This is a genomic window from Nocardia sp. NPDC050378 (assembly GCF_040655675.1).
GTDB lineage: Bacteria > Actinomycetota > Actinomycetes > Mycobacteriales > Mycobacteriaceae > Nocardia > Nocardia coubleae.
Map to the genome: position 1 here is coordinate 1 of NZ_JBFAKI010000023.1, position 56,126 is coordinate 56,126.

The following is a 56,126-nucleotide window of genomic DNA, read 5'->3' on the forward strand; positions in this document are numbered from 1 at the left end:
GGAGCCGCAGATGATCGTGGCAAATCTCGTGCTACTCGCCTTGGCTGTGTTCGTGGCTTGGGGCCGGTTCGGCACCTACGCTTTCTGAGAGCTCCGCACCGAGTCCCTATCCGTTCCCGAGTCAGGAGTCATCTCATGCGCGCTGTGAACGTTCCCGCCGCCGGCGAACAACCCCAACTCACCGATCTGCCGACTCCGACGCCCGGCGAAGGGACCGTGCTGGTCCGCGTCGTGGCTGCCGGTTTGAATCCGATCGACAACGGCATCGCCTCCGGGATGATGGCGCAGATGGGAATGGAGCAGCGGTATCCGGTGACCCTCGGCCGCGACGCGGCCGGAGTCGTGCAAGCGCTCGGTCCCGGCGTCGATCACCTCCGTGTGGGTGACGAGGTATTCGGTCATATCCTGCTCGCGCCCCCGATCTCGGCGGGCACGTTGGCCGACTACGCGGTGCTGCCCGCCGCTGCCGTGACGGTCAAGCCGGCCGGTCTGGACTTCGTCACCGCGGCGGCGCTGCCGCTGGCCGGTGCCGCCGCGGCGGACTCGATCACCGCCGTCGACGCCCAGCCCGGGCAGACAATTCTGGTCAACGGTGCCTCCGGTGGCGTCGGCGCCTTCGCCGTGCAGCTGCTGTCGGCTCGCGGAGTCACCGTCATCGCGACCGGCACCGCCGACGATGTCGAACGCCTCACCGCGCTCGGTGCCGCAGCTGTCGTCGACTACACCGCGGATCCGGTGGCCGAACAGGTCCGCGCGCGACATCCGGAAGGGGTCGACGCGCTGATCAACCTCGCCGGCTACGACCCCGGCCAGGTCCCGGTCGCGGCTGTCCGCGAGGGCGGCAAGGTGGCCAGCACCACGGTGTTGCCCGAACAGTCGGCCCTGGCCGCGGCGGGTCTGACCGGCACCAGCGTGATGGCCGCTCCGGTGACCGAGACAATCGCCGCGCTCGGTGCGCAGGCCGCCGCCGGAGATCTGCGCGTGCCCATCGCCGAGGTCGTCACGCTGGACCAGGCGCCCCAGGCGCTGGCCGACCTCGCCGCAGGCGGCGTCGGCGGAAAGATCGTCGTCTCCCTCGGCGACTGACTCCACCCTTTCGCGGCCAGGGGCACAGGCACTCGACCCTGTGGCCCCTGGACCGTGCCTTCGTCAGGAACTTTGATGACCCTGAAAACCTCGAACCGTGATCCGTTCAACCCGGCGGTTCCCGCCGGTGCCTATGACGAACTGCTGGGGCGTGTGCTGCCCCGAGCGCACGCGCACCGGCGCTGGGCTCCTGATGACGGGGCGCTGCCCGCGCTCTTCGTCAGCCACGGCGCGCCGCCGACCCTCGACGACCCGGAATGGTTGCAGGCCCTGTTCGACTGGTCGCAGTCCATACCCAAGCCCCGCGCCATCGTCGTGGTCTCGGCACACTGGGAAAACGCGCCGGTGGCCATCACCGGCGCAGATGCGGGTACCCCGCTGTACTACGACTTCGGCGGCTTCCACCCCCGCTACTACACCCTGCAGTACCGCACCCCCGACGCGAGCGCCTTGGCCGCCCGGATCACCGCGATGCTGCCGGATTCCACCGCCCCGCACACCCATCGTGAGCGAGGCCTCGATCATGGCGCGTTCATCCCGTTGATGGCCATGTATCCCGCCGCCGACGTACCGGTCGTGCAATTGTCCATGCCGAGCTTGGACCCACAAGCTCTGCTGGCACTGGGGGAGAGGCTGCGCCCCCTGCGCGAGGAGGGTGTGCTCGTGCTCGGCTCCGGCTTCATGACCCACAGCTTCCAGGTCATGCGTAATCCCGCACTGGCCGGTCACACCGCCGCCTTCGACGAATGGGCCACCGATGCGTTGGCACGCAACGACATCGACGCGCTGCTCGATTACCGCCGCAAGGGTCCCGGCGCCGCGGTCGCGCACCCCACCGCCGATCATTTCGTCCCCCTGCTGCTGACGCTGGGCGCGAGCAGTTCCGACGGGGAATCGCTGCGCACCGTCATCGACGGCACCCGCTTCGGCAACTCGATCCGTTCCCTACAAGCAGCCTGACCGAACCCCAACAGCCACAACGCATTACGTCACACCACCAGTGGAGGAAGTCATGTCGATCGCAGTCACCGGGGCGACCGGTCAGCTGGGAAGTCTTGTCATCGCCGATCTTCTCGACCGCGGGATATCGCCCGCACAGGTCGCCGCTGTCGTCCGCGACCCGGACAAGGCAACCTCGTTGCGCGAGCGTGGGGTCGAGGTTCGTGTCGCCGACTACACCGATCCGGTGAGCCTGCGCACGGCGTTCGAAGGTGTGGATACACTGATGTTCGTCTCCGGTTCGGAGCTGGGGCAGCGCATCGCACAACACCGCAACGTCATCGAAGCAGCCCGGACCGCGTCGGTGGGATTGATCGCCTACACCAGCGTGCTCGCCGCCGATACCAGCCGACTCGCGGTCGCGCCCGAGCACCGCGCGACAGAAGCGATGCTGGCCGAGTCCTCGGTGCCGAATGTGGTGCTGCGCAACGGCTGGTACTGGGAGAACTACTCCGCGACCATCGCCCAAGCCGCGCAGTCGGGCACCCTCTACGGCGCTGCGGGCCAGGGGCGGCTCGCCGCGGCAACCCGTGCGGACTACGCCGCGGCGGCTGCTGCGGTGCTGACCCAGGACGGTCACGCGGGAAAGGTCTACGAGCTGGGCGGCAACGAGCGTCCCACCTACGCCGAATTCGCCGCGGCGATCGGTGAGGTCGCCGGTCGCCCTGTGCGGTACCAGGATCTCGAGCCGGCCGAGTATGCCGCGACGCTGAGGCAGTCGGGCCTGCCCGATCCCGTCGCCGACATGCTCGCCGATACCGATGCCGCGATCGCACGCGGTGAACTCGACACGACCTCCGGCGATCTCGCGCGCCTGCTCGGTCGCGAATCGACCCCGGTGGCCGAGGTGATCAGGACCGCCATCGGCTGATCCGTTCGAGCCTGTTCGACCCGGGGGTCCACCGCCTCCGGTCCACGCACGGAAGGGAATCTCATGAAGGCACAAGGAATCACCTGGCATGCCGTGGTCGTTCAACCCGATCAGTTCGAGGCCCACAAAGCGTTCACCATCGAGCGTCTCGGCATCGCCCCGATGATGGAAGCCGACGGCACCGCCGTTTTCAGCCTCCCCAACGGCGACCTCTACGAGATCTACACCCCCGCAACCACCCCGCCCTACGGGTACAACGACAGCTTCGCGATCGGCTTCCGGGTGGACGACATCGCCCAGGCAAGCCAGGAACTCGCCGACAACGGTTTCGAACTCCTCGGCGACATCAACCGGGCGCCCGAATACCAGTACGCGTACCGTCATTTCCGCGGCCCGGACGGCCGCGTCTACGGCATCAACGAGAGCAAGCCCCAACCCACCGACCCGTCGTGACCTGACCTCGGGATCGTCTCGCCCGGCGCGAGAACTACGAGGCCGTTGCCGATCCAGGCTCGGCCGCCGCAGCTGTCGTCCGGTCCCCACCTGTCCCAGTTGCCGTAGCGCCCGGCGGCGGCACGGATCGCCGCCGCCGGGTCGTGGCCGAAAGCGGTCGTAACGTCGACCTCTTATGGGCGACCATCGGCGCCGAAGTGCTCGAGCAGATGATCACAGATGTAGTCGATCGTTTCGATCTGTTGCGGACGCACCACGCTCGACCCGGAGGTCGAGAAGTCGTGGTCGACCCCCTCGATGAGCCGGTAGGTGACGTCGACACCGTTGGCTTTCGCCGCGGCGACATAGCGTTCGATCTGGTGCCGGAGGGAGTCGCGTTCGGCGCCGATGATGAGCAGGGGTGGCAGGCCGGTGGTGTCGCCCAGGTCCACGGAGGCGAGCGGGTCGTCGGCCTGGCTCTCGTCGGTGAAATAGGTTTTCAGGACGGTGCGCATCAGCGACTCGTCGACGAACGGCTTGGGCGGGGTCGCGGCGAAGTCCGCGGCCTTGGCCCAAAAATTCACCAGGGGGACGATGAGCGCCGCAGTCCGGACGTGCGGGCCGCCTGCTCGTCGCGCGAGCTCGAGCATGCCGAGCGCGAGGTTGCCCCCGGCGCTGGTACCGCCGATCGAGAGCCGTTCACCGTCCCAGCCCATGGTCTCGCCGGACCGGGACGCCCATCGAAGGATGTCGAAACATTGCTCAACCGCCACGGGGAAGCGGTGCTTGGGAGCCGTGGAATAGTCGATATTGATGACAACGGCCCCGACCTCGCCGGCGATCGCGCGCACGATGTGGTCGTCCTGGCGTGGCGCGCCGACGAGGAATCCGCCGCCGTGCGTGTTGAGGTGGACGGGGGGATGAGCCGTGTTCGTCGCCAGCGGGGCATCGGCGGCCGGGCGGGTGATGAAGCATCGCACCGGCCCGTGCCGAGTCGGGACGTCGACGATGTGGGGCTCGGCCACATATCGCTGCGTGACCTCCACCTGTGGTGGTTTGGCGATCCGGGTCACCACGGTCGAAAGTATCCACGCGCGCAGCGGGATTTCCACTTTGTCTCTGAGCTTGCTCATCGAGTTCCCTTTCGTCGGAGCGCCTGTCGGTGTCGGGCCGTTTCGGCCCGAGGGCGGTGCAGGTGGGCTGTCGTGGGTCAGCGTGCGGCGGCGCTGTCCGCGGTGGGACGGGTGTCGACTTCGCTGACGTGGGGCAGGTGTCGAGTCCGACGTGCTCGGCTGCGCCCTATATCTCGGTGAACACCCGCAGCTGCCGCTTGGGGCCGGCGGTGGCCGGCTCGTACGAGCGGTGCGCGTATTCGAGGGGGTCTGGCGGTCGTGCTCGCCGTGCGCGATCAGGAACAGCACGGTGATCTTCTCGACGATACCTTCGAGCACATCCCGAACCGCGTCAGTGGTTCGTGAGCTGATCGTCGACCGAACCCGTTGCTGCAGAAAGTCATCGGTGAATCCAGTCCCCGCGACATTCTGGCCCAGATCGCTCTGATCTGTCAGACCGAGGAATGGTTCGCCTCCACAGTGGAGTAGCGGTGTCCGGCGATGTGGTCGCCGGTGCTGTGTCGACTCGCTTACTCAGATCTGACGGTGCTGTGGTTGCGGCCGGCCGCCTCGGTGACGGGTCCCGTTCAGTGGCTCTTCCGTCAACGACTATCGGCGCGAATGTGTTGTCACCAGTCGTCTGATGACGGTGAGGCATCGGAGCAGGTGTGGTTCGGACCTTCCGGCCCGGTAGGCCAGAGCCAGCCCGATCGTTGTCGTCGGTCGCAGAGGCCGGTAGGCGACGCCGGCGAGGGCGAGCGCGGAGACCGGCTCGGGCACGACCGCCACGCCGAGGCCACCGGCGACGAGGGTGACCAGTGTCGAGGTTTCGGTGACTTGGTACTGAATCCGCGGCTGGATACCGGCGTCGCGCAGCAGGCGCGTCACCACGCCGTACATGACCGATTCCCGTTCGGCAGAGTGCACGATGAGATCGGCGTCAGCGAGATCTAGGACATCTACCGCCGGACGTGTGGCGAGCGGATGATCGGACGGTGCGGCGATCACGAGTCCGTCGTGGCGAAGCAGCTCCACCGTCAGGGAGCGGTCGGTGACCGGTGGGCGCAGCAGTGCGACGTCGACGGCGCCGGTGCGCAGCGCCTCCACTTGATCCGGCACCAGCATCTCGCCGCGGAACGCGAATTCGACCCCGGGCAGTTCGGTGGCCAGTTGGCGCGACAGTTTCGGCAGCAAGGAAGCCGTCGCCGAGCCGACGCAGCCGACGGTGAGATGCCCGAGGGAACCGGCCGCGACCAGCCGCGCCTCCCGCCCGGCGTCGTCGAGCGAGGCGAGGATCTGCCGCGCACGCATGAGGTAGGCGGCGCCTGCTGCGGTGAGTTCGACCTTGCGGGTAGTGCGTTCGAGCAGCGAAACGCCTAGATCCGCCTCGAGCTGGCGGATCTGCTGAGAGAGCGGAGGCTGAGCCATATGCAGGCGCTGGGCGGCCCGTCCGAAGTGCCGTTCCTCGGCGACTGCGACGAAGTAACGGAGATGCCGAACATCCATATCCAAAACGTCCTAATCAGTCGCCATATTGGTATTTCAGAGTATCAACGCAGGCCATTAGCGTCGAATAGGTGACCGAAGCTCTCCTCTATACCGCGCTGCGGACGCCATTCGGGCGCTTCAACGGCGCCCTGGCCAAGATCCGGCCCGACGACCTCGCCGCCGGGGTCATCCAAGCCACGCTCGCCAAGACCCCCCGATTGGACCCGGCCGCTATCGACGAGGTCGTGTGGGGCAACGCGAACGGCGCCGGCGAGGACAACCGCAACGTCGGCCGGATGGCGGCCCTGCTGGCCGGAATCCCGGTCCACGTCCCCGGCACCACCGTCAACCGGCTGTGCGGGTCCGGCCTCGACGCGGCGATGATCGGCTCGCGGCAGATCGAAACCGGCGACGCCCATATCGTGCTGACCGGAGGAGTCGAGTCGATGACGCGGGCGCCCTGGGTGCTACCCAAGCCCAGCAGGGCGTTCCCCGCCGGCGACACCGCGCTGGTGTCGACCACGCTCGGCTGGCGCCTGGTCAATCCGCGCATGCCTGCTGAGTGGACCGTCAGCCTCGGCGAGGCCAACGAGCAACTCGCCGACACACACGGAATCAGCCGCGCTCGTCAGGATGCCTTTTCTGTCCGCTCCCATATCCTGGCTGCCGACGCGTGGGTCGACGGTTTCTACGACGACCTCGTGGCGCCGGTCCCGGGCGTGGACTTGCTGCGGGACGAAGGCATCCGGGCCGACTCGACCGTAGCGTCGGTGGCTGCGCTGAAACCGAGTTTCCGGCCCGACGGCACGATCACCGCCGCTAACGCGTCGCCCCTCAGCGACGGCGCCTCGGCTGTCTTGCTGGGCAGCCCGAACGCCGCCGACCTCATCGGTGCGGTGCCGGTGGCCAGGATCGCGGGCCGCGGCACGCACGCGCTGGCACCGCAGTCGTTCGGCTACGCACCGGTCGAGGCCGCCAACCGGGCCCTGGAGCGCGCGGGCATCGGCTGGGACCAGGTCGGCGCCGTCGAACTCAACGAAGCCTTCGCCGTGCAATCACTGGCGTGTGTGGATGCGTGGAAGATCGACCCCGACATCGTCAACACCAGAGGCGGCGCGATCGCCATCGGCCACCCGCTCGGAGCATCCGGCGGGCGAATCCTCGGCACGCTGGCGAAGGTGCTGCGCGAGCGCAAGGAGCGATGGGGCGTGGCCGCGATCTGTATCGGTGTCGGCCAAGGCCTCGCCGTCGTGCTCGAGAACCTCGAGGTCACCCGATGAGCGCCACAATCTGCCCCAGCACCGACGAAGCCCTCGCCGGGGTCGAAGACGGCGCCACGGTCCTGATCGGCGGGTTCGGCCTCGCGGGGATGCCGTTCGACCTCATCGACGCCCTGATCCGCCACGGTGCCCGGGACCTGACGGTCGTGTCCAACAACGCAGGCAACGGCGAGGTCGGCGTGGCCGCGCTGCTCGCGGCCGGCCGTGTTCGCAAGGTGATCTGCTCGTTCCCACGCCAGAGCGATTCATACGTCTTCGATCGCCTCTACCGAGCAGGTGAGGTCGAACTCGAGGTCGTCCCACAAGGCACACTCGCCGAACGAATGCGTGCGGCAGGCGCCGGGATCGGGGGCTTCTACTGCCCGACCGGCGTCGGTACGGTACTGGCCGAAGGCAAGGAAACCCGCACGATCGATGGACGCCGATACGTTCTGGAGATGCCGCTGCGCGGCGACATCGCCCTGATCGGCGCACACCGCGCCGATGCGCTCGGCAATCTTGTCTACCGCAAGACCGCTCGCAACTTCGGACCGGTGATGGCGACCGCCGCCGCCACCACTGTGGCTCAGGTGGCCGAGATCGTGCCCGCCGGAAGCCTCGATCCCGAGACGATCGTGACGCCCGGGATCTACGTCGACCGGATAGTTCAAGTTCAGGCTCGTCACTACACCGTGCAGGGAGCTCGCTGACATGGCATTGACCTCCGACCAGCTCGCAGCCCGTATCGCACATGACATCCCACGGGGCGCCTACGTCAACCTCGGTATCGGTCAACCCACCAAGATCGCCGACCACCTGACCCCAGAACTCGGCGTCATCCTGCACACCGAGAACGGCATGCTCGGCATGGGTCCGGCCGCGAAAGGCGATGACATCGACGCCGACCTCACCAACGCGGGCAAAGTGCCGGTCACCGAACTACCCGGCGCGGCTTACTTCCATCATGCCGACTCCTTCGCCATGATGCGCGGCGGCCACCTCGACGTCTGCGTGCTCGGCGCCTTCCAGGTCAGCGCACACGGCGACCTGGCCAACTGGCACACCGGCGAACCCGACGCGATCCCCGCTGTCGGCGGAGCCATGGACCTCGCCATCGGCGCCAAGAAGGTCTACGTCATGATGACTTTGTTCGACAAGGCAGGCCGCCCCAAACTCGTCCCCGAATGCACCTACCCACTCACCGGCGTCGGCTGCGTGAGCCGCGTCTACACCGACCACGCGATATTCGACATCACCAGCAACGGCCTTGTCGTACGGGAAACCTTCGGAACAGATCCGGACGAACTGCGACACCACCTCGACCCGATCATCGCCTTCGAGAACACAACCGAGACATCGGACGTTGTCCGAGGCTGAGCCGCTGCCCGGACTTCGCAGGCGTGTGACAGCCTCGGGCCCGTACAGGACGGCGGGCCGGCTACCTGCCGGCCGCTGCCGCGCGTCAGATGATGGTGTAGCCGCCGTCGACCATGATGTGGTCACCGGTGATGAAGGAGGCGTGGTCGGACAGCAAGAACAGTGCCGCACGCACGACATCCTCGGGCTGCCCGATGCGCTGGATGATCTGGTGGCCGAGCACCGTGTCGAGCACGTCGGGGTTCTGGGTCAACTTCTCGGTGGCCGGCGACCGGATCAGGCCGGGGCAGATGGCGTTGACGCGAATATTGTGCGGGCCGCCCGCGGCCGCCAGCTCACGGGTGAGCCCACACCCGCTACGACCGGCCGGCCGGAGCGGAGCCGGAGGCTCCGGCCGTCGAGGACTGAACGATCGCCGCGTCCGTGCCCGGCATTGCGTACTTTGTCGCCAGAACCGCGACCGAATCCGCCACCGCTGCCCGGACTTCCCCGGCGTGTGACAGCCTCGGGCGCGTGCAGGACGGGTGGTGCGGGAGCTGGTGCACCCGGTACCGCCGTGGCGGACCGTCCCTACTTTGAATGACACCGAGGAGGTCGACGTGGAGCTCGGCGAAGCGATGCGGACTCAGCATGCCTGCCGTTACTACCGGGAGGACCCGGTGCCGGACGAGGTGCTCCGGCAGGCGGTCGAACGAGCCCGGTTCGCTCCCAACGGGGGTAACCGCGGGGCGGCCCGGTTCGTGTTCGTCCGTGATCCGGAGCTGCGGCGGCAGTTGGGCGAATGGTATCTGCCGCTCTGGGAAGAGGTCGCGGCCGCGACGCGCGCGAACAAGCCGGCGATCACCACGGCGAGCGGGCAGCACAAGACCACCGAGCTCGGCTTCCGTGATCCGGCGAAAACTCTCGCCGACAGTGATCATTTCGCGCAGCGCTTCGGCAGTCATCCGGTGATCGTCGTGGTGTGTGTCGATCTGGCCGCCACCCATCCGACCGATACCGAGCTCGACCGGCTCAGCATCGTCGGCGGCGCCTCGGTCTACCCGATGGCGCAGAATCTGTGTCTGGCCCTGCGCGATCAGGGCGTCGCGACCACATTCACCACACTCCTGGTGGCCCGCGAACCCGAGGTGAAGCAGCTCCTCGGTATACCGGAACACCTGTCCACCGCATGTCATATCGTGGCCGGTTATCCGGCCCGGCCCTTTCCCACCCGGCTGCACCGCCCGGAGGTCCGGGAGCTGGCGTACGCGGACCGGTACGGCGCGGCGCTGTAGCCGTGGTGGTGCGTGTTCGCTGACCGAACGTCTGCGTTAGCATGCAGGTATGGCATCCCCGACCGACCCCGCCGATACCGCTGGTGGCCCCGGTGTGCATCTCGAACAGCTGGAGCGCGCGATGGCAGTGCTCGAATCGTTCGACCGCGAGCACCCCGCGCTGACGCTCAGCGAAGTCGCGCAATTGACGGGGATCAGCCGGGCGGGCGCGCGCCGAATTCTGCTCACCCTCCGCTCGCTGGGCTATGTCCGGTCGGACGGCCGCGATTTCTCGCTGGCGCCACGGATTCTGAACCTGGGCTGGAACTATTTCGCGGCGATGGGTCTCGACGAGGTGGCGCGGCCGTTGATGGCCGAGGTCGTGGCGGAAGTCGACGAATCATGCTCGATGGCGACGCTGGATCTTCCCGATATCGTCTACATGGCCCGGGTGCACACCAAACGGATCATGACGGTGAGCGGCGGTGTGGGCAGTCGGCTTCCGGCCCATGCCACCGCACTGGGGCATGTGCTGATCGCCGCACTCGACGAGGCCTCCCTCGAGCGTTATCTCGCGGGCGGACCGCTGCAACCCCATACGCCGCGAACCGTCACCGACTCCGGTGAATTCCGGGAGCAACTGGCCGCGGTGCGTGAGCAGGGGTGGGCGCTTGTCGACCAGGAGCTCGAGATCGGTTTGCGCGCCGTGGCGGTGCCGATCACGGGGCCCGGCGGAGTGGTGAGCGCGGCGTTGAGCATTTCCTCGAATTCCGCCCGGGTCACTCTTTCCGATCTGCGCAAGAGGTGCCTGCCTCCGCTGCTGGAGGCCGCCGCCACGATATCGGCGACTGTCGCCAAGACGCGCGGCCACGAGGGCTGACGCACCGGCCTGCGGGTTACGCACTGCGGGTGGGGACGGGATGAACTCGTGGCTCACGCGAGAGTCGAAACGCGGGGCCGGCCACATCACGACGGTGCGCACCGTGTGGAGATGCGCCGGCGCGAGTACATGACCGAGCCGAACGGGTCGAGTTATGAGGGAGAACGCAGTCGCAGCCGCGTCGTGAGCGCTACCGCGGTGCCCGGCGACGACTGTCCGCGCGAGAGGTCGGTATGTTCTTCGGCGCCATCGCCGGTGGCCGTGTCTCGGACCGGTGGGGCCGACGGCCCGTACTCATCGGCGCGACCGTGATCTATTCGTGCTTCTCGCTGTTGACCGCGCTGTCGCCGAATCTCGAAACGCTCACCGTGTTCCGCCTACTGACCGGATTCGGTCTGCAGAACATGACCGGGGTCCTGCTGGTGTACGTCAGTGAAATGTTCCCCCGGCACCTGCGCGGTCGTCGCTACCAGGCGATCCTGCTCGCGATCGGAATCAGCGGTATCCCGGTCGCCGCGCTGGTATCCCGGCTCATCGTGCCGCTCGGACCCGGGATGTGGCGCTGGATCTATGTTGTCGGCGCCCTGGGCGTGCTCGGGCTGTTCCTCGCAATCAGAATGATGCCGGAATCGGTGCGGTGGCAGGCCGGTCCGCCCACGCGATCGCGCTGGTGGAACGCCTGGAGAACGAAGCGCGGAAGGCGACCGGCAGAGAACTGCCCGAGCCGCATGGTATTGACGCCCGAACAGGTCCGCGATCCGCCCTGCTGCAGGGCGTCGTCCTGGCGCTCTTCACTCGAGCAGATCTCGAACTGAGATCGCCCGCGAGGTGATGCGACAGTGACGGCGCAGGCGGCGGGATACGTCTGGTGTCGGGGCGACGGAACCTCCGGCGACCTCGCCTGCGCCGTGCCGGGCAGGATCGGCTCAGTTCGCGACGGTGAACCTGGTCCGCCGATGCCGCGGATGCTCGAGCTCGTCGAGTACGGCGATCGCGTAGTCCTGGTACAGATTTCGCTGCCTACCAGGTCGTCTTTCCCGAGACGGTAGGTGCCGGTGCGCTCGACAATTCTGTCCCCGGCGCCGCGGATTGCTCCGGGCGAGCCACTGCGTGTGCGGTTCGCCGGTGCGCGGCGGCGGCACCGAGATCAAGATCGCGTCGGCCTCCTCGGCGAGGTGGGCGACGTCCTCGAACCGGGTGAGGTCGGCGTGGATATCGGCGGTCCCCGCACGGGAGGAGACGGTGCGGAGCTCCTTTTCGCAGTAAATAGGACGATGTTCGGTATGCGAACAAGCATACTTAGAGCGAACGCACGCTCTACACTGGCTCACACGTCGGCGCGGAGCCGGCCACTGCAGCTCGTGCCGGGACCCCGTCGCGGCACGAGCCGAGATCCGATAGGCAGGTCCTCGACGGTCGCGCGGTCACACGACGCGCCCCGAGGGACGACGCAAACGGAACTCCGAGCTCCGGCCGACTGGTTCCGCGGGCGCGAACTCTCGCCTACCGGAACCGGACCGGCCACCGAGGTCGTCGGATGGCCGAGGCAGGTGAACTCGCATGATGCCTGCCGCCGACAATGTAGTTGGAGAGTCGTATGTGTGATGTCTTGGCCCGGGCCGTGAATCGTATGCCCGAGACCGGTCGGCGCCGCTTCCTCAAAACGCTGACAACGACCGCCGTCGCCGGCGGCGCCCTCGCGGTCGGCGCGTCCGCCGCCGCGTGCGCGGCGCCCGAAAACTCTCCCGCTGTACCCGATGCATCCGGTTATCGGACCAAGCTGGTTCTCCTCGGAACGGCGGGTGGGCCCTTGCTGCTGGACGGCGCTCGCGCCGGTATCTCCACCGCGGTGGTCTACGAGGACCGCACCTATATCGTCGATCTCGGGATGGGTTCGTTGCATCGTTTGACGGCGAGCGGTCTCGGCCACACCGGCGCACCGGCCTCGGCTCTCACCCGGGTGCGCGGGGTTCTGTTCACCCACCTGCACAGCGATCACTTTCTCGACTGGCCCGCCCTGTACTCCGTCGGTTCGATGAACTCCACGGGCAACGACGGGGCGCGGGTGAAGGTCTTCGGCCCCGGTGACCGCGGGACGCTGCCGCGCGTGTACCCGCCGAACCGGCAGGCCCCGCCGGTCTACTACCCCGAAGACCCGACACCGGGCATCACCGGAATGACCGGGCACCTGCGCAGGGCCTTCGCGCAGGATTTCAACGACCGGGCCAGGGACGGCAATATGCCCGACCCGGAACGCATCTTCGATATCCGCGATATCGATCTGGCCGGTGTCTGGGATGTAGACCCCCAGGGAATACCGCCGCGGCTGTCCGAACCGCTGCACATCTGGGAAGACGACGCGGTACGAATCACCGCCACGCTGGTGGATCATCATCCGATCGCGCCCGCGTTCGCCTATCGCTTCGACACCCCTGACGGGTCGGTGGTGATCTCGGGAGACACGACCGTGAGCGAGAACTTGATCGATCTCGCGCAGGGCTGCGATTACCTGGTCCACGAGGTGATCGATCCGCAATTCGTCGAGGAGACCGTCACCGCACTGCCGGACGAGATCGCGGGACCGGCGCGGGAACATCTCCTCGGTGCGCATACCACCATCGAGCAAGTGGGGCGTGATGTCGCCGAACCCGCCGGTGCGAAGAACCTGGTGCTCACTCATCTCGCACCGGCGAACAACCCCGAATCGCGGTGGCAGGCCGCGCAACAGGGGTACTCGGGACGGCTGATCGTCGGCCAGGACCTCATGCAACTGGGTGTGGGAACCGGGTAGCGCGGAATCGAACGGCAGGTCCGCTACTGCCAGAAATCCCGGACACTCCGTAGCCGCGGCTCATCGACGACCCGTGGCTCGGCATCAGAAAGGAACCGGAAACCATGCCATTCATACAGGGGGCACATCATGTGACGCTGTCGGTCGGTCATGCCCAGGAGGATGTGGATTTCCACACCGGAGTGCTGGGTATGCGGTTCATCAAGAAAACCGTGCTCTACGACGGCTCCGTGCCGATCTATCACCTCTACTACTCCAATGCCGGCGGCGAACCGTCGAGCGTGGTCACCACATTCCCGTGGGCACAGGCCGGGGTGTACGGCAAACGGGGCACCAACCAGGCGCGAGAGGTACTGCTGTCGGTGCCGGAGACCTCCCTGGACTACTGGCACAAGCGGCTGACCGAACACAACATCGAGGTGAGCAACGCCGAGGTGTTCGGAAAGCGGCGTCTGCAGTTCGCTCACCCGTGCGGTATCGAATACGTGCTCGTCGGGAACACCGATGATCCGCGGATCGCCTACGCCGGCGGCAGCGTGCCGCAGGAGCACGGCGTCCACGGTATCCACGGCACCGCGATCCACGCGCACACCCCGGAACGCACCGTCGAATTCGCCGAATCGGTGTTCTACTCCCAGGGCCGGCTTGTCGAGGACGGCAATCGGGTCACCTTCCAGATCGGTGAGGACAAGTTCGGCAACCATGTCGAGGTGCTCGGTAACCGCACCGACGACCAGGGCACCTGGTCGTACGGCGCGGGCACCTACCATCACTTCGCCTGGAATCTGGGCAGTCTGGACAATCAGCAGCAGGTGAAGTTCGCGATCGAGGGGGCCGGCTACACCGATATCTCCGAGTTGAAGGACCGGACCTACTTCAAGTCCGTGTACTGCCGGATGCCCGGTGGCGCCCTGTTCGAACTCGCCGTCACCCACGACGAAGGCGGCTGGGACTGCGACGAATCACCCGAAGAACTCGGCCGGGAATTCATGCTGCCGCCCCAGTTCGAAGCCCAGCGCGCCGAGATCATGGCCCGCCTCGAACCCATCACCGTCGCATCCTGACCCGGTCGCGGGCCGGTACCGGATTCCGATGGCGGCCCGCTGATCCGACCGTATCGAACCGATCGGCCGCGGTGCCGCGAGCGATATTCGCCCACGGCTGTCAGGCGTGTGGTGCCGCCGCCCCGGAGGGAGATCTGATGACCGGCGAGAAGAACCCGCACTTGCTGACGCGATGGCGCACGCGGGGTCCGGCTCCGCAGGAGGCTCCGCTGTCGGCGATCCTCGTACACGGACGCGGGCAGGAAGCGGACTATATGGTGGACGTCGCCGAGCGGATCGGCATGGACGATATCCACCAGCTCTACCCGGTCGCGCACGAGAAGTCCTGGTACCCGCACCGATTCATGGAGCCACCGGCGGTGAACGAGCCATCGCTGAGCTATGCGCTCGAAGCCGTGGCCGCCGCCGTCGGCCGGTTCAGCCGAGCCGGGGTCGGCAACCGCAGGATCGCGTTGATCGGTTTTTCCCAGGGCGCATGCTTACTGGCGGAATACCTCGCCAGGACGGCTTTTACGCCCGGTGCCGCTGTGCTGCTGACCGGTGGATACATCGGCCCTGCGGAGGACCGCCGGGCCCGGGGCCGACTGGACGGGACGCCGATCCTGCTGAGCAGCAGCGAGAAGGACGAGTGGGTACCGCCCGGGCGGGTGCGGGAAACGTCCCGCCTTTTCGAGGATATGGGCGCGGCGGTGTCGACGCGGATCCACGACACCGCCGAACATACGGTCGGCGACGAGGAAATCGTGATGGTCCGCGACCTCCTGCGCGAACTGCGCGGCAACTGACCGTCCGGCCGGACGAACTGCGCCGCAAACCGTAGACGACGTCCGTTCCCATCGCGCCCCTCGCGGGTCCCCGTCGGTCCGGCAATCGCCGGATCGGGCCCCGAAGGTCGGGGGCGCTGTTCCGTGTGCGCCGCTGTTCCGTGTGTACGGGCTCATGCCGTCAGGCGACCGGCGAGCGGCGTGCCGAACGGACCGCGGCGAGGTCGTCGTACTGTTCCCGCAGTGCCCCGATTGGTGGCGGTTATCGGGGTGTGCGATGGACGTACAACCGTTCGTTAATGGCACGAACTCGGTTATGGTGTGTCGAGCGTCGCTTTCCGCCAATACGTTGACCGATTCCGCCAGTGCATGGGACCCGGGTGCGCGATGGGGCAGGTTGGGGAAGGAATCGCGGCTGCCGCGCCGGATGCGCTGCTCAGCGCCTCCTGAACAGGCATAGACGCGAGTGCATCGCATTGCGTTCGAAAGTGGAGGATCGGCTATGCAGCAGCCGCAGGTGATCGTCGTCGGAGCGGGTCCGGTCGGGCTGGTGACCGCACTCGGGCTCGCCCGCCGCGGGGTCACGGTCACGGTGCTGGAGCGCGAACAGGACGTAGTCCGCTCGCCCCGCGCGATGGTTTACCACAATGGTGTGCTGCCCGGTCTCGCCGACCTCGGCATCCTCGACGATGTGGACGCCGCGGGCTTCCGGGCGACCGAACTAGCGTTCTGGGACCACGCGAACCGCGACGCCGTGCGCTTCGATCTGGGGGTGTTCGCGGGACATGAGCCCTACTCGTACAACGTTCACCTCGGACAGGATCGTCTCGCCGACGTGGCATTGGCCCATCTGCGGGAGGGCGGGAGCGCCGAGGTCGTCTTCGACGCGCGGGTCGCCGATATCGCACAGAACGCCGATGGCGTCTCGGTGTCCGCTTTCGTGAACGGGCACCTGCGGACCTACCGTGCCGACTACATCGTGGGGACGGACGGGGCATCCAGCACCGTGCGGACCGCGGCCGGTCTCGGCTTCGACGGCATGACCTGGCCCGAGCGGTTCATCGCGACCAATATCCGCTACGACCTCGCGAGTCTCGGATACGCCGATTCGACCCTGGTCGTCGATCCGGTCATGGGCGGTGTCATCGCCCGCATCGACGAGTCCGACCTGTGGCGCGTCACCTACCACGAGGACAGCGCGCTGCCGATCGAGACCGTGGCGTCCCGGATCGCGGCATTCTTCGCCGAGTTGCTGCCGGCCGGCGCGACGTACGAGCTGGCGCAGTTCTCCCCGTACACGATGCACCAGCGGTCGGCGACCCGCTATCGCGCGGGCCGCCTGCTGCTGGCCGGCGACGCCGCCCATGTCACCAACCCGATCGGTGGCCTGGGCCTCACCGGCGGTCTGTTCGATTCCTACATCCTGGCCGAGGCGCTCGCCGCGGTCCTGGCGGGCACCGTGGGCGATGAGATCCTCGACGAGTACTCGCGCCGGCGCCGGGACGCTTTCCTCGAGTACGGATCGCCGCGGGCCACCGCGTTCAAGAACCTGGTGTTCAACACCACCGACCGCGCGGAGGTCGACAAGACCCTGGGCGGGTTGCGGGCGGCCGTGGCCGATCCGGAGGCCGCGCGTCAGGCGTTGTATGTCAGCCAGCCCTATCGGACGCCGTCTCTCTTGGGCGACGCCGCACTTTCCGCCAGCGACAACTGAGGACCGAGCATGCAGCGTGACGGATTCTGGATCCAGGGTGAGCTCCGGCAGACGCCACTGGGCACCGCGAGTTTCGGTGCCATGTATGTCGAGCGGTTGACTCCCGAGGCGCCCACCCAGCCCTATCCGGCGGTGCTCATCCACGGGGGCGGCGGCCAGGGGACCGACTGGCTGGGCACGCCGGACGGCCGACCCGGCTGGGCGCAGCAACTCGCCGACGAAGGATATGTGGTCTATGTGGTGGACCGGCCGGGGCACGGTCGCTCGCCGCACGATCCGGCGGTGCTGGGACCGACGATCCCGGCGCTGACGGCCGAGATGTTCCTGGGCATCTTCGCGCCGGAACAGTTCGCCGAACAGCACACGCAGTGGCCGATCGGCCGCACTCCCGAGGATTCCGGTGTCCAGCAGGTCACGGCGAGCTTCGGGCCCATGACCGCGGACTGGGCCCAGATGCACGCCGTGGAGCAGGCACGGCTGGCCGCGCTCCTCGACCGGATCGGCGAGGCCGTGGTCTTCTGTCATTCGGCCGGGGGGCCGGCCGGCTACCTGCTGGCCGATGCGCGCCCCGCGCTGGTGAAGGCGCTGGTCGCCATCGAAACCGTCGGGCCGCCGTTCGCGACGCACCCGGCGGGCGGGAAGCTGGCATGGGGCCTGGCCTGCGCGCCCCTGACCTACGATCCGCCGGCCGCCGAGCCGTCCGAGCTGAGCCTGCACACCACCGAGATGCCCGCCGGGCCGCCGCGTACGCTCCAGGCCGGCACTGTCCGTACGCTGGCCCACCTGGCGCAGGTACCGATCGGTGTGGTGACCTCGCCCAACTCTGTCTTCCGCAGCTTCGACGACCACCTCCTCGCCTTCCTCGAACAGGCGGGATGCCGGGCCGACTCGTTACGGCTGGAGGATCACGGTGTGCTGGGGAACGGGCACGGCATGATGTTCGAACTGAACAATCTGGAGGTACTCCAGGTGATTCTCGATTGGCTCGCTGAGCGGCTGCCCTGACCGCGGAGCGCGCAGCGCGACTTCGAGCCGATCGACGGCCCTGCCCACAACGGAGTGGGCAGGGCCTTTCTGTGTCCGTGTTCGTATCGGCGCACCATGTCACCGAGGTATCGATGCGTTTTCGCGGAGGTTTCGGGAATCCGCCGGATTCCTTGCGAACAGTTGGGCGCTCTTCGTACACTTGGGCGCTATACGGTCAGTGGTGTGGATCATAGTTCCGGCCGAGCCCGCGGGGCGCCGGCACTGCGTAGTTCCGGGTCGGGGCCGTGGCCAGGTAGTCATCGAGGACTTCGAGGAAGGGCACCTGAGTGATGTTCGTGAGTGCCCCGGCCGTTCGCACGGGTTACGGCGTGGGCTGGATGAACCGGATCGACAGCGCGGTGGCGATCCATGGGTGAGCCGCTCGCCGGGCGCCGCGAAACGCAGCCGGCGCCGATGACCTTCTCGACCGCCGGTGTGCCCTCGTCTCGGCGGATGGCGCTCTGGGAGCAGTACAACGCGCGGGCCATGGTGCAGATCTCGGGCCGTACGCTCGGCGGTGAAGCGCTCGAGGCGACGGAACGCAACCTCCGGTCGCCGCGGCTGCGGTTGGCGCACATCACGGCCGCGCCGCATATCGCGGAGCGCACTGCGCGGGAGATCGAGCGGCACCCGACCGATTCGGTATTGCTGACGGTGGTGCTGGCGGGCGAGACCTCGGTCTACTACCGGGACGACGTCGTCACGCTCAAGCCCGGACAGGCCATCCTGAGCGATACCGATGTCCCCTCCATGCGCGGCTTCGCCCACCGGCTCGACCAGTTGGCGCTGACGGTGCCCAAGTCCGTGTATCGGGAGCTCGTGCTGCCCGATATCCCCAAGCCCTACGACGTGTTCGAACTCTCCGGCGGGGCGGGGCGGTCCGGGTCCGGAGCGGCGCTGGCGAAGCTCATCGGTGACGCCGTGCGTCGTGAAAACGTGGATACCGAGGCTCTCGAGCGGGATGCGCTGGCCTTACTTCGCGCGATGGTCACGCGCCACCTGGTCGACGACGCGGGCTCCCAGCTCGCGGCGGCCCAAGCGTATATCCGCCGGCACCTCGCCGACCCGACACTGTCGGCGCTCAAGATCGCGGGGGCGCTCGGTGTGAGCGAACGACAGGTGTCGCGAGTTTTCCGGCAGCACGGGGGAGTGGCGCGCTGGGTCACCGACCAGCGCCTCGACCTTGCGCTCGCGATGCTGACGGCACCGGGCCAGCGCACAGTAGGGCAGGTCGTCCGGGAGTGCGGATTCGGATCCTCGTCCTATTTCGCGCGTGTTTTCCGGCAGCGGTTCGGGATGTCACCGCGCGACGCGCTCAACGAGAAAGGCGCGGCGGTCGGGGTGGCGTGACATATCGCGCGGTGTGACCATTCTCGCCGCCGGGGCGACGGATTCCGCCACGATTCCCCGGCGGTGATCCCGGGCTGTCAGCGTATTCGGCGCGCAACCCGGAGGTGAGGTCATCGATGACTGCGCTCGACCCTGTCCAGGGCGCCCTGCCGGCCGAATTCGTCGCCCGGCTACAGGCGTTCCTCGGCGCCGAGGCCGTCTGCTCGACCCGGCGACTCCGGACATCACGGCGCTGGGGATGCTGCCCGAGAACACCGAACAGGTTCGGACAATCGTCCGCGCGGCCAACGAGGTCGAGATGCCGCGGTCGATCCCCGTGGCATCCTCTCACCGGCCGCCACGGTGTGTGGCCGAGCCGGGGCGCCGGGAGCGATAGCACACGGTGCGGGCGATCCGGCGTTTGGCATTTTGCCGCCACTGATGTGGCCGAATCCGCCAGCGTTGTCCGGCGCTTCTCCGCTCGTGACACCGTCTGTCGAGTAGGGCGGGCAGCGCCCGCGCTGATGCGGAGAACACCGCATCGCTCGCCGAGTGCCGCCACGCGCACCGAGGACCGAGCACCGAGACAAAGGAGTTTCACCACATGATCACCGCGGAAATAAACTATGCGCTCGGTGTCCCGGGCCGCGCCCGGTTCGACGTCATCGAGAAAGAACGCACCACTGTGCAGGTCGCCCCGGCGCGGGTGGAGGTGCGCGACGCCAGGCCCCACAATGCGGAGCTGGACCTCGATGTGGACGGCTACCGGCTGTATCAGCACAGCTTCCCCCTCGCCGTCACGGGTACGAAGGCGGAGCTCGAGTCGACCTATCTCGATGAGATGTGCGCCTTCATCAAGGAACTGACCGGAGCCCGCGAAGTCCGGCCGCAGCGCAGCGGTATGCAGATTCGGCGGTCCTCGATGGCGCAGGGAGAAAGTGAGAGCATGAACGGCCGCTTGCTGCCCGCCTCGTTCGCGCATCTGGACTTCACCGAGCATTCCATCGCCGCGTTCCTGGACCTGTCCGTGGCCGACGACGGACCGATCGCCCCGTACCGCCGCATGGCCCTTTATCAGACCTGGCGGGTCACCTCGCCGCCGCCGCAGGACAACCTGCTCGCCGTGGCCGATCCGGGATCGGTGGCCGACGAAGACATCTTCCTGATGGACACCCGGCTCGGACCGGAGGAATTTCCCTCGTGCTTCTTCGAGTCGCGGCTGTGCACGGTCAACCCGCAGCACAACTGGTACTACTACCCGAATATGACTCCCGACGAGGTGCTCGTGTTCAAAGGTCACGACACCGACCCGGACCGCGTCAGCGGCGTGATGCACACCGCCTTCGAGGTTCCCGGCGCCCCGGCCGACGCGGTGCCGAGGTCCAGCGTCGAAGCCCGATTCATGGCGTTCTTCGACTGAGCGCCCCCGACTACCGAGGAGACCGAGGATGGACGACGCCAAGGCCACTGTGCGGACGATGATCGACGCGCTGAATCGAAGAGACTGGGAACGTTTCGCCGAACTGCTCGCCCCCGAGGTGAGTTACACGATCCTGGGCTATGAGTTCCCCGGAGCCGGCACGATGGACCGGGAGACGGTCCTGCGGCAACTGCCCGCAGTATTCGGAATTTTCGACGCGGACAGCCCCAAGCTCGAGATCACACACCTGATCGCCGAGGGCGACTGGGTGATCGTGGAGGCCACGGGTACGGGCTCTTTCCTCGACGGCACCCGCTACGAGAACCGGTACGCCAACGTCTACGAGGTGGTGGACGGCCGGGTCCGGACCGTGCGCGAGTACATGGACACGCAGCATATGGCGAACCTGCTGTCCGCCGTGGCGGCTCCGGCCGGCGAGGCGCGATGAGCGGGGAGCGGACCCGGGGACTGGTCGTGGTCGTCACGGGCGCGGCGAGCGGGCAAGGTCTGGCGCATGCGGCCGCGCTGGCCGCCGAGGGCGCCACGGTGATCGCCACCGATATCGGTGCGCCCCGGCAGGAGTTGCCCGCGGGGGTGGTGTTCCGGACGTTGGACGTCGCCGACGAGGAGCAGTGGCGGGAGCTCGCGCGGTGGCTCGGCGATACCCACGGCCGGGTGGACGCGCTGGTGAACAATGCCGGGGTGGCCAGCGGCGCCGGGCTCACGGATCTTGAACTGGCGGAGTGGCACCGGGTTTTCGGCGTCAATGTCACCGGGCCGATGCTGGGGATGAAACACATGGTGCCGCTGATGACCGCCGGCGGGTCGATCGTCAACGTCAGCTCGCTCGCGGGCATGCTCGGCGCGTTGCTGCCGGCGTATACGGCGAGCAAATGGGCGTTGCGTGGGCTGTCCCGCAGTGCGAGCCAGGAGTTGGGTGCGCGCAATATCAGGGTGAATACGATCAGTCCCGGGTTCATCGATACCCCGATGGTGGAATTCCTCGGGCAACCCATGCGGGACGCGACGCTGGCGAATGTGCCACTGGGCCGGCTCGGCACCGTGGACGATGTCAGCCCGCTCGTCGTCTTCCTCGTCTCACCCGAATCCTCCTGGATCAGTGGCGCGGAGATCCCGGTGGACGGCGGTGAGTGGTCGCACGGCGGCAACAAACGTCTCTCCGACTTCCTTCACGAGTCGGGCGCGCTCGCCGGGGCCGAACCGAAGGGGTGAGTGCCGGCCCGGCCGGCGCCCGCGCTGCTCATCGGATGCGTTCCTGTCCGTCCGGAGAACACCGGTTTCGGCCGCGGTGATAACCAGTTGACCGCGGCCGGGCCGGCACTGCGGCGCGTGTGGCATACCTGCGCCGCGTCACTCGATCCGTCGAATCGGAGTGAACCCGCCGGAGCCGGGACCGCTACAGGTCAGATGATGGTGTAGCCGCCGTCGACCATGATGTGGTCACCGGTGATGAAGGAGGCGTGGTCGGACAGCAGGAACAGTGCCGCACGCACGACATCCTCGGGCTGCCCGATGCGCTGGATGATCTGGTGGCCGAGGACCGTGTCGAGCACGTCGGGGTTCTGGGTCAACTTCTCGGTGGCCGGCGACCGGATCAGGCCGGGGCAGATGGCGTTGACGCGAATATTGTGCGGGCCGCCCGCGGCAGCCAGCTCACGGGTGAGCCCGAGGATGCCGTGCTTGGTGGTTGCGTGCGCGGTGCCGCCGGTGGCCCAGCGCAAGGCGTTGACGCCTTGGATCGAGGCGATATTCACGATCGCGCCGCCGCCGCGGGCGATCATATGCGGCCAGACCAGCTGGGTGACGTGGAAGACCACGTCCAGCTCATTGCGGAGCGTGGCGTGCCAGTCGGCGGGCGTCATCTCCGCGAACGGCGCGAAACGCGGCGCCGACGCGTTGTTGTAGAGCAGGTCGATACCGCCGTGCTCGCGCACCGCGTCGTCGATCCATGCGGACACGGCCGCGCGGTCGGCGAGGTCTAGGGGTTGGGCCGAGGTCATCGTCGCGCCCTTGGCGGTAACGAGCTCGCGGGTCTCCTCCGCGCCGTCGGTCTTCATATCGCAACCGATCACGGTCGCGCCCTCCTCGGCCAGCGCGAGCGCCGCGGCGCGACCCTGCCCGCCACCGGTGCCGGTGACCACCACAACTTTGCCTGCGAAGCGTCCGTTCATGTCCGGATCGTAGGTTCGCCGCACCATCGCACGCTGTGACAAAGGTCCGGTGCGCGGAACCCGCAGGCCGAGCCGCTCCGTGCGGTCAGCCGATGGCTGCGGCGTGCAGACCGGCCGGGTCGAGGAGGACGAGCCGGCGCTCGCGCCGCTCGAGCAATCCCTCGTCTTGGAAGGCGCACAGGGCGCGGGAAACCACCTCACGGACCGAACCGATCGCGGCCGCGATCTCCTGGTGGCTGACGGCGACGACCAAGTGCCCGCCGTCGCGGACAGCGAGCGGTAGCAGGTGCCGCGCCACGCGGGCGCGGACCGGGCTGAAGACGTTGGTCGCGATCAACTCCTGATCGCGCATCGCCTGCTCGGCCACCTCCTGCATCAGGGCCCACGCGAGGGCGGGCCGGGTCCGGGCGGCCCGCGCCACCTCGGTGCGGGGGAGCAGCAGGACGCGGCTGTCCTGCAGTGCTTCGCCGTTGAGGGCGCCGCCGAGGGCGCGGGAAGCGGGCTCGGCGGCACCGCCGAGGGCGAGGCCGCGCACACCGATCAGCTCACCGCGGCCGGCGTAGCGCACCGTCACCGAGCGGCCGTCGGGCACGTGCAGGTAGAACCGCAGCAGTCCCCGCACCACCATGGCCAGCAGCGCTGTCTCGCAGTGGTGCGACCCGCGATAGAACACTTCACCGGCCCGCACCGTGGACTCCAGGGCGTGATCGAGGAGGACATCGCTCACCGCGGTCGGCAGAGCGGCGAACCGAGTGGTGCGCCAGGCGGCCTGTGCCTCGGGTGACAACCGGGTGACCTGCGGGCCGGCGCCGACCTGCCGCGGCGGTCGGCCGGGCTGGGTGCGGGCCGACGCGGACGGTGGTGCCGGGATGGTGTCCTTCATCGGTCCTCCTCGCTCGGGTGAACTGTCAGCCGGCGGCGCCGGATCAGGCGCCCGCCGCGGCGAGGTGGTCCGCGATCGCGCCACTGAGCAGGTCCGGGGTCTCCAGCTGCGCCATATGCGGTGCGTCGTCGAGCACCACCAGCCGCCCGCGCGGCGCCCGGTCGGCGATGTCCGCGGACCGGGCCACCGGTGAGGCGGTATCGCGTTTCCCGGCCACCGCCGTGACGGGCATCGGGAGCGTCGCGAGCCGATCGGCGGCATCGTGGGTCGCGATCGCACGCCAGCCGTCGGCGAAGGCGGACGGGTCCAGCGCCAGCAGTGTGTCCCGGGCATACACCACCCCGGGGTGCGGCGGGTCGGCCGCGAGTGCTGCGGGGGTGAACCAGCGTTGCAGCGTGGTCGCCAGCACCCCGCGCATGCCCTGGGTCTCGGCCGCTGCCGCGCGCGCGAGCATCGTGTCGGGTGACGCGCTCGCGCCGGTGCATGCCACGAGCAGCGAGGCCACCCGGTCGGGGTGCCGGAGGGCGACGTGCTGGGCGACCATACCGCCCATCGACACGCCTACCAGGTGCAACGGGCCGGGGTACAGTGCCGCCACCTCATCGGCGAGCGAGGCCATCGTCGGCGTCGTCTCGGCCCGCGGCCGACCGAAGCCCGGAAACCGGTGACGAACCGCGCCCGCGGGCGCATCGATCCACTGCCAGGTCGCCGCGTCGTTGCCGACCGGTGGCAGGAGCACGACCGTCACTGTTCGATCCTCAGCAACCCCATCGGGCACGCAGCGACCGCCGCGTGGGCGAGTTCCTCCTTACCGGGCGGCACCTGCACTCCGTCGCCGATATCGATGTATCCGTCGCTATCGGCCGGAAAGAGTTCCGCATCGACAGCCGAACAGCTCCCGCTGGCGGCGCAATCCCAGTCCTCGGTGATGACACGCATCTGCTCAGATCCCCTTCCTGGCCAGCTCGAGCATGCGGTCGATCTCGACCACCTTGACTCGCGGGCGCATCTGCTGTGCACCCTGTGCGGTTTCGTGGTCCTCGATGGCCCGGGCTCCGGCGATATCGACATGGTCGGGCAGCAGTTCGGCGAGATCGGTTGGCGCCTGGACAGGTTCGGGAAGCGCACCGGCGGCGAGATCCGCCAACAATCTCCCGACGGTGTCGGCGGCGCACTGCTTGTTCATCCCGATCCCGCCGGAGGGCCCGCGTTTGATCCAGCCGGTGGTGTAGACCCCCGGTACGGGCAGGCCCGAGATCGGGTCGGTCACCCGGCCGTTGTCGTTGGGGATGATCCCGCGTTCGGCGTCGTAGGGGAGATCGGCGATCGGAGATCCGCGATACCCGATGGCCCGCAGTACCAGCCCACAGTCGAGCAATTCGGATGTACCGGCCGGTTCCACGCGGGTGCGGCCCTCCGCCTCGGAGACGAGCCGGTTGTGGCCGAGGCGGATACCGGTGACCCGGTCCTCGCCGGCGATCTCTGTGGGCGAGGACAGGAATCGCAGCACGATGCGCCGGTCCCGGCCGCGAGCCCGGTCGGCCAGTCCACCGAGTACCTCTACCTTGTATTCGGACAGTGGCGGAGCTCCGGCGGGGAAGGCGCCGCGGTGCGCCTCGATCGCCTCCGGCGCGACGACGAGATCGAGGTCCTCGCGCAAGGTCAGGCCGATCAGTTCCGGAGTGGTGAACGCGGCGTCCGCGGGGCCGCGGCGGCCGACCACGACCACCTCACGGATGTTGGAGGTGCGCAGTGCCGCCAGCGCGTGGTCGGCGATATCGGTACCGGCGAGCCGGTCCGGGTCACCGGCCAGCACCCGCGCTACATCGAGCGCGACGTTGCCGTTTCCGACCACGACCGCTCGCGTCCCGGAAAGGTCGAAGGAGCGGTCCGTGTAGTCCGGGTGACCGTTGTACCAGGCGACGAAATCGGTCGCCGAATGGCTGCCGGGCAGATCCTCTCCGGGAATACCCAACTGCCGGTCCGAGCTCGCGCCTACCGCGTAGATCACCGCGTGATAGCGCTGCGACAGCTGCTCGACCGTGATGTCGCGGCCGACCTCCACATTGAGGAACATCCGGAATTCCGGCCGGCGCCGCATCCGGACGAAGGCTGTCTGGACGCCCTTGGTTCGCTCGTGGTCGGGGGCGACGCCGTACCGGATCAACCCGCCCGGGAGCGGCAGCCGCTCGAACATATCGACGGAGACGGCCGCGTCGCCGGAGTCGAGCAGTTCGGCGGCGGCATAGTGCGCCGCCGGGCCCGAGCCGACGATGGCGACCCGCAGCTGCGGCAATTCCGGGGCCGCCGCCGAGACCGACGACGTCTTCAGCGTCAATTTCGGCATCGGCGCAGGCGTCGCGGGCGGGGCGGCGCGATAATAGCGCGCATTGAGCTCCTCGAGCAGGTTGAAGCCGCTCGGCAGTTGGTCGTCGAAGTCCGGGAAGATCGCGTCGACCGGACAGGCGGGTATGCACGCGCCGCAGTCGATACAGGATTCGGCATCGATGTAGAGCATCTCCGCGGTCGCGAATCCCGGTTCGTCCGGCCGGGGGTGGATGCAATCCGCCGGGCACACTGCGACGCAGTTCGCGTCATTGCAGCAATTCTGGGTGATGACGTGGGCCATCGTGTGTCTCCTCGGCCAGTGAACGGGTCAGACCGGCCAGGTAGCGGTGAGCGCCTTGATGCCGCGCACCGTCATCGCACCGGTGTACTCCACCTTCTGTTCGGGAATCGCGAGGTCGGGGATCCGTCGGAAGAGTTCTTCCAGCGCGAGCCGCGTCTCGAGCCGCGCAAGCGGAGCACCGATACACATGTGGCGACCGCCGCCGAAGGCGATATGCGAATCGAGGTCGGCGCGCGCGGGGTCGAAATCTAGCGCCGCGGCGAATGTTCTCGGATCACTTCCGGCACCGGCCGGGATCAGCAGAACCAGGGAACGCGCCGGAATGGTGATGCCGCCGATCTCGACCTCGGCCATCGTGACGCGGCCGAGGGTGTTGACGATGCCGGAACGGCGCAGGCTCTCCTCGATCACCCCGGTCCACAGATCCGGGTCGTCGGCGAGCTGCTTACGCAGCTCGGGCCGTTCGGCCACCCACCGGATCGTATGCCCGATCAGATTGGCGGTCGTATCGCTGCCCGCGGCGAAGAGTTCGATGATATGGGTGATGATCTGCTCATCGCTCATCGCGCGGCTGCCGTCGGGGTTGGTCGCGGCCACCATGCGCGAAGCGAGATCCGCGGTGGGGTGCGCCTGCCGCTCGGCGAGGAATACCTTGACCTCGGCGACGGCGTCGGCGAGGCCGAGGTAGTGACCCTCGAGTTCGTCGGTGGCGTACTGGGAGTCGGCACCGATCGGTGCCATCAGACCGAAGAAACTGCCGATCCAGCGCGGCAGCTTCGGCAGCATGTCCTCCGGCAGTCCGATCATCTGGCTGATCACGCCGATGGTGAGCGCATGGGCGTACTCGCCCATGATCTCGCAGCTGCCGCGATCGATGAAGGTATCGATCAGGCCGTTGACCCGGGCACGGATCGCGTCCTCGGACTCCTGGACCACCCGCGGGGTGAAGACGCGCTGAACCACCTTGCGCTGAGTGGTGTGATCCGGCGGGTCGAGATTGATGATGGTGTGCTGCATCAGATCCGCGGGAAGCTCCTGGATCTCCTTCGGCAGGCGCTCGCGGAGCTCGGCCGTCGGCTGTACGGCCTGGAAGATATGCGAGGAGAAGTGGGCGGAATCGACGAACGCCTGAGATACCTCGTCCCGGCCGGTGACGACCCAGCATTTCATGGGCTCGTAGTAGAAGACGCGGTCGTCGCCGACGTTGTAGTGCCAGAACCGGTGCGGCTCTTCGAGGTAGGCCGGCGAGAGGGGGTCGAAGCCCATGGGGCAGGTAGGTGCGGTCATGTCTGAAACCTAGGCAGCGGCGAAGACCCGAACAGTGACAGTAGTCACAGGTGTGAGCGCTTCGTTCCGGTGTACGTGCCGGACGCTACCGGCCCGGATACGGCCAACACTGGGCCGGCCGCAGGAGTACGGCCCGCGGACGCGCGAGGCTGCCCGCCCGAGTCACACGCTCGGGCGGGCAGCCCCGTTGCCGTCCCGATCGGTAGGTCAGAACTCGAAGAACACGGTCTCGTTCTCGCCTTGGAGATGGATGTCGAAACGGAGCGTGCCGTCGTCGGCGGGGACCGCGCGCAGCGTGTGCCGTCGTTCGGCGGGAACGAGGGCCAGAATCGGATCGATCGCGTTGGCCGCGTCCTCGTCGGGGAAATACAGCCGCGACTCGGCCTGTTTCATCAGGCCGCGGGCCCACACCGTGACGTGCAGGTACGGCGCCAGCGAGGTGCCGTCGGCGAGAGTGACCCCGGTCGGCTTCGCGATCCAGACCTCCCAGCAGCCGAACGCGTCGGTGCGAGCCCGCGTGAACTGATCGCCGTGCCAGACCTCCACGAGCGCATCGGGGTGGGCGAGCGGTTCGCCATTGCCGTCGTAGACGAAGCCGCGCACATGCCGGGCCGCGGGATCGTCGGGCGAGACAGCGGCGTTCATGCCGGGCTCGTACAGCGCGAAGCCGTACATCGGGCCGATGGTCTGCGACGGGGATTGTCCGACAGTCATGGTCAGTGCTCCAGCATCGGGGTCGCGCGGTCGCCCCGGAGCACGATATCCCAGGTGTAGGACAGCGCCGAGGTGTCACCGCCGGAGGTCAACGGGGTGGCGTCGCGGTCGAATACGGCGACGAGCCGCTGTCGTCCGCGGGGGTCGGGAATGGCATCGATGATCGGGTCGTGCTCGATGAGCGGGTCGCCGTCGAAGTAGCACTGGGTGATCAGCCGCTCGCTCAGCGTGCGCCCGAACAGGGAGAAATGAATATGGGCCGGGCGGAACATGGTGCCCTTCGGTCCCGCGTACGCCGCGGGCTTGATGGTCACGAACCGGTAGTTGCCCTGGGCGTCGGTGAGGCAGCGTCCGGCGCCGGTGAAGTTCGGATCGATCGGCATGAAGGCCGGATCGGCCTTGTCGATGTAGCGGCCTGCGGCGTTGGCCTGCCAGATCTCCAGCAGCGCGTTCGGTACGCCGCGGCCGTCGCTGTCGAGCACCCGGCCACTGAGCACCAGCCGCTGGCCCTGCGGGGGACCGGCGTGTCCGACGGTGAGGTCGTGATCCTGGGGCCCGACGTCGAAATGCCCATAGGTCGGGCCGTCGAGCGCGCGGAACCAGCCGCGCGGTAGCTGCACCAGCGGGCGCTGGGGGCCACGCGTGCGCGAGATGATGTAACCGGGATGGAAGTACGGGGGATTTGCGTCGAGATCGGCCATAGGCCGAGGCTAGGAACTGGCGCGGTCGTACTCAGTGACCTTTGTCCACGTAGGGAGCCGATTCGGTGGACGAATGTAACTGCCTGCGCTCGAGCGCCACACGAGAACGGCTTCGCGCCGGCGTCGCTGGGCGGCCCGAACCGTGCAGCGAACGCGGTCACCGTGCAAGTCGTCACAGTGACGGAACCCGGCCATATCTACAAATAGGGCCGGATGCGTGTGGAAGGGGGATCAAGCATTCATCTCGATCAGGTGCGCGCGGATCTCCCGGCGCAGCACCTTGCCGTAGGCGTTGGTCGGCAATGAGTCGCAGAAGACCACCCGCTTGGGCTTTTTGAAGCTCGCGATCCGGCGGCGGCACCACTCGACGAGATCGGCCTCGTCGACGGCGCTTCCGGGGCGCCGGACGACTGCGGCGGTGACGCTCTCACCCCACAGCGCATCCGGCTCCCCGAAGACCACCACCTCGTCCACGTCGGGGTGAGCGAGCAGGGCATCCTCGACCTCGCGGGGATAGATATTGGTGCCGCCGGAGATGATGACGTCCTTGCTGCGGTCGAGGAGGGTGAGCCGGCCCTGCTCGTCGAGTCGGCCGATGTCGCCGGTGTGCAGCCAGCCGCCGCGCAGCGTCGTCGCCGTCGCCTCCGGGCTGTTGCGGTAGCCGCGCATGACCGTATCGCCGCGCACACAGATCTCGCCGGTTTCCCCCACCGGTACGGGCCGGTCGTGCTCGTCGAGCACGGCGACCTCCACCCCGGGGTGCGCGAACCCCGCCGACAGCAGCATCTCGTCGTCTGCGGGCCCGTGCGCGAGATTCAGGTAGGTGATCGTCATCGGTGACTCGCCTTGGCCATAGATCTGCACGAAGACATTGCCGAAGCGCTCGACCATCCGGCGGGCGTGCTCGAGGTGGATCGGCGCGCCGCCGTACACCGCGCGTCGTAGCGAGGAAGTATCGGCCGGCGCGGCAGCGTCCGCGTCGAGCAGCATCACGATCATCGTGGGCGCGACGAAGGCGAGCACCGTGACCCGCTCGCGCTCGATCAGGCGCAAGACGTCGGCGGCGTCGAAGGAGGGCTTGTCGTAGATCAGGTTCTCCGCACCCCGGGTGAGCGCCCCGAGCAGGTAGAGACCGCTGCCGTGGGAGAGCGGGGCGATATGCAGCGCGCGATCGTCGCGCCGGTAATCACACACATCGGCCAGTTCCAGCCAGGTCATGGCCAGCAGGTTGCGGTGGGTGAGCTCGGCGCCCTTGGGGCGACCGGTGGTGCCGGAGGTGTAGAACAGCCAGGCCACGGCCTCGGGTGCCACGTCGACCGGTCGGTCGAGCGGAGTGAGCGAGTCCATCCAGGAGTCGTATTCGGCGCCGATGCGGAGTCGGGGTACCGCAGTGGCGGCCTCCTGCACCACCCCGGCCCCGGCATCGTCGTGGACGAGCAAGGCCGCGCCACTGTCGTCGAGGATGACGGCGAGCTCACTGCCGGAGAGTTTGGCGTTGACGGGCACCACGACCATTCCGGCGGCGAAGGTACCGAACATCGTGACGACGTATTCGGGACCGTTCTTGGCGAAGACGGCGACCCGGTCACCGGGTTGCAGGCCGCGCGCGTGCAGTCCGGCGGCGAACCGGCGCGCCGCCTCGTCGAGCTCGGCGTAGCCGAGCCGGCGGTCGCCGTACCGGATCGCCGTCGCGTCCGGGGAGAGGCGGGCGGACCGGGCCAGGTTCGAGGCGATATTGGGCATCGGACTCCGTTCGGGTTCGAAGGTGTACGCGGGGGCGGCCCGTCAGCGTGCGCTGATCAGCTCGACCAGGGTGCCGCCCGGGGTACGCACCCAGACGGAGGTGTGCAGTTCACCGTCGCTCGGGGCAGAGACGTCGGGGTAACCGTTGTCGAGCAACCGCTCGCACAGCTCCTGACGTTCCGCGGCACTGCCGGCGTCGATGCCGATGTGGTGCGCGGTACCCGCGGCGTAGGTCCAGGTGCCGGGCGCACGGTAGGGCTCGTGGAGCAGTTCGAGCCCGGCGCCGTCGGCGCCGAATCGGTAATAGCCGCTGGCGATCTCCTGCTCGACGTGCTCGGCTCCGAGCACCTCGAGCAGGAAGGCGTGCGTCTCCCGCACATCCATCATCGTCAGGGTGACACTGTGCAAGCCCGCAATCGCGACCGCGGCGTCTGCGGCGCCGGACCGGCCGGCCGTGTCGCTGTCGACGAGGGTGTAGGGAAGCCCGGACGGCGCGGTGAACGCGAGCCGCTTCGTACCGAGGACGGTCTCCACCGAGGTCTCGATATGCGCGTCGTAGAGGCGGGATTCCCAGGTGCCCAGCGAGCCGGCCGGTACGGCGAGGTTCGCCGAGCGCGGGCCGTTGCTGCCCTGGCGCCCGGTCGGGAAGTCCGGACCGGCGCAGTACGCCACCAGGATGGTTGCGGCCGGGTCGTCACCGGCCGCGAACGACAGTTCTTCGCCGGAGCAACCGCGCATCGTCACCGGCCTGCGGCGTACGCAGCGCAGGCCGAGTACCTGTTCGTGGAACCGGACCTCACGCTCGGCGTCGGTCGTGGTGTAGGCGAAAAACTGTACGCGGTGCACGCTCATGACGGGATGCTCACCTCTGGCTGTCGCGGGAGTGGTTGTTCTACAGCGTGGGGCGACAGGGCTTTCGGTTCAGTGACTTGAGTCGTGGATCGTCGCCACCACCGCGCAGAGTATTGATGGATGACCCGTATCAGTGCGCTGCAAGACGGTCTCGACGTCACCAACCCCGATATCACCACGGACGAGGAGATCGCCGCTTTCCACGCCGAGTACGAGCGGACCGGGAAGGGCCGGCTCGACTCCTTCGAATTCTGGATCGAATTCCGGCCCGATGTCCTGAAGCGGCACAAAGCACGGTCCCGGCATTTCTTCGGCGACGAGGCCGCCCGCTACCCGGTGCCGATCCAGATGCTGGCGATCCACCAGTACGCGATCGAATCCTTCAGCGGCGGAATCGGTTACGAGATCCGGCTGGCCCGCTCCAACGGCGCGCTACGCAGCGACATCCTCGATACGCTGTCCGTCGCGTTCATCCACTCCGGCCACGCCGGGATGTACGCCACCCGCGCCGCGGGGCTCGAGCTCCTGCGCGATTACGTGGACCCGCCGGTCACTCAGCGTTTCCCCGACGGGTGGGAGGTCGACCCGGCGGCGTTCGACTCCGGGATGGATTACTCCACCCGGGAGGCGAGCGCGGCCGATATGGACGCGTTGATGGCGTGGTACGAGCGGGTGCTCGGCGAGGTCCCGCGTTCGGCGCAGTTCCTCGCCGTGCGCCGGCCGAACCTGCTCAAGGCATACCGCAACCGCTACGAGCATGCGATCCGCGATTCGCTGCCGAAGCAGATGTTGCCGTACCTGCTGCTCAACCACAATGTGGTCACCGGCAACGTGGACGGCATCCGGGAGCACGCGCTGCTCGGGCGGGCCATGGGCATGACCACCGAGCAGCTGACCGATGCCGTCACGATGGCCGTACTCTTCGCCGGCGTCGAGGTGCTCGGGCCGGTGGAGCAGGCCGCCGGCGATGTGCTGGAGCTGTGACCACGCGGCCATTGCGGTGCGCACACGACCGAGCCGCGCCGGCCGGTTCGTGACCGTGGTCACTGCCCGGGGCGGCCGGTGCGCAAAGACTCGAGTCGACCCACTCGCCCCAGAAGGAGAAATCATGTCAATATCCGCGCGTTCGCGCGTCGAGAAGTACGTCGCTCTCGCAGGCCTGTCCGCCGACTCGCAGCTCGTCTGCGGCGGGTGAGGCGCCGCTATGCCCAGCTTCCCCCTTTCCCCCGGTCGCTTCGACGGCCGTCGTGCGCTGGTCACCGGCGGGGCCAACGGTCTCGGTCTCGCCTGCGCCGAGCGGCTCGCCGCTGAGGGCGCCGCGGTCGGGATCATCGACCTCGATCCGGACACCGTCGCCGCCGCCGCGAAACAACTGACTGCCGATGGGCACCGGGTCGACGGTTACGCCGCCGATGTCTCCGACTACGACCGGATCCAGCAGGTCGTCACCGAGTTCCACGGTAGCCACGGGTCGATCGACATTCTCGTCACGATGGCGGGGATCTATCCGGCGGCGGCTTTCGCCGAGATGACGCCCGCGTTGTGGCGCAAGGTCATCGATGTCAATCTGACCGGCACCTTCAACTGTGTCCACACCGTGTTGCCGTACATGAAGGACCAGCAGTACGGCCGGATCGTCACGGTGTCCTCCGGCACCGTGATGATCGGTCCGCCCGATCTGGCGCACTACGTCGCCTCGAAGGCCGGCATCGTCGGCCTCACCCGATCCGTCGCGCGGGACGCGGGGCCGGACGGAGTCACGGCCAACGTGGTCCTGCCGGGACTGATCAACACCGAGCGCGCCGTGCAGCTCCAGGGGGAGGAGATGTTCGACATGGTCCTCCAGGGCCAGTCGATTCCCCGTCGTGGTGAGCCGGGCGATATCGCCGACGCGGTGGCCTATCTGGCGAGCGAGGGCGCCGGCTTCGTCACCGGGCAGTCGCTGTACTCCGGTGGTGGTGACCGCTTCGTCTGATCACCCGATCCGGGCCGCGAGCCCAGCTCGACCATGACACAAGGAGAGCCGGTCCCCGGAGGGACCGGCTCTCCTTGTCATCGGCAGGGATCAGGCTTGTGCGGCGCCGAGCTCGCTCGGATGAATTCCGTACTGATCGGTTTCCATCAGATGCGAGATCTCCCGGCCCGCCGGGGTCATCGTCAGATCGGCGCGGGTCTCCACCAGCCACGAGCGGTACCGACCGGGGGCGATGTCCTCCTCGGGCCCCTGGTGCAGGAGCCCCTTCGGCGTCCAGGTGATCGTGCCTGCGGTGTCGATGGCGCCCCACGGCGACGGGCCCTCGGCGTAGCAGATGACCTCGTCGAAGTCGGCGTTGTGATGCACCGGCGGGCGGTCGCTGCGCCGGCTGCTGGTGCAGTAGATGAAATCGACATCGTTGGTGCTGCCGAAGAGCCGAGCGGGTGGAAGGCCGCCCTTTTCGGCACCGAGGCCGTTGACGTGCTCGATATTGAGCCGCTGTACCAGCGGCGCCCCGATCGCGTCCAGGCACGGGATCGGATCCACGTCGTAAAAATACGAGGTGAACTGCTTACCGTGCCGGACGACGATTTCGTACTCACCGTCCACCGGCTCACCGGGGCGACCGTGCGGCACCGGCCGGTCGACGTGCAGATCGACGTTGAGGGTGGCGGGCGCGCCCTCGGGGTCGATGCGCAGCTGGCTGCGGGTGACCACGATCAGCTCGGTGATCTCCTCGGCGATCTCACCCCAGCGGTAGGTCACGGCCCGTGGCAGGAGAACGAAATCCCCGGCCCGCACCTCCAGCGTGCCGACTTCGGTGTCGAGGATCCCGCGCCCGGAGATGATGTAGTGCAATTCGTCGGCCAGGACGTTGGCGTAGCCGTAGTCCTGAGCAGCGGAACGCCGGTTGAACTCGATACTGATGCCGTCACCTTCGAGGATCGCGACGGGCAGCGCCAAACGGTCGGCGAAGGCGCTGCCGGACAGCTCCCAGGGATGAAACCTGCGGGGTACGTACTCCCCGCGTGCATGTAGGAATCGAGGTCGATACTGCGCACGGATGATCGTCGTGTTGGGGCCGACGAATCCGTTGCGGGAAAAGTTCTCGATATTGGGCGCGGGCAACTCGTCCGGCATGGAAACCTCCAGGGCATGTGCGGATGACGTCTCTCGACGCTAAGGCGATCCCGGTACCGGTGCAGTGACCGAAGTCCGTTCCGGACAGCAACGACGCTGCCCGGAACGGAACCGTCAGCCGGCAGCGGGGTCGGTCACGCGCACGTAGGCCCAGCCGTCGCGCTCGGTGAGTTCGAAGGCGGCCGGAAATCCTTGCTCGGCGGACATCCGCTGGACGTAGTCCGCGATGACCGAGGCGCGCGGATCGCCCGGCTCGAGTGCGGTGGTGCTGGCGTCGGCGAGCATCTGCGCGGGGAAGAAGCCGACCTCGGCGACCGGATTCTCGCCTTTGCGCAAGGAGAGCGCGACGACCATCGACCGGCGGGCTTCCTCGGCGAACGGCCACAGCTCGAACTCTTCGGCGGGGGGACGCATGGAGGACAGTTCGCCGTACCGGTTCATCGAGTTCGCGCGCATCGCGGGGGTCACCGAGGGCCCCTGAAAGTGGTGGACCAGGGCTCCGGTGCCGTAGAAGATCGGCCGACCGGCGTAGAACTCCACCGGACGCAGCGCGTGGTGGTGGGTGCAGAGCACGACATCAGCGCCGTGATCGACAGCGTCGCGGGCGAGCCGGGGCTCGTAGTCCATGAGCCGCTCGAGGACGTGGGAGTAGCCCCAGTGCATGGACACCACGACGATATCGGCCTGCTCGCGGGCGGCGGCGATCGACCGGCGGCAGCGTTCGAGGTCCTCCGGCACTGCGGCGGTGGTGATCAGCGGGGGGATACCGGGTTCCCAGAAGTTCTCGTCCGGATCGAGGTAGGACGTCGTCACCCGCAACGGTGCCAGGCCGGGACGGTTGGGGCGCGCCTCGTACCCCTTCGGGAACACCGTGGTGAAGCCGACGATCGCCACTCGGACACCATTGTGTTCGGTGACGTAGGGCCGGGTGGCCTCGTCCAGATTCGCTCCGGCGCCCGGCGTGTCGATGCCGAGACTCTTCAGGGTCGCGCGGGTGTCGTCCAGGCCGACGTATCCGCCGTCGAGGGTGTGGTTGTTCGACGCGGTCATGACGGTGAATCCCGCCGTCTTCAGCGGTTCGGCGCGTACCGTCCCCGTGCCCATGAAATGCTTGTGTGTCGGCGATTTCGCGGGCCGGTCGGAATACACGCCCTCACAGTTGCCCAGCACGATATCGCCGGGGGTCAGGAGGGGGGCGACGGGCGCGAAGGCCGCCTCCCCGTTCTCCACGTCGCTGAATACGTCGCCGGCTGCTCTCAGATCCACGATGCTCTCGGTCACCGGGGTAGCCAAGCACCGGCGCCGGGCGCGCGCAGTGACTTGGGTCCCCTTCCGGCCGAAAGGACTGTGGTCACTGTCGTGCGGCCCGGCGGCTGCGAGGCTGCGGCCATGGCCCGAGTTCCTCTGATCGCCGATGATGATCCCACCGCGGTCACCCACGGCGTGTTCAGCACTTTCACCGCCGAGGGGCGTACCCCCATCGACCTCTACCGCGCGCTCGCGAACAGTCCCCGGTTGCTGCTCGCCTACCGGTCGCTGCCCCAGACGCTGCGCCACCACGCGACCACGCCGCGCCGGTTACGCGAGCTCGCGGTGCTCCGGGTGGCGCAGCTGGTCGGCGCCGCCTACGAGTGGAGCCATCACCGCCCCATGGCGCTCGCCGCCGGTGTGTCCGAGGAGCAGATCGCCGATCTCGCCGGCTGGGCGGCCTCGGCGCATTTCTCCGCCGCGGAGCGCGCCGTCCTGGGTGCGGTCGAGGGGATGCACCTGCTGCGCCTCACCGACGAGGGATACGCCGACCTCGAAGCGGCACTGGGCCGGGACGGCGCGCTGGAGATCGTCCTGGTGGTCGCCCAGTACGAGGCGACAGCCAGGATCATTCAGGCACTCGGGGTGGAAGTGGAGCCGGGATACCGGTCGCACCTGGCCGACTGGCCGGATTCCGGCGCTCGGTGACCGGTGCGCCCGGCCGTCGTCACCGGCGGTGACGCACTGCGCGGCCCTGCTGCCGGGCTACCGGGTCAGAGCATCAGCTCGGCGAGCCGGTCCAGCTCCCCGATATCGGTGCTCAACGGCAAGAAGGTGAGTTCGTCGGCCTCCCGGGCGCGGAACGCGTCGGCGACCAGCACCGCCCGTTCGGCGTCCAGGGGAGTCGCGGCCACGAGGTGGTCGACGGCCGGGCCGAGGAATCCGAAGTACTGACGCAGGAAGGCCTCGCTGCTCGCGCGGTTCTGTGCGCCGACGTTGACATAGCGCTGGGCGGTGAGGCGAGGCCGTCCGTCTCGGCCGTCGGCACGCCACGCTTCCCGGACGTGCAGCACACCGCGCGCGAAATCGTCGGGGGAACCGACGGCGAATGTCCAGCCGTCGCCGTATCGGGCGACCCGCTCGGCGGACTTGACACCGGTGCCCCCGAGGAGGATCGGGATGGGGCCGGTGAGTCGCGGGCCGACTACCTCGTACTCGCCCGTACCGGCCCATATATCGATCATCTCCGTCAGCATGACCTCGAGCCGGCGGTGCCTGCCGCGGTGACTGCCGTCCGCGAGCGTGTAGTCGACCGCACGGTCGCCTACACCGACACCGAGCTCCAGGCGGCCCGCGGCGAGATGCTGCAGCGTTGCCAGTTGTTTGGCCAGCGGTCCCGAGGCGCCCCGGTTGGGGAGGAGCACCACGCTGGTGCGCAGCATGACCCGCTCGGTCACGGCCGCCGCGGCGGCCAGCACGGTGAGCGGCTCGAGCTGGTCCCACGCGAACCGGTCGGTGACGACGATACTGGCGAATCCCAGCTCTTCGGCGCGGCGGGCCCAGGCGAGCAGGTCCTCACGCGTGACACCGGGCAGATGGGTGGGAAGACCGACGGAAACCTTCATGGCGTCAGCGTGGAGCACCGGGGCCGGGCAGTCCGTGACTGCTGTCACACGTGCGCCGCTGTGCCCGTGCCTGTCCGGCCGCTCCCTACCAGCCGAGGTCGAATCCGTGCTGTGTGTGACTTAAGTCACGTCGCCTGAGGGTTGGTGCTCCTATCGTTCACGCCCATGGTAGAGAATTCAGCTGATCGCGTCGCAGCCTGGGATCCCGAACAGGACCGCGCGGGTGGGGAACGAGGTGCCGGTTCCCGCTCGTCACAGCGACTGGCCGAGTACGACCGGCTCCGGGCGCAATGTCCGGTGGCGTGGTCCGACCGGTACTCGGGGTATTGGACTCTGACACGTTTCGAGGACGTGACCGCCGCGGCCCGCGACTACACGAACTTCCGATCGGGCTCCCCGTTCGTGGCGATGCCGGACTTCGGAAGCCAGATCCCGATTTCGCTGAATCCGCCGGAACACACCGTCTTCCGGCGACTGCTGAACAAGTACTTCACCCCGCAGCGGATGGAAGCGCTCGAACCGGTGATCCGCGGCTACGTCGTCGAGCATCTGGAAGCGGTACTCGAGGCCGGCGAGACGGATATCATCGCGGCCCTGTGCCAGCCCCTGCCTGCGCGCGCCCTGTCGGCCCTGATGAATCTTCCCGACAGCGCCTACACCGACCTGGTCGACCAGATCGCCGGTTTCGAGCGCATGGGCTGGGACCCCACTCAGGTCGGCGCGGTGATCTTCGAGGTGTTCAGCACCCATATCGCCAAGGTGATCGCCGAGCGGCGGCAGCACCCGCTGGACCCCGAACTGGACCTGCTCGGCGGTGCGATGGCGATGGAGATCGACGGTGAGCCGCTCGGTGACGATCAAGTGCTCCAGATCGGGGTGCAGATGATCGCCGCGGGGCATGCGACGACCGCCGACGCGCTGGGCTCGTCTATTTTCCGGGTGGCCACCAACCCGGATATCCAGATGCGGCTGCGCAGGCAGCCCGAACTCATTCCGCAAGCGGTCGAAGAATTCTTGCGCATCGAGACGCCCCTGCCGGAACTGGGCCGCAAAGCCGGCGCCGACTTCGAATTCCGGGGCGTACCCCTGCGCGAAGGGGATTCCGTGGCGCTCAACTACGGGGCGGCGAACCGCGACGGGGACGTCTTCGAGCACCCGGAAGCCTGCATCATCGACCGGAACCCGAACCGGCACCTGGCCTTCGGCCACGGTATCCACAAATGTCTGGGCGCGCCGCTGGCCCGCTTGGAACTGCGGCTGGCGCTGGAAGAGCTCCTGGCGCGGACCGGTGAGATCGAGCTGGCGGGGCGGCCGGAAGTGACCAAGGGGCTCATGCTGACCGGTTTCACCAAACTGCCGATCAAGGTGACGCCGAGCCCCGCGGCACATCCGGCCTGAGCGCCCACCGGCCGCGGAACCGTTACTCCACCCCGGAGGGTTTACGGATCGCGGGCGGTTCCCCGGTCCGCATCGAGTGGAGGCGGGCTTCGAGTGCCACGATGACCTCGTCGGGGTGGGTCAGGACGAAGAAGCGCTCGGTGCGGATGGCGTCGACGACCTGCTCGGCGGTAATCGCCGGATCGAGCGCGTTACCGGCGGCCATCGCGCCCCGGATCATCTCGAGAACCATTTTGCGCTGCGGGGATTCGTCCACCGGGACATCGCCGGGCCGGTTCCGTTCGGATTCGGGCATCTTCGATTGCGTCATCCCGGGAACCAGCAGGGATACGCGGACGGGGTCCCCGGCGGAACGCAATTCGATATCGAGATTCTCCGAGAGGGAGTGGATGGCGAATTTCGATACGGAGTAGGGCGTGAAGGTCGGCAGGCCGGTGGCGAACGCGGCGGTGGACGCGGTGTTGACGATATGCCCCTCGCCCTGTTCGCGCAGCAGCGGCAGGAAGGTGCGGCAGCCGTAGAGCGTGCCCCAGAAGTTCACCTGCATCACCCACTCCCAGGTGCTGAGCGGGATATCGGTGAACGCCGCACCGCTTTCGACGCCGGCGTTGTTGCACACCACGTGCACGCCGCCGAAGTGGTCCAGGGTCGCCTGGGCGAGTGCCTCGACCTCGTCCGGCCGGGAGACATCGGTGCGGACACCGTGTACCGGCGCCCCGCCGGCACTCAGGGCGGTGACCGCGGTGTCGAGCGCTTCCTGCTCGATATCGGCGATCACCACCTTCATGCCTTCGGCGAGGAACCGTTCGGCGAGTGCGTAGCCGATACCGCTCGCACCGCCGGTGACGACCGCTACGCGGTCCCGGAGTTCCTTCATGACGTAATTCCCTTCTGATGCTTCGAGCGGGGGTGCGGGTCGCGCGCGAGGGCGAGTGTTCTGCGGGCGGTGCGGGCCACGGCCTCGTCGACCATGCGGCCGTCCGCATCGAGGTAGGCGCCGGCGCCGGCGGCCAGGGCGGCGTCGTAGCCCGACAGCAGTTCCCGCGCCGCCGCCACGGCCTCCGGTGCCGGGGTGAACGCCGCGTGCAACACCGGCAGCTGGGCCGGGTGGATGCAGGCGCGGCCCACGAATCCCTGGCGTACGGCGCGTTCGGTCGTCGCGGCGAAGGCCGCCTCGTCGCGGACCACCGTGGACACCGGCGCCACGGGCGGGTCGATCCCCGCCTCGCTGCTCGCGAATACGACCTGCGCACGCGCCCAGGCGGTTTCCCCCTCATCGGGCCCCGCCTGGATGCCGGTCGCCGCACACAGGTCGTACTCACCGATATGCAGCCGGGCCACCCGGGGCAGGCCGGCGATGACGCGGGCGTCGAGTACGGCGCCCGCCGTCTCCAGCAGCGGTGCGAGCTGCCAGTCCAGTTCGCGCCGGTCCAGCTCGTCGGCCAGCTGCCGCAGGTCGGTCACCGTCGCCTTGGCAGGCACCAGCCCGGTCACCCCTGCCGCGTCCGCCAGTGCTGCGACATCGGTGTGCCCGGCGGCCCCGGCATTGACGCGAACCCACAGCTCGCGGCCGGAGCGCGCCCGATCGGCGGCCGTCACCGCGAGCCATTCCGCGACGGCGTGGCGTGCCGCCGGTTTCTCCGCGACCGGCACCGCGTCCTCGAGGTCGAGGATCACCGCGTCGGCGTCGCTGGCCCACGCCTTGTCCAGCCGAGTGCCGGCGTTGCCGGGGACGTAGAGATAGGAGCGGGGCAGCGGTGCGGGAGTCATCCGACGCTGGCGCGGCCCGCGACCAGGGCCTTGGCCACGACGGTGCGCAGGATGTCGTTGGTGCCCTCGCCGATGCTCATCAGCGGCGCGTCGCGGTAGAGGCGCTCGATCTCGTACTCGGTCGAATAACCGTATGCGCCATGGACTTTCATCGCGTCGATGGCATTGTCCAGGGCCATCTCGGAGGAGAAGATCTTGGCCATCCCGGTCGGCCCGTCGGCGCGGCCGTCGCGCACCTCGGTGGCGGCCCAGTAGGTCATCAGCCGGGCCGCCTGCAGATTGGTGGCCATGGTCGCGAGCTTGAGCTGGATGGCCTGGAAGTCGGCGATCGGATGGTCGAAGGCGACACGCTGTTTGGCGTAGGACAGCGCTTCCTCGTAGGCGCGCTGGCCGACCCCGACGCTGCGGGCGGCGATATTGACCCGGCCCCATTCCAGCGCCGACAGGGTCTGCTGCATACCGCGCCCCTCGATACCGCCCAGCAGGTTCGCGACCGGCACCCGCGCGTTGTCGATCAGTATCTCGGAGGTCTCCGGCCCCTTGTACCCGAGCTTGGGGATATCGGCGAGGACCTCGAATCCGGGGGTGTCCTTCTCGACCAGCAGCACACTCATCCCGGCGTGCTTCGGGGAGGCGGCCGGATCGGTCTTGACGATGATCGGCAGCGGGTCGGCGAAGCGCGCGTTGGTGATCCACATCTTGGTGCCGTTGACCACGTAGTGGTCACCGTCGAGGCGGGCGGTCGTGCGGATGCCCTGCATATCGGTGCCCGCGCCCGGTTCGGTGAGGCCGAGGCCGGTCCGGCGCTCGCCCGTCGCGAGGCCGGGCAGGAACCGCTGCTTCTGGTCCTCGGTGCCGTGCATCGCGATCATCCGGCACGACAGCGAATGGCTGCCCAGCACCCCGGCGATGCCCATCCACCCGCGGGCCAGCTCCTCGAAGACCAGCGCGAACGACACCGGGTCGAGGTCGAGGCCGCCGTACTCCTCGGGGACGGTGATACCGAACAGGCCGAGATCCTTCATCCCCTCGACGATTTCGGTGGGATAGCGTCCGGCCTGCTCCCATTCACGGGCGACCGGGATGATCTCTTTCTCGACGAACGCCCGCAGGGTGGCCTTGAAGTCCTGCTGGTCCTGGGTGAATGTGAAGTCCATGGGGGTTCTCTCCTAATTGGCCGGGTCGTCGCCGGAGTCGAGGTGGGCGGGCGCCGCACCGAATGCGCCGGCGGCGGCGAGTTCGGCCAGTGCTGCCGCGTCGTATCCGGCGAGCTCGCCGGCGACGTAGCCGACGTCCTCGTTGCGGAACGGCGCGCGCCGGTAGGCCGGCCGCTCGGTACCGACGCGGACGGGTGAAGCCAGCTGCCGGACGGTGCCGAAGCGGGGATGTTCGGTTTCGACGATCAGCTCGCGGGCCAACGTATGCGGCTCCTGCAAAGCCTGGCCGACGCTGTTGATGGGCGCGCACGGGATACCGTCCGCGGTGAAGGTTTCGAGCCAGTCCGCGGTATCGCGGGTGGCGAACTCGGCCTCGAGCAGCGGAAGCAGCGTCTCCTTGTGCTCGAAACGGTGCGCGAAATTGTCGAACCGCGGATCGGTCGTCCACTCGGGATGGCCGAGCCGGTTCGCCAGTTTCACCCAGAACTTCTCCTTCGGGCACGCGACGACCAGCCAGCCGTCTCGTGTTTCGAAGGCCTGGAACGGCACCAGTGAGGGATGTGCCGAATGCCGGGTGCGCGCGGGCTCGAAGTCGGCGTTGAGATGCCATGCCGCCGGGTAGTTCAGCATCGTGACGGCCGTGTCGTACAGGCTGACATCGCAGTCCATGCCGATACCGTCGCGCTTGGCCGCGTGCAGGCCGGCCAGCAACGCCAGCGCGGCGACGTACCCACCGGTGAAATCGACCAGTGAGACCCCACTCTTGGTGGGCGGGCCGCCGGGTTCGCCGGTGATATCCATCCAGCCGGCCAGACCTTGGAGGAGGTAGTCGTAGCCGGGCTGGGCGCTGCGCGGGCCGGTCATCCCGTAACCGGACAGCGAGCAGCAGACGATCGCGGGGTTGAGATGGGCGAGATCGTCGTAGGTGATCCCGATCTTGGCCGGTACATCGCCGCGCAGATTGGAGTAGACGGCGTCGGCCTCGCGCACCAGCCGCTCGAACACCTCGCGGCCGCGCGGATTGGTCAGGTCCAGGGAGATACTGCGCTTGTTTCGGTTGAACGCTTCGAAGAACAGCGAGTCCTCGTCCTCGCCGTAGGGCGGTACATACCGTCCCACGTCGCCGCCGGACCGCGGCTCCTCGATCTTGATGACTTCGGCGCCGAGATCGGCCAGGTGCATGCTGCCCCAGGGGCCCGCGCCGTATTGCTCCACCGCGAGGATGCGCACGCCTGCCAGCGGCGGCCGCCGGTTCACTGCTGCCCCTCGGCGGTCAGCGGCACCTCGCCGACCGGGAAGATGTCGCGCACCTGCTCGGCGCCCTGCTTGTGCACCAGGAAGGTGCGCAGGAACGAGCACACCTCTTTGCCGTCCTGGTTGAGCGTGCGCGTTTTGACGGTGACGACGCCCGCGGTGGGCCGGCTCTTGCTCTCGCGTTTGCTGATCACGAGGGATTCGCTCCACAGCGTGTCGCCGGCATAGACCGGATGCGTCATGCGGATGTCGTCCCACCCGAGGTTGGCGACCGCGTTCTGGGTGAGGTCGGTGACACTCTGCCCGACCGCGATGGCGACGGTGAGCGTGGACACCACCAGGGGCCGCTCGAACTCCGACTTCGCCGCGTACTGACTGTTGAAGTGCAGCTGGTTGGTGTTCATGGTCAGCAAGGTGAACCAGGTGTTGTCGTTCTCGGTGACGGTGCGGCCCAACGGGTGCTGGTAGATCGCGCCGATTTCGAAATCCTCGAAGAAGCGGCCCTGCCAGCCGGGTTCTACGCTCACTACTACTCCTTGTGTATCGGGTGCGTACAGGGGTCGGTCACCGCTCGGCCGGCGGCCGGCGCGCAGGATCCGGCTGCTCGATCTCGAGCACCAGGTTGCCCAGCGAGTCGAAGGTGGCGACCTGTCCTGGACGGACCACCACGACGGTGTCGGGTAGCTCGATGAGCGCGGGTCCGGTGATCTCGCCGTCGATCCGCCCCGCACTGATCTTGAGAACGGGGGTTTCCCGCCATTCCCCGAACTCCGACCAATAGACCGGGCGGGAGAGTTCGCGCAGGCCCGTGGCGGGAGCCGCCTGGGCCGGCTGGGGACGGGGAGTCACGCCTTTACCGCGGACGATGAACCCGGTGACGGTCACGCCGCCGGCCCGGTAGCCCGAGCCCTTGCCGTGGAGATCGTCGTAGAGCTGGGCGAATTCCTCGCCCAGCCGGGCGATGCCGTCGTCGTCCAGGGTGATCCCGGCCAGCGGCACCTCGATATTGTGCAGCTGGGCGGTGTACTTCATGCGCACCGACCGCTCGACCTCGATCTTGTCGTCGGTGAACCCCTCCGCGGCCAGTTTGCGGCGCACGTCGTCCTCGAGTTCGGCGAGGGCGGTGGCGAGCACCGCCGGCGCGGCGGGCATGCGGTGGTTTTCCCAGCGCTCGGCCACATGGATGACATCGGCGACGGTGGCCCCGTACGCCGACCACGCCGACGCCATGTGCAGGACCGGCACGATCACCTTGCGGACGCCGACCTCACGGGCGACGGCGCCCAGGCTGCGCGCCACGATCGGCTCCGGTTTGTCGGTGTGGGCGATATCCCAGATCATCCCGCCGTCCACGCCGGCGAGCCGGCCTTCGGCCTTCATGATCAGAGTGATATCGCGGTGGCCGGAGGTGGTGATGAGGCCGGTCCGGGCCCCGCGGCGCTCGATGAGCGCATTGGTGCCGGTGGTGGTGCCGTGGATCAGCAGCGAGCACCGGCCGAGCACATCATCGAGTGAGAGTCCGAGCTGGGCGGCGGCGTCGGTGATGGAGTCGAAGAACCCGACGGCCCGGTTCTGCGGCGTGGTGGGTGTTTTACCGGCTACGGCGTTGCCGTCGGGGAAGACGATCGCGCAGTCGGTGAACGTGCCACCGATATCCACGCCGATGACCACATCGCGGCCGGCCTCGAGATCGGGTGTGATGTCCGAATTCATCGCCGTTACTTTCTCTCGTCGCCGAGGGTGGCGAGTTCGATATGGACCGTGCTGCCCGGTCCGTCTTCGCTGCGGCAGAACTGCTGCGACAGCAGGGCGGCGCAGGACGGGCAGTAGTACTGGCGGAGCAGGAGCGCGGAGTCGCCGAACTCCGCGGGGTCCGGATACATGCGCGCGTCCACGCGGTGGGGCTGCTGCTCAGTAACCGCGGCACCGTTCTGGAAGGCCGTGCCGATCTCGGCGAGCCAATGGCCACAGTGGGAACAGCTCCAGCCGTGTGCCGCACCGACGCGCACCAGGTCGACACTGCCGCCGGCGCGGGACCGGACGACCGTCGCGTCACCGTCCGGCCGCGCGGCCGGCTCGGCCGGTGCGGTGGCGCCGCTGAGCCGGGTCCGGCGGATCTCCGCGCGGGCCGCCTCGGTCGCCGCCGTATCCACTGCGAGCCCGTCGTCGAGTACGACGCCCCAGAATTTCCGGGCCGCCGCCACGCTGACGCGGTCGTGCACGACATCATCGGCCACCCGTTCCGGCTCGCGCTCGAGCGGATCACCGAAACCACCGCCGCCGTTGTGCTCGATGACGACGGCATCCCCGGCGGGTACGGGCATGAGCACCGCCTGCGGGTGCAGCCGCTCGAGCGCACCGGCGGCCGCCTCCAGCTGCTCGCGGTCACCGGGCAGCCGGCCCTGCGCCATGGCGCGGGTGACCGCGCCTCCGGTGGAGCGCATGAAGTTACCGGACAGCGCGTAGTAGCCGCCGCCGAGGCCGGCCGCCATGCCCGCGCTGGGGTCGACGAAAACCATCTGGGCGTTGCTCATATGGGCGTGGTGCGGGATCCAGGCCGCCTCGACCGGATTGCCGCCGCGCCACCGGCCGGGACCGCCGCCGTCGCGCAACTCGCGGCGGTAGAGCACCAGGCCCACACCGTCCTGTTCGATCGGTTCGACATTGCCGGCCGAGGTGCCGAGCATGAACCACGAGCCGCCGTTGTCCATGCCGTCCCGATGGGGGAACGCCCCGATACCGCCGCCGAGCAGGCCGCCGTGGATGGAGACCGGCGGGGCGACGAGGTCGAGATTCTCGTCGAGCCCGAAGCCGATATCGGCCATCGCCACCGACAGACCCCCCGAGGCGGTGGTGCGCTGCTGTAGCTCGGGCGGCCCGCTGAGCAGCATGGAACCCACGGTGAGCCCCGCCAGGTTCATGGTGACGAAAACGCTGTGCAGGGCCGACGTCGCCGCCGGGGGATTGGCGCAGTTGCGTGTACCGAAGACCGGTTCCAGCACGACATGGTCGGCGATCCCGGCCATACAGCCTTGCTGGTCCCACCCGACGGCCGTCGCGAGCGCGCCCACCACGGCCGACCGCAGGATCGAGTACGTCGAATTGCCCGGTCCGCCCTGCGGGGACGTACCGGCGTTGGTGCACACGATCTGCTGACCACGCTTGGTGATGGTGAGGACTTCCTGGTGGACGCGGTGATCCTCGCCGAGCGCGCCCGATACGTACAGCCGCTGGCTCCACGATCCATCCGGGATCTGCAGCAAACGCTCACCGACCACCCGGGAGCAATCGGCGATCATCCGCCGCATCACTCCTTTGACGACGCCCGGCCCGTATTCCGCGACGAGACCGTCGATCCGGGTCGCCATGGCGTTGACGCCGGCGATTCCGCTGTTGACGTTGAGCCGGAGGGTGCCCGGGTCGCGGCCCTGGTTCACCCACAAACCCACGACGTCCTCGCGGACCCGGCCCGCCTCGACGATCTTGACCGGGGCGGTGGCCGCGCCGTCCTCGTACTTGTCGCGCGCGTGCACCGCCCAGCCACCCGGGTCCACACCGCCGAGGTCGCCCATGTGCAGCGCGTTGTAGACCCAGGCGAAAAGTTTGCCCTCGTGGAAGACCGGAGCGAAGACGGCCGTATCGGGCTGCTGCCCGGCGGCGACATACGGGCTGTTCTGCAGGAACACGTCGCCGGGGCGGATTTCCGGGTCGGCGCTGCGGTGTTCCAGCGTCCACTTGATGACCAGATCGGCCAGGGCGGAGAAGAACTGGATGGTGGGGCTGACGGTCACCAGCTCGCCGTCCTCGGTGAGGACAGCGGTAGCGAAATCCTTCGAATAGATCACCGGCGGTGAACCGGTGACGCGCTGGATGATGTCACCGTGTTCCAGGTTCTGGTGCCACAGTCGTGAGCGCAGCACCTGGTAGGTGATCGGGTCGACGTCGAGGTCGGCCTCGGTGTGCAGCGTCAGGCCCGGATCGATCGTGAGATCCGGCCGGGGAATGTAGGACCGCCGGATACCGTCCCACGGCCCGTCGCCGAGCGCGGCGAAATCGACCTGTGGGTTCCGCACGACACCGTCGTCGGTTGCGTAGTTCATGGTCGTTGTCACTGGCTTTCTCTCGCGGTGGTGAATGGTCCGACGAGCAGGCGCGTGCCGCCGTGGGAGGTCTGGCCGCCGTCGACGACGATCTCGGCGCCGCTGATCCAGCTCGCGTCGTCGCTGAGCAGGAATGCCACCAGCGGCGCGATATCGGTGACCTGCCCGACTCGCCCCAGCGGGATCTGGGCGAGCGAGGCGATGCGGAAACTCTCCGGGTTCTGCCGTACGAGCGGAGTGTCGATGTAGCCGGGCAGCACCGTGTTGACCCGGATGCCGCGGTCGCCGAGCTCGTTCGCGGCCAGTTGGGAGAGTCCGCGCAGACCCCATTTGCTGACCGTGTACGCCGTCGTCCGCATTCCGGTGAGGCCGGCGACCGATCCGACATTGACGACCGAACCGCCCTCGGTCATCAGCGGGACCATTGCCTGGATGGCGAGCAGGGGACCGGTGAGGTTGACCGTGAGCGCACGATCCCACTGCTCCGGCGAGACCTCGAGCAGTGTCTGCCGGGCCCCGATGCCCGCGTTGTTCACCAGTCCGTCCAACCGGCCGAATTCGCCGGTGATCGTCTCGGCGAGATGCGTCCAGGTCTGCGCGTCGCCGACTTCGCCCTCATACGCGAACGCGGCGATCTCCCGGGACTCCTCGCTGAGCGCCAGATCGACGGCGATCGGCGTACCGCCGTCCGCCGCGACCTTACGGAGCTCCTCCAGGCCCTGGCCGCGCCCCGCGCCCGTGATCACCACGACCTTGCCGTCCAATGTGCTCATGGCGATCAGGCCCTTCCGGCCGGTGGCACCAGCGGCCGGGTCTCTAGTTGTTTGGTGAACATGAAGTTGGTGCGCTGGGCGTCCTCGTCGGCGGCCAGCGCCCGCAGCTGCGCGAGCTGCTGCTCGAGCTGGTCCGGGTCGCTGGTGTGGTAGAGCAGGCGTTTGTTGGCGCTGGCGCGCGGTGACGCGATCTCCAGGAAGGTGCGGCGCCGGGCATCGGAGTACTCGTCCAGGACCGAATCGGCGGCGCGGCCCGTGATCACCGCGGCGAGCGCGTCATAGAGCACGAAGGTGTCGAAGAGGCCGGAGGTGAGGCCGAGGCCGCCGATCGGGTTGGTCGCGTGCGCGGCGTCCCCGGCGAGTAGCACGCGTCCGGCGCGCATCGAGGAGGCGGCGCGCTGATGCATCCGGTACGGGCGGTAGGCGTCGAGCCGGTACTCGTCGTCGCCGGGCAGCAGCTTGTCGAACCACCGCGGGATACGCCCACCCATCTCCTCTTGCGGAGTATCGAGGTGCTCGCAGTAGGTGACCCGCCAGAGGCCGTCGTTGTCGATCTTGGAGATGATCGCGCCGTAGACCGGATCGATCTGCAGGGTGGACCGGGCGTAGTCGTATTTCTCGAAGTCGTAGTAGACATTCGTCGCGACGAATGTCTCCGGCCAGGTCATGCCCTCGAATTCCAGGCCCAGGGATTTGCGCACCGCGCTGCCGGCGCCGTCCGCCCCGATCAGCCACCCGGCGCGGAACTGCTCGCCCGCCTCGGTGGTGACCGTGACACCCGCGTCGTCCTGGGTGACCGCGGTGACCCTGGTATCGAACCGGACGGTCGCGCTGTCGAACTTCTGCAGCTCCTCCAGCGCGATCCCGGCCAGTTTGTGCTGACCCATGTGGAGGTTGTACGGATGCGGGACCATGCCGTCGAGGACGCTGACGCTGAGTTCGATCTTCTCGCCCGTGGCGTAGACGTAGTAGGCGTAGTCCTGTTTGGTGAACCCGATCTGTTTCGCGGTGTCGAGAATGCCCAGCCGCTCGATTCCCTCCAGGACCGACCAGTGGTAGACCATCGCCCGGGGCGCCTGGATGATGCCGGGCTCGGCTTCGAGGACGGTGACGCTCAGCCCGGCCTGGGCGAGGCCGAGGGCGTTGAGGACGCCGACAGGGCCGGCGCCGACGATCAGGACGTCGCTGTGCTGCATCGTTGGGCTCACTTTCGGGTCGTGGCTGCCGCCAGGGCATCCAGGTAGGAAACGTCGCGCAGGGCGGTCAGATCCAGCGTTGCCTGCTCGAGCGCCGTCACCTCGTCGGCCGGGAGTCCGTAGCCGGCGTTGGTGCGGAACTTGGCCAGGACGTCGTCGGTGGTCAGCGGGTTCTCCGCGCCGCCGCGCTGGTAGCGGAATTCGTGTTCGAGCACCCGGCCGTCCGTCGTTTCGACGCGCACGCCGCCGCCGAAGGAGTCGGGCTTGTCGCTGTAGCGTCGCAGCTCATAGCCGATTCGCGGGGTCAATGCCGCGACCTCGGCGTCGGTGATCGTCTCGTCGGTGAAGCTCGCGACATCGAGCCGGCCGGTGACCAGGCGGGTGGCGAGGCAGTAGGGCAGGCTGAACTTCGCGTCGTAGGCGGTACGCGGGTGGACCTTGTCGGCGGCCGGCTCGCAGACCAGCGCGACGCCGGTCTCGGTGGTGAGGCCGGTGATGGAGGCGATCTCGTCGGCGCGCAGGGGGGTGGTCTGCAGAATTTCGCCGAGTGCGTCGACAGCGGCGTGGGTGTAGTGGCAGGCCGGGTAGGGCTTGTAGGCGATCTCGTCGGTGACCCAGTGGGCGCCGAGATCGTCGACCTGGCTGCCGAGATCGCTGGGCTCGCCGAACATGTAGGTCGCGTAGTACCCGCGCGTGCCCTCGAAGACGGTGGCCGGTCCGGTGGCCCCGTGCGCGGCCAGCGCCGCGGCGGACAGGCCCGCCCGGGCCGCCCACCCGGCGTGCAGGCGCTTGGTCTCGGAGCCGTCGGCGAGGAATTCCAGCAGACCCGAGGCCATGCTGCCGGCCAGCCCCAGGGCGTGCGCCGTCCGGACGGGGTCGAGACCGCGGGCGCGGGCGGCGGCGGCGGTCGCTCCGAACACGCCGCAGACACCGGTGGGGTGGAACCCGCGGGCGTGGAATCGGCCGGCGGCGGCATTGCCGACCCGGATCGAGATCTCGTTGCCGGCGACGATGGCGGCGAGGAGGTCCGCGCCGGTGGCGCCGGCCGCACGCGCGGCGGTGATCGCCGCGGGGACGACGCCGGCGCTGACGTGGACGACCGAATTGGGATGCGTGTCGTCGAAGTCCAGCGCGTGGCACAGCGTGCCGGTGAGGAATGCCGCGTCGCCCGGGGCCAGGCCACGTGCGCCGATCGCCACGGCATCGCCGGTGCCACCGGTTTCGCGTACCGCGTGCGCGGCGTAGGCCGCTTCGCCGAAGGCGTGGGCCGCGATACCGCAGCCGAGCGCGTCGAGCGCATGGAGCTGTGCGTGGTTCGTGGTGGCGCTGGGGATCTGCTCGACCTTGAGCTGCGCGACGAACTCGCTCATCCGCTCCGAGTATGTAGTCACAAATCTTCCGTTCGCTAGACGCCCGTTTGTGCTGTGAACGTACATCTACGCCGTGGGGTGTGTCAACGGTCACCGGGTAGGGGCGAACCTCGTGCCGGAGTCGGCGATCCGGTCGTACGCCGGAGTTCAGGCCGTGTCTCCAGTATCCTGGGTTGTGGGCCACCAGCGAACAGTCGGGCGCTGTGGGGTCATTTGGTGGTTTAGTCTTCGACTATGAACAGCGAGTCGGACCAGCCCCGATTGGAGCAGCTCGAGCGGGCCATCGCCGTGATCCGGGCCTTCGATGCCGAGAATCCGCGGCTCACGGTCAGCGAGGTCGCCCAGCTCACGGACACCACGCGTGCCTCGGCGCGCCGTATTCTGCTCACGTTCAAAGCGCTCGGTCTCATGCGGTCGGACGGGCGGCACTTCTCGCTGACCCCCCGGGTGCTCGAGCTCGGCTGGAACTATTTCGCTTCGCTCGGCGTCGACGAGATCGCCAAGCCGTTGATGAAGGATCTGGTCACCCAGATCGACGAGTCGTGCTCCATGGCCACCCTCGATCTGCCGGATATCGTCTACATCGCCCGTGCGCACACGAACCGGGTCATGACCATCGGCGGCGGTATCGGAACCCGCCTTCCGGCGCACGCCACCGCGTCCGGCATCGTTCTGCTCGGCAGCCTCGACGACGACGAGCTCGACCGGTACCTGGACCGGCCGCTGGAAAGGTTCACCCCGCGAACCACGACAGACCCCGGGCAGCTGCGCACCCTGATCGAGACCAGCCGAGCAAGGGGCTGGTCGCTCAACGACCAAGCGCTCGAAATCGGGCTCCGGGGTATCGCGGTACCGGTGCGGGACCGGTCGGGCGACCTCGTCGCCGCGCTCAGCGTCTCGTCGAATTCCGCCCGGACGACGCTGGACGATCTCCGTGCGCGATGCCTGCCCGCCGTCCAGGAAACGGCCCGGGCCATCGCGTCCGGGCTCTCGCGCGGCGATGCGCGCGAGAGCGTGAGCTGACCGGCCCGCCGATCTCAGAGATCCAGGACCAGCCTCGGTCCCGCCGCGCGGGAGACGCACAGGAACATACAGTCGTTCGCCGCCTGCTCCAGTATCGATCGATCCGGCGGCACGGTGAGCGTCAGGCCGCTGGCGGCCAGCTCGACCCGGAAGGTTTCGTCACTCGCCGGTGACGTCGCAACCTTGGGTGCGAAGCGCTCCACATGCAGGGCGCCCGCCGGCCACCGGACACACCGGTCTTCGACCGCGGCGAGCAGCGGTTCCGGTCCGCAGCAGTACACGAGAGTCTGCTCCCGCGGAGTGCCGAGAATCCGCTCGAGGTCGATGAATCCTACTTCGCCCTGCGGATACAGCGTGACGGGGGAGTCGGCCCGGCCGGTGTCACCCAGCCCGAGGTGGTCGAGAAACGCCATGGACGCCGACCGCCGACCACCGTAGTGCAGTTCCCACTGTGCGCCGGCCTGCTGCGCCGCCGCGATCATCGGCAGGATCGGCGTGATTCCGATCCCGCCCGCGATGAAGACGTAACGCGGCGACGGCTCGAGCGGGAAATGGTTGCGGGGGCCGCGGACCGCCACTTCGGCACCTTCGTGCACATGATCGTGGATATGGACCGAACCGCCACGTCCGCCGTCCTCCCGGAGCACGGCGATCCGCCACACCGAGCGGTCGTGGGGATCGCCGCACAGGGAGTATCGGCGGGTGCGGTCACAGGGGAGGTGGATATCCACGTGTGCGCCCGGGGTCCACGCCGGCAGGTCGGCCCCGGCCGGGTCGCGCTACTCCAAGACGACCACCGCGTCCGCATCGGTCACGTGCCGGCTCACCCGCAGCGTTCGGCCGGCCTCGTCGTGCGGGCCGAGACCGAAGGCCAGATGCCGACGCTCGCGCGGCGCGTCGATACGGCCGGCAGGTCGAGCGCTGGATCGGACGGGTCGACCAGCGCCTGGGCTGCTCGGGGCGGGCGCTCGTGCCCGTCGACAACACGCTCGCCTTCGCCTGGCTCAGCTCGGAGCGGCCGCTCGCGGACCGTTACCGGCAAGGCATTTCGGACGCCGGTGAGTTCACCGACCGAAGGCCGGACCGACCCGCCCGGACGCACCGCCGCACGGTTCATCGCCTGTCCGTGGGGCGCCGTCCGGGCGGGATCGGCTACCGGCTGCCTACGTTTGCGCCGGGGCGAGCACGACGTCGAAGCGAACCTTCGACCAGGTGCCGTCGACGACGCGGCCGTCCGGAGTCGGTGTGCCGACCGGCTGCCGGTCGAAATCCTTGACCAGCGACTCCTTCACCCCGAAGACGGTATCCGAATCCAGCAGTTCATCGCCCCGGACGAAGATATGCGTCACCAGTGTCCGGCAGCCCGGCGCTTCGACCATGAAATGCAGATGCGAGGCGCGCATCGGGGAGCGCCCGGTCGCCTCGAGCATTTTGCCCACCGGGCCGTCGTGCGGGATCGGGTACGGCGTCGGGGTGATGCCCCAGAAGCGGTAGCGTCCCTCGGAGTCGGTGAACAGGTGCGCGCGGGCGGCGACGCGGTCGTCGTCGTACTGCACATCGTAGAAGCCGTCCTCGTCGGCCTCCCACACCTCGATCTTCGCCCCTGGGATCGGCTTGCCCTCGGCGTCGGCGACAGTTCCCTCCACCCAGCAGGGTTCGCCCGCGGCGCCGCCAGACATATCGCCGCCGAGTTCGATTTCCGGTGAACCCTCGACGAAGAAGGGGCCGAAGACGGTGGCTTCCGTGGCGTTTCCGTAGGCCTCGTTGTTGATCGCGATGGTCTGCATCGAGACGCCGAGGGTATCGGAGAGCAGGATGAATTCCTGTCGTTTGTCATCGGTGATATGCCCGACGGCGGTCAGGAAGTCGATGCCCTTGTTCCACTCGTCCTCGGTGAGGCGGACCTCGCGCACGAAGGCGTGCAGGTGCTTGACGGCGGCCTGCATCACCTCCTTGAGCCGGGGGTCGGCGCAATCGTCGAAGGAACGCTGGACGCGTTCGACCAACTCCTGCTCCCGAGCGGTCTGTTCCGCGGAGATCTCGCGGGTGGGTGTCATGCGGGTTCACTTCCTTCCCAGGCCGCACGCAGCAGTGCGGTGAGGTTGTCCCGGTTCACCGGAGTGGGGTTGCCGGCGGGGACAGCATCGAGGATGGGCGGCACCGCGCGGGCGATCCCGTTCTCGGGCATGCCGTAGTCGCGCAGGGCGCGCGGTGCGTTCAGATTCTTGCGCAGGGTAGCGAGGCCCTCGCCGGCGGTCGGGCTGCCGAACGCCCGGGCGATCCGGTGCTCGGCGCCCGGTGCGGCGGGGGCGTTGAAGGCGAGCACGTGCGGTAGTACCACCGCATGCGTCTGGGCGTGCGGGAGGTTGAACATCCCACCCAGCACATGGCAGATCTTGTGATGCATCCCCGAACCCGCCGAGGCGAACGCGACCCCGGCCAGGTAGGCGCCGTAGAGCGTCTGCTCGCGTCCGTCGATCCCGGCCGGATCGGCGGCCACGGCGGGCAGCCCGAGGGCGAGTCCGCGGATACCCTCCTCGGCGAGGATGCGGTCGATCGGGTCGGCCCGCGGGCCCCACATGGAATCGATGCAGTGGGCGAGGGCATTGAGCCCGCTGGCCACCGACATCTCCACCGGCAGACCGGTGAGCAGGGAGGCGTCGTACACGATGGACCGGGGAAGGACCCGGGGGTCGACTCCGGTGGTCTTGACCTCACCTTCGGTGAGGCCCCAGACGTTGGTGGCCTCCGAGCCGGCGTAGGTCGTCGGTACGGCCACGATCGGCAGGCCGGTGGTCATCGCCACCGCTTTGGCGAGGCCAGTCGTGGAACCGCCGCCGACGCAGACCAGCGCGTCCACGGCGCCGGCCGCCGCGGCGGTCCGGGCCCGCTCCGCGACCTCGACCGGGACGTGCATGACCACTTCGTCGTGGCGCACGGCGACCGGTAGTTCCGCACTGATGCGGTCGGCGAGATCGGTTTCCGCGGGTGCGGCGATCAGCATGACCCGGGTGGCGCCCAGGGCCTGCACCTCGCCGGCCACGGCCGCGGCTGCTTCCCCGGAGGCGAAGACAACCCGCTGGGGCAATGTTTCGTGGGCGAAGCGCACGGTTCAGTCCTTTCCGAGGAGGCGGGTGAAGGCGTCGCGCAGCGCGGTCTCCGGGTCGCCGGCCAGGCTCATCGCCCGCCAGGCGATGTGCTTGTCCGGCCGGACGAGTATCGCCCCGGACTCCTCGACCTCGCGGAGCTTGGCCCAGTCGTAGTACAGGTCGGTCACTTCCCGGCCCGGGCCGATCACCACGGTCTCGAGGGGGAGGCCGAGGTCGTGGGCGACCTTGTCGGCGGCCGCGGCCCAGTCCGCGCCGGTGATGCCGGTGAGGAGGGTCCAGCGAATATAGGGTGCCAAATCCATCATGGCCGATTTGGTGACATTGTTGCCCACCCAGGCATGTGGCAGATGCGCCCCGGGGCTGGTCGACATCACGTGGTAGAGGTCCTCGTCCCGGCTCGGGGCGGGCCGGGTTCCGTCGGAGACGATCGCGTTCGACTCGTAGAACTGCCCCAGTTCCACTCCGTGGGCATTGAACTCGTAGTTCTTGGTCTCCATCGCCGTGACGAGGGCCGCGCGCTTGGCCGCACCCGCCGGGGTGGCGGCCTTGCGTTCCTCGATCCGGGCCTGCATCTCGGCCTCGTCCTTCGCGTCCAGCACACCGAGAGCTTCGAAGATATCGATGAACTCCCGGCCGGACTTGTTGGCGCGCTTCACGATCCGCTCGGCTACCGGGGCGCGTTCCGCGGAGTAGCTGTCCAGCAGCGCGGCGCCGGCCTGGCCTTTCAGCACGGCCGCGATCTTCCAGGCGAGATTGTAGGAATCCTGCACGCTCGTATTCGAGCCCAGCCCGTTGCTCGGCGGGTGGCGGTGGACGGCGTCGCCCGCGCAGAAGACCCGGCCCTGCTGCAGGTGGGTCGCGTACATCTCGTTGTTGCCCCACAGGCTGGTGCCGGTGATCTCGACGTCGAGGTCCGGCATACCGAGCAGTTGCCGGACGATGCGGCGCGCCTCGGCCTCGTCGACCTGCGGGGGCTCCTTGGTGATGTCGTAGCCCCAGACGATCAGCCACTCGTTCCAGGGCCGCACCATTCGCACGAGCCCGGCGCCGATCCCGCCGACATTGGCGCCGGGCTGGATCACCCAGTACAGCACCGAGGGTCGGTGGCCCACATGCGCCGA

The 56,126-nt window shown here is 68.3% G+C and carries 54 protein-coding genes and 1 pseudogene (1 of these 55 running past the window's edge); 24 read left to right on the top strand and 31 right to left on the bottom strand.

Annotated features, from left to right (window positions below; all coding sequences use genetic code 11):
* Positions 1–135: 135 nt before the first annotated feature.
* The 4 genes from AB0I35_RS29930 (at position 136) to AB0I35_RS29945 (ending at position 3,409) form a co-directional block, all read left to right on the top strand.
* Positions 136–1,086: an NADP-dependent oxidoreductase gene (locus AB0I35_RS29930; RefSeq protein ID WP_357399669.1), complete on the top strand. Its 951-nt coding sequence runs from the start codon at positions 136–138 to the stop codon at positions 1,084–1,086.
* A gap of 75 nt (positions 1,087–1,161) precedes the next feature.
* Positions 1,162–2,046 carry a class III extradiol ring-cleavage dioxygenase gene (locus tag AB0I35_RS29935; protein ID WP_357399670.1) on the top strand — a complete coding sequence of 295 codons (885 nt, stop codon included), beginning with the start codon at positions 1,162–1,164 and terminating at the stop codon, positions 2,044–2,046.
* 52 nt (positions 2,047–2,098) lie between these two features.
* Entirely contained in the window at positions 2,099–2,956 is an 858-nt protein-coding gene (locus AB0I35_RS29940; RefSeq protein WP_357399671.1) for an SDR family oxidoreductase, read from the top strand.
* Positions 2,957–3,019: 63 nt separating this feature from the next.
* On the top strand, positions 3,020–3,409 hold the full coding sequence (locus AB0I35_RS29945) for a VOC family protein (RefSeq protein WP_357399672.1): 390 nt from the start codon (positions 3,020–3,022) through the stop codon (positions 3,407–3,409).
* A gap of 173 nt (positions 3,410–3,582) precedes the next feature.
* On the opposite strand, the gene AB0I35_RS29950 is transcribed toward AB0I35_RS29945, so the two are convergent.
* Together AB0I35_RS29950 and AB0I35_RS29955 are read right to left on the bottom strand one after the other, a co-directional pair.
* Entirely contained in the window at positions 3,583–4,521 is a 939-nt protein-coding gene (locus AB0I35_RS29950; protein ID WP_357399673.1) for an alpha/beta hydrolase, read from the bottom strand.
* A gap of 588 nt (positions 4,522–5,109) precedes the next feature.
* Positions 5,110–6,006 carry a LysR substrate-binding domain-containing protein gene (locus AB0I35_RS29955; RefSeq protein WP_357399674.1) on the bottom strand — a complete coding sequence of 299 codons (897 nt, stop codon included), beginning with the start codon at positions 6,004–6,006 and terminating at the stop codon, positions 5,110–5,112.
* Between the two features lie 71 nt (positions 6,007–6,077).
* Between AB0I35_RS29955 and AB0I35_RS29960 the strand changes: the two genes are divergently transcribed.
* Genes AB0I35_RS29960 through AB0I35_RS29970 form a run of 3 tightly spaced genes read left to right on the top strand, consistent with a single transcriptional unit; the run spans position 6,078 to position 8,624 of the window.
* Positions 6,078–7,268 carry a thiolase family protein gene (locus AB0I35_RS29960; protein ID WP_357399675.1) on the top strand — a complete coding sequence of 397 codons (1,191 nt, stop codon included), beginning with the start codon at positions 6,078–6,080 and terminating at the stop codon, positions 7,266–7,268.
* Entirely contained in the window at positions 7,265–7,957 is a 693-nt protein-coding gene (locus tag AB0I35_RS29965; RefSeq protein WP_357399676.1) for a 3-oxoacid CoA-transferase subunit A, read from the top strand. Before AB0I35_RS29960 ends, AB0I35_RS29965 begins: the two co-directional genes overlap by 4 nt.
* A gap of 1 nt (position 7,958) precedes the next feature.
* Entirely contained in the window at positions 7,959–8,624 is a 666-nt protein-coding gene (locus tag AB0I35_RS29970; protein ID WP_357399677.1) for a 3-oxoacid CoA-transferase subunit B, read from the top strand.
* An 85-nt stretch (positions 8,625–8,709) separates the two neighbouring features.
* On the opposite strand, the gene AB0I35_RS29975 is transcribed toward AB0I35_RS29970, so the two are convergent.
* Positions 8,710–9,210: an SDR family oxidoreductase gene (locus AB0I35_RS29975; RefSeq protein WP_357399678.1), complete on the bottom strand. Its 501-nt coding sequence runs from the start codon at positions 9,208–9,210 to the stop codon at positions 8,710–8,712.
* Here AB0I35_RS29975 and AB0I35_RS29980 point away from each other — a divergent pair.
* The 3 genes from AB0I35_RS29980 (at position 9,200) to AB0I35_RS29990 (ending at position 11,572) form a co-directional block, all read left to right on the top strand.
* On the top strand, positions 9,200–9,898 hold the full coding sequence (locus AB0I35_RS29980) for a nitroreductase family protein (RefSeq protein ID WP_357399679.1): 699 nt from the start codon (positions 9,200–9,202) through the stop codon (positions 9,896–9,898). The genes AB0I35_RS29975 and AB0I35_RS29980 overlap by 11 nt on opposite strands.
* 49 nt (positions 9,899–9,947) lie before the next feature.
* A complete protein-coding gene (locus AB0I35_RS29985; protein WP_357399680.1) occupies positions 9,948–10,757 on the top strand; it encodes an IclR family transcriptional regulator C-terminal domain-containing protein in 810 nt (269 codons plus the stop codon).
* Positions 10,758–10,969: 212 nt separating this feature from the next.
* Positions 10,970–11,572 (top strand): MFS transporter, encoded by a 603-nt coding sequence (locus AB0I35_RS29990; protein WP_357399748.1) that lies wholly within the window; start codon positions 10,970–10,972, stop codon positions 11,570–11,572.
* Between the two features lie 111 nt (positions 11,573–11,683).
* Here the strand turns inward: AB0I35_RS29990 and AB0I35_RS29995 are convergent.
* Positions 11,684–11,820, bottom strand: a pseudogene (locus tag AB0I35_RS29995) (FMN reductase); the annotation flags it as partial.
* A 567-nt stretch (positions 11,821–12,387) separates the two neighbouring features.
* On the opposite strand from AB0I35_RS29995, the gene AB0I35_RS30000 reads away from it, so the two are divergent.
* The 9 genes from AB0I35_RS30000 (at position 12,388) to AB0I35_RS30040 (ending at position 22,098) form a co-directional block, all read left to right on the top strand.
* Positions 12,388–13,548, top strand: coding sequence for an MBL fold metallo-hydrolase (locus AB0I35_RS30000; RefSeq protein ID WP_357399681.1), 1,161 nt, complete (start codon positions 12,388–12,390; stop codon positions 13,546–13,548).
* Positions 13,549–13,652: 104 nt separating this feature from the next.
* Positions 13,653–14,612: a ring-cleaving dioxygenase gene (locus AB0I35_RS30005; RefSeq protein ID WP_357399682.1), complete on the top strand. Its 960-nt coding sequence runs from the start codon at positions 13,653–13,655 to the stop codon at positions 14,610–14,612.
* A gap of 137 nt (positions 14,613–14,749) precedes the next feature.
* Positions 14,750–15,397 carry a hypothetical protein gene (locus AB0I35_RS30010; RefSeq protein ID WP_357399683.1) on the top strand — a complete coding sequence of 216 codons (648 nt, stop codon included), beginning with the start codon at positions 14,750–14,752 and terminating at the stop codon, positions 15,395–15,397.
* 481 nt (positions 15,398–15,878) lie between these two features.
* Positions 15,879–17,090, top strand: coding sequence for an NAD(P)/FAD-dependent oxidoreductase (locus AB0I35_RS30015; protein WP_357399684.1), 1,212 nt, complete (start codon positions 15,879–15,881; stop codon positions 17,088–17,090).
* Positions 17,091–17,171: 81 nt separating this feature from the next.
* On the top strand, positions 17,172–18,095 hold the full coding sequence (locus AB0I35_RS30020) for an alpha/beta fold hydrolase (protein ID WP_357399685.1): 924 nt from the start codon (positions 17,172–17,174) through the stop codon (positions 18,093–18,095).
* Between the two features lie 390 nt (positions 18,096–18,485).
* A complete protein-coding gene (locus tag AB0I35_RS30025) occupies positions 18,486–19,466 on the top strand; it encodes an AraC family transcriptional regulator (protein ID WP_357399686.1) in 981 nt (326 codons plus the stop codon).
* A gap of 583 nt (positions 19,467–20,049) precedes the next feature.
* Entirely contained in the window at positions 20,050–20,865 is an 816-nt protein-coding gene (locus AB0I35_RS30030; protein ID WP_357399687.1) for a CmcJ/NvfI family oxidoreductase, read from the top strand.
* A 28-nt stretch (positions 20,866–20,893) separates the two neighbouring features.
* Positions 20,894–21,313 carry a nuclear transport factor 2 family protein gene (locus AB0I35_RS30035; RefSeq protein WP_357399688.1) on the top strand — a complete coding sequence of 140 codons (420 nt, stop codon included), beginning with the start codon at positions 20,894–20,896 and terminating at the stop codon, positions 21,311–21,313.
* Positions 21,310–22,098, top strand: coding sequence for an SDR family oxidoreductase (locus AB0I35_RS30040; RefSeq protein ID WP_357399689.1), 789 nt, complete (start codon positions 21,310–21,312; stop codon positions 22,096–22,098). Before AB0I35_RS30035 ends, AB0I35_RS30040 begins: the two co-directional genes overlap by 4 nt.
* Positions 22,099–22,289: 191 nt before the next feature.
* Here the strand turns inward: AB0I35_RS30040 and AB0I35_RS30045 are convergent, their stop codons facing one another.
* From AB0I35_RS30045 to AB0I35_RS30090, 10 genes are all read right to left on the bottom strand, one after another.
* Positions 22,290–23,057 (bottom strand): SDR family NAD(P)-dependent oxidoreductase, encoded by a 768-nt coding sequence (locus AB0I35_RS30045; RefSeq protein ID WP_357399690.1) that lies wholly within the window; start codon positions 23,055–23,057, stop codon positions 22,290–22,292.
* An 85-nt stretch (positions 23,058–23,142) separates the two neighbouring features.
* Positions 23,143–23,940, bottom strand: a complete 798-nt coding sequence (locus AB0I35_RS30050; protein WP_357399691.1) for a Crp/Fnr family transcriptional regulator — start codon at positions 23,938–23,940, stop codon at positions 23,143–23,145.
* Positions 23,941–23,983: 43 nt separating this feature from the next.
* A complete protein-coding gene (locus AB0I35_RS30055) occupies positions 23,984–24,688 on the bottom strand; it encodes an alpha/beta fold hydrolase (protein ID WP_357399692.1) in 705 nt (234 codons plus the stop codon).
* Positions 24,685–24,879 carry a ferredoxin gene (locus tag AB0I35_RS30060; RefSeq protein WP_357399693.1) on the bottom strand — a complete coding sequence of 65 codons (195 nt, stop codon included), beginning with the start codon at positions 24,877–24,879 and terminating at the stop codon, positions 24,685–24,687. Before AB0I35_RS30060 ends, AB0I35_RS30055 begins: the two co-directional genes overlap by 4 nt.
* A 4-nt stretch (positions 24,880–24,883) precedes the next feature.
* Entirely contained in the window at positions 24,884–26,569 is a 1,686-nt protein-coding gene (locus AB0I35_RS30065) for an FAD-dependent oxidoreductase (protein ID WP_357399694.1), read from the bottom strand.
* 27 nt (positions 26,570–26,596) lie between these two features.
* Positions 26,597–27,856 (bottom strand): cytochrome P450, encoded by a 1,260-nt coding sequence (locus tag AB0I35_RS30070; protein WP_357399695.1) that lies wholly within the window; start codon positions 27,854–27,856, stop codon positions 26,597–26,599.
* Positions 27,857–28,063: 207 nt separating this feature from the next.
* Complete coding sequence (locus AB0I35_RS30075; RefSeq protein ID WP_357399696.1) at positions 28,064–28,570, bottom strand: protocatechuate 3,4-dioxygenase subunit alpha; 507 nt, start codon at positions 28,568–28,570, stop codon at positions 28,064–28,066.
* Between the two features lie 2 nt (positions 28,571–28,572).
* On the bottom strand, positions 28,573–29,271 hold the full coding sequence (locus AB0I35_RS30080) for a protocatechuate 3,4-dioxygenase subunit beta (protein WP_357399697.1): 699 nt from the start codon (positions 29,269–29,271) through the stop codon (positions 28,573–28,575).
* 231 nt (positions 29,272–29,502) lie between these two features.
* Positions 29,503–31,014 carry a long-chain fatty acid--CoA ligase gene (locus AB0I35_RS30085; RefSeq protein ID WP_357399698.1) on the bottom strand — a complete coding sequence of 504 codons (1,512 nt, stop codon included), beginning with the start codon at positions 31,012–31,014 and terminating at the stop codon, positions 29,503–29,505.
* Between the two features lie 42 nt (positions 31,015–31,056).
* Complete coding sequence (locus tag AB0I35_RS30090) at positions 31,057–31,866, bottom strand: VOC family protein (protein ID WP_357399699.1); 810 nt, start codon at positions 31,864–31,866, stop codon at positions 31,057–31,059.
* Between the two features lie 120 nt (positions 31,867–31,986).
* Here AB0I35_RS30090 and AB0I35_RS30095 point away from each other — a divergent pair, with 120 nt between their 5' ends.
* Together AB0I35_RS30095 and AB0I35_RS30100 are read left to right on the top strand one after the other, a co-directional pair.
* Entirely contained in the window at positions 31,987–32,850 is an 864-nt protein-coding gene (locus tag AB0I35_RS30095; RefSeq protein ID WP_357399700.1) for a hypothetical protein, read from the top strand.
* 220 nt (positions 32,851–33,070) lie between these two features.
* On the top strand, positions 33,071–33,841 hold the full coding sequence (locus AB0I35_RS30100; protein WP_357399701.1) for an SDR family NAD(P)-dependent oxidoreductase: 771 nt from the start codon (positions 33,071–33,073) through the stop codon (positions 33,839–33,841).
* Between the two features lie 90 nt (positions 33,842–33,931).
* On the opposite strand, the gene AB0I35_RS30105 is transcribed toward AB0I35_RS30100, so the two are convergent.
* Positions 33,932–34,981 (bottom strand): homogentisate 1,2-dioxygenase, encoded by a 1,050-nt coding sequence (locus AB0I35_RS30105; protein WP_357399702.1) that lies wholly within the window; start codon positions 34,979–34,981, stop codon positions 33,932–33,934.
* Positions 34,982–35,095: 114 nt separating this feature from the next.
* Positions 35,096–36,262 carry a CapA family protein gene (locus AB0I35_RS30110; RefSeq protein ID WP_357399703.1) on the bottom strand — a complete coding sequence of 389 codons (1,167 nt, stop codon included), beginning with the start codon at positions 36,260–36,262 and terminating at the stop codon, positions 35,096–35,098.
* 108 nt (positions 36,263–36,370) lie between these two features.
* Between AB0I35_RS30110 and AB0I35_RS30115 the strand changes: the two genes are divergently transcribed.
* Positions 36,371–36,937: a carboxymuconolactone decarboxylase family protein gene (locus AB0I35_RS30115; RefSeq protein WP_357399704.1), complete on the top strand. Its 567-nt coding sequence runs from the start codon at positions 36,371–36,373 to the stop codon at positions 36,935–36,937.
* Positions 36,938–37,002: 65 nt separating this feature from the next.
* Here AB0I35_RS30115 and AB0I35_RS30120 read toward each other — a convergent pair whose 3' ends face one another.
* The gene (locus tag AB0I35_RS30120; RefSeq protein WP_357399705.1) at positions 37,003–37,854 is read right to left on the bottom strand and encodes an LLM class flavin-dependent oxidoreductase; all 852 of its coding nucleotides are present in this window, start codon (positions 37,852–37,854) and stop codon (positions 37,003–37,005) included.
* Positions 37,855–38,019: 165 nt separating this feature from the next.
* Between AB0I35_RS30120 and AB0I35_RS30125 the strand changes: the two genes are divergently transcribed.
* Entirely contained in the window at positions 38,020–39,252 is a 1,233-nt protein-coding gene (locus tag AB0I35_RS30125; RefSeq protein ID WP_357399706.1) for a cytochrome P450, read from the top strand.
* Between the two features lie 22 nt (positions 39,253–39,274).
* Here the strand turns inward: AB0I35_RS30125 and AB0I35_RS30130 are convergent, their stop codons facing one another.
* The 10 genes from AB0I35_RS30130 to AB0I35_RS30175 are packed head-to-tail and all read right to left on the bottom strand — an operon-like array spanning position 39,275 to position 50,872.
* Entirely contained in the window at positions 39,275–40,129 is an 855-nt protein-coding gene (locus AB0I35_RS30130; RefSeq protein ID WP_357399707.1) for an SDR family NAD(P)-dependent oxidoreductase, read from the bottom strand.
* Positions 40,126–41,022 carry a CoA ester lyase gene (locus AB0I35_RS30135; RefSeq protein WP_357399708.1) on the bottom strand — a complete coding sequence of 299 codons (897 nt, stop codon included), beginning with the start codon at positions 41,020–41,022 and terminating at the stop codon, positions 40,126–40,128. Before AB0I35_RS30135 ends, AB0I35_RS30130 begins: the two co-directional genes overlap by 4 nt.
* Positions 41,019–42,179 carry an acyl-CoA dehydrogenase family protein gene (locus AB0I35_RS30140; RefSeq protein WP_357399709.1) on the bottom strand — a complete coding sequence of 387 codons (1,161 nt, stop codon included), beginning with the start codon at positions 42,177–42,179 and terminating at the stop codon, positions 41,019–41,021. Before AB0I35_RS30140 ends, AB0I35_RS30135 begins: the two co-directional genes overlap by 4 nt.
* A gap of 12 nt (positions 42,180–42,191) precedes the next feature.
* A complete protein-coding gene (locus tag AB0I35_RS30145; protein ID WP_357399710.1) occupies positions 42,192–43,436 on the bottom strand; it encodes a CoA transferase in 1,245 nt (414 codons plus the stop codon).
* Complete coding sequence (locus tag AB0I35_RS30150; RefSeq protein WP_357399711.1) at positions 43,433–43,960, bottom strand: MaoC family dehydratase; 528 nt, start codon at positions 43,958–43,960, stop codon at positions 43,433–43,435. Before AB0I35_RS30150 ends, AB0I35_RS30145 begins: the two co-directional genes overlap by 4 nt.
* Before the next feature lie 37 nt (positions 43,961–43,997).
* Positions 43,998–45,146, bottom strand: coding sequence for a hydantoinase/oxoprolinase N-terminal domain-containing protein (locus tag AB0I35_RS30155; RefSeq protein ID WP_357399712.1), 1,149 nt, complete (start codon positions 45,144–45,146; stop codon positions 43,998–44,000).
* A gap of 5 nt (positions 45,147–45,151) precedes the next feature.
* Entirely contained in the window at positions 45,152–47,533 is a 2,382-nt protein-coding gene (locus AB0I35_RS30160; RefSeq protein ID WP_357399713.1) for a hydantoinase B/oxoprolinase family protein, read from the bottom strand.
* 8 nt (positions 47,534–47,541) lie between these two features.
* A complete protein-coding gene (locus AB0I35_RS30165; RefSeq protein ID WP_357399714.1) occupies positions 47,542–48,306 on the bottom strand; it encodes an SDR family NAD(P)-dependent oxidoreductase in 765 nt (254 codons plus the stop codon).
* Between the two features lie 5 nt (positions 48,307–48,311).
* Positions 48,312–49,502, bottom strand: a complete 1,191-nt coding sequence (locus tag AB0I35_RS30170; protein ID WP_357399715.1) for an FAD-dependent monooxygenase — start codon at positions 49,500–49,502, stop codon at positions 48,312–48,314.
* An 8-nt stretch (positions 49,503–49,510) separates the two neighbouring features.
* Positions 49,511–50,872, bottom strand: a complete 1,362-nt coding sequence (locus tag AB0I35_RS30175; protein ID WP_357399716.1) for an MmgE/PrpD family protein — start codon at positions 50,870–50,872, stop codon at positions 49,511–49,513.
* A 234-nt stretch (positions 50,873–51,106) separates the two neighbouring features.
* Here AB0I35_RS30175 and AB0I35_RS30180 point away from each other — a divergent pair, with 234 nt between their 5' ends.
* Positions 51,107–51,895 (top strand): IclR family transcriptional regulator C-terminal domain-containing protein, encoded by a 789-nt coding sequence (locus AB0I35_RS30180; protein ID WP_357399717.1) that lies wholly within the window; start codon positions 51,107–51,109, stop codon positions 51,893–51,895.
* A 14-nt stretch (positions 51,896–51,909) separates the two neighbouring features.
* On the opposite strand, the gene AB0I35_RS30185 is transcribed toward AB0I35_RS30180, so the two are convergent.
* From AB0I35_RS30185 to AB0I35_RS30200, 4 genes are all read right to left on the bottom strand, one after another.
* The gene (locus AB0I35_RS30185) at positions 51,910–52,626 is read right to left on the bottom strand and encodes a ferredoxin reductase (protein ID WP_357399718.1); all 717 of its coding nucleotides are present in this window, start codon (positions 52,624–52,626) and stop codon (positions 51,910–51,912) included.
* 432 nt (positions 52,627–53,058) lie between these two features.
* Complete coding sequence (locus AB0I35_RS30190) at positions 53,059–53,952, bottom strand: intradiol ring-cleavage dioxygenase (protein WP_357399719.1); 894 nt, start codon at positions 53,950–53,952, stop codon at positions 53,059–53,061.
* Positions 53,949–55,004: a maleylacetate reductase gene (locus tag AB0I35_RS30195; protein WP_357399720.1), complete on the bottom strand. Its 1,056-nt coding sequence runs from the start codon at positions 55,002–55,004 to the stop codon at positions 53,949–53,951. Before AB0I35_RS30195 ends, AB0I35_RS30190 begins: the two co-directional genes overlap by 4 nt.
* 3 nt (positions 55,005–55,007) lie before the next feature.
* Positions 55,008–56,126, bottom strand: the 3' portion of a protein-coding gene (locus tag AB0I35_RS30200; protein ID WP_357399721.1) for an FAD-dependent monooxygenase. Its footprint extends 672 nt past the window's final position; 1,119 of the gene's 1,791 nt are visible here — the last part of the coding sequence; the start codon falls outside the window, past its right edge; its stop codon occupies positions 55,008–55,010.

Bases quoted from the DNA above. Each gene is read 5' to 3' on its own strand.
- AB0I35_RS29930 (WP_357399669.1), top strand. From the start codon at position 136: ATGCGCGCTGTGAACGTTCCCGCCGCCGGCGAACAACCCCAACTCACC.
- AB0I35_RS29935 (WP_357399670.1), top strand. From the start codon at position 1,162: ATGACCCTGAAAACCTCGAACCGTGATCCGTTCAACCCGGCGGTTCCC.
- AB0I35_RS29940 (WP_357399671.1), top strand. From the start codon at position 2,099: ATGTCGATCGCAGTCACCGGGGCGACCGGTCAGCTGGGAAGTCTTGTC.
- AB0I35_RS29945 (WP_357399672.1), top strand. From the start codon at position 3,020: ATGAAGGCACAAGGAATCACCTGGCATGCCGTGGTCGTTCAACCCGAT.
- AB0I35_RS29950 (WP_357399673.1), bottom strand. From the start codon at position 4,521: ATGAGCAAGCTCAGAGACAAAGTGGAAATCCCGCTGCGCGCGTGGATA.
- AB0I35_RS29955 (WP_357399674.1), bottom strand. From the start codon at position 6,006: ATGGATGTTCGGCATCTCCGTTACTTCGTCGCAGTCGCCGAGGAACGG.
- AB0I35_RS29965 (WP_357399676.1), top strand. From the start codon at position 7,265: ATGAGCGCCACAATCTGCCCCAGCACCGACGAAGCCCTCGCCGGGGTC.
- AB0I35_RS29970 (WP_357399677.1), top strand. From the start codon at position 7,959: ATGGCATTGACCTCCGACCAGCTCGCAGCCCGTATCGCACATGACATC.
- AB0I35_RS29985 (WP_357399680.1), top strand. From the start codon at position 9,948: ATGGCATCCCCGACCGACCCCGCCGATACCGCTGGTGGCCCCGGTGTG.
- AB0I35_RS30000 (WP_357399681.1), top strand. From the start codon at position 12,388: ATGCCCGAGACCGGTCGGCGCCGCTTCCTCAAAACGCTGACAACGACC.
- AB0I35_RS30005 (WP_357399682.1), top strand. From the start codon at position 13,653: ATGCCATTCATACAGGGGGCACATCATGTGACGCTGTCGGTCGGTCAT.
- AB0I35_RS30010 (WP_357399683.1), top strand. From the start codon at position 14,750: ATGACCGGCGAGAAGAACCCGCACTTGCTGACGCGATGGCGCACGCGG.
- AB0I35_RS30015 (WP_357399684.1), top strand. From the start codon at position 15,879: ATGCAGCAGCCGCAGGTGATCGTCGTCGGAGCGGGTCCGGTCGGGCTG.
- AB0I35_RS30020 (WP_357399685.1), top strand. From the start codon at position 17,172: ATGTATGTCGAGCGGTTGACTCCCGAGGCGCCCACCCAGCCCTATCCG.
- AB0I35_RS30025 (WP_357399686.1), top strand. From the start codon at position 18,486: ATGGGTGAGCCGCTCGCCGGGCGCCGCGAAACGCAGCCGGCGCCGATG.
- AB0I35_RS30030 (WP_357399687.1), top strand. From the start codon at position 20,050: ATGATCACCGCGGAAATAAACTATGCGCTCGGTGTCCCGGGCCGCGCC.
- AB0I35_RS30035 (WP_357399688.1), top strand. From the start codon at position 20,894: ATGGACGACGCCAAGGCCACTGTGCGGACGATGATCGACGCGCTGAAT.
- AB0I35_RS30040 (WP_357399689.1), top strand. From the start codon at position 21,310: ATGAGCGGGGAGCGGACCCGGGGACTGGTCGTGGTCGTCACGGGCGCG.
- AB0I35_RS30045 (WP_357399690.1), bottom strand. From the start codon at position 23,057: ATGAACGGACGCTTCGCAGGCAAAGTTGTGGTGGTCACCGGCACCGGT.
- AB0I35_RS30050 (WP_357399691.1), bottom strand. From the start codon at position 23,940: ATGAAGGACACCATCCCGGCACCACCGTCCGCGTCGGCCCGCACCCAG.
- AB0I35_RS30060 (WP_357399693.1), bottom strand. From the start codon at position 24,879: ATGCGTGTCATCACCGAGGACTGGGATTGCGCCGCCAGCGGGAGCTGT.
- AB0I35_RS30065 (WP_357399694.1), bottom strand. From the start codon at position 26,569: ATGGCCCACGTCATCACCCAGAATTGCTGCAATGACGCGAACTGCGTC.
- AB0I35_RS30070 (WP_357399695.1), bottom strand. From the start codon at position 27,856: ATGACCGCACCTACCTGCCCCATGGGCTTCGACCCCCTCTCGCCGGCC.
- AB0I35_RS30075 (WP_357399696.1), bottom strand. From the start codon at position 28,570: ATGACTGTCGGACAATCCCCGTCGCAGACCATCGGCCCGATGTACGGC.
- AB0I35_RS30080 (WP_357399697.1), bottom strand. From the start codon at position 29,271: ATGGCCGATCTCGACGCAAATCCCCCGTACTTCCATCCCGGTTACATC.
- AB0I35_RS30085 (WP_357399698.1), bottom strand. From the start codon at position 31,014: ATGCCCAATATCGCCTCGAACCTGGCCCGGTCCGCCCGCCTCTCCCCG.
- AB0I35_RS30090 (WP_357399699.1), bottom strand. From the start codon at position 31,866: ATGAGCGTGCACCGCGTACAGTTTTTCGCCTACACCACGACCGACGCC.
- AB0I35_RS30095 (WP_357399700.1), top strand. From the start codon at position 31,987: ATGACCCGTATCAGTGCGCTGCAAGACGGTCTCGACGTCACCAACCCC.
- AB0I35_RS30100 (WP_357399701.1), top strand. From the start codon at position 33,071: ATGCCCAGCTTCCCCCTTTCCCCCGGTCGCTTCGACGGCCGTCGTGCG.
- AB0I35_RS30105 (WP_357399702.1), bottom strand. From the start codon at position 34,981: ATGCCGGACGAGTTGCCCGCGCCCAATATCGAGAACTTTTCCCGCAAC.
- AB0I35_RS30115 (WP_357399704.1), top strand. From the start codon at position 36,371: ATGGCCCGAGTTCCTCTGATCGCCGATGATGATCCCACCGCGGTCACC.
- AB0I35_RS30120 (WP_357399705.1), bottom strand. From the start codon at position 37,854: ATGAAGGTTTCCGTCGGTCTTCCCACCCATCTGCCCGGTGTCACGCGT.
- AB0I35_RS30125 (WP_357399706.1), top strand. From the start codon at position 38,020: ATGGTAGAGAATTCAGCTGATCGCGTCGCAGCCTGGGATCCCGAACAG.
- AB0I35_RS30130 (WP_357399707.1), bottom strand. From the start codon at position 40,129: ATGAAGGAACTCCGGGACCGCGTAGCGGTCGTCACCGGCGGTGCGAGC.
- AB0I35_RS30135 (WP_357399708.1), bottom strand. From the start codon at position 41,022: ATGACTCCCGCACCGCTGCCCCGCTCCTATCTCTACGTCCCCGGCAAC.
- AB0I35_RS30140 (WP_357399709.1), bottom strand. From the start codon at position 42,179: ATGGACTTCACATTCACCCAGGACCAGCAGGACTTCAAGGCCACCCTG.
- AB0I35_RS30155 (WP_357399712.1), bottom strand. From the start codon at position 45,146: ATGAATTCGGACATCACACCCGATCTCGAGGCCGGCCGCGATGTGGTC.
- AB0I35_RS30160 (WP_357399713.1), bottom strand. From the start codon at position 47,533: ATGAACTACGCAACCGACGACGGTGTCGTGCGGAACCCACAGGTCGAT.
- AB0I35_RS30165 (WP_357399714.1), bottom strand. From the start codon at position 48,306: ATGAGCACATTGGACGGCAAGGTCGTGGTGATCACGGGCGCGGGGCGC.
- AB0I35_RS30170 (WP_357399715.1), bottom strand. From the start codon at position 49,502: ATGCAGCACAGCGACGTCCTGATCGTCGGCGCCGGCCCTGTCGGCGTC.
- AB0I35_RS30175 (WP_357399716.1), bottom strand. From the start codon at position 50,872: ATGAGCGAGTTCGTCGCGCAGCTCAAGGTCGAGCAGATCCCCAGCGCC.
- AB0I35_RS30180 (WP_357399717.1), top strand. From the start codon at position 51,107: ATGAACAGCGAGTCGGACCAGCCCCGATTGGAGCAGCTCGAGCGGGCC.
- AB0I35_RS30190 (WP_357399719.1), bottom strand. From the start codon at position 53,952: ATGACACCCACCCGCGAGATCTCCGCGGAACAGACCGCTCGGGAGCAG.